This window comes from Paenibacillus sp. FSL R7-269 (genome assembly GCF_000517865.1).
In the GTDB taxonomy this organism is placed as follows: Bacteria; Bacillota; Bacilli; order Paenibacillales; family Paenibacillaceae; genus Paenibacillus_AQ.
In genome coordinates, this window is record NZ_ASPS01000114.1 from 57,672 (window position 1) to 109,476 (window position 51,805).

At 52.8% G+C, this 51,805-nt stretch carries 51 protein-coding genes, 1 pseudogene and 1 riboswitch (1 of these 53 running past the window's edge); of the genes and pseudogenes, 18 read left to right on the forward strand and 34 right to left on the reverse strand.

Translation table 11 applies throughout. The features are described from left to right. The 6 genes from C162_RS31525 to C162_RS31550 all read right to left on the reverse strand — a co-directional run. Positions 1-63, reverse strand: partial view of a methionine ABC transporter permease gene (locus tag C162_RS31525; protein ID WP_036701665.1) — the 5' portion only. The gene continues 597 nt to the left of window position 1, outside the view; 63 of the gene's 660 nt are visible here — the first part of the coding sequence; it begins with the start codon at positions 61-63; its stop codon lies beyond the left edge, outside the window. Next, a complete protein-coding gene (locus C162_RS31530) occupies positions 38-1,081 on the reverse strand; it encodes a methionine ABC transporter ATP-binding protein (protein WP_036701667.1) in 1,044 nt (347 codons plus the stop codon). The genes C162_RS31525 and C162_RS31530 overlap by 26 nt, the downstream gene beginning before the upstream one ends. 42 nt (positions 1,082-1,123) lie before the next feature. After that, positions 1,124-2,284 carry an amidohydrolase gene (locus tag C162_RS31535; RefSeq protein WP_036701670.1) on the reverse strand — a complete coding sequence of 387 codons (1,161 nt, stop codon included), beginning with the start codon at positions 2,282-2,284 and terminating at the stop codon, positions 1,124-1,126. Positions 2,285-2,305: 21 nt separating this feature from the next. Then, positions 2,306-2,968 (reverse strand): GntR family transcriptional regulator, encoded by a 663-nt coding sequence (locus C162_RS31540; RefSeq protein ID WP_036701672.1) that lies wholly within the window; start codon positions 2,966-2,968, stop codon positions 2,306-2,308. Between the two features lie 341 nt (positions 2,969-3,309). After that, the gene (locus tag C162_RS31545; protein WP_036701674.1) at positions 3,310-3,909 is read right to left on the reverse strand and encodes a hypothetical protein; all 600 of its coding nucleotides are present in this window, start codon (positions 3,907-3,909) and stop codon (positions 3,310-3,312) included. A gap of 170 nt (positions 3,910-4,079) precedes the next feature. Beyond that, the gene (locus tag C162_RS31550) at positions 4,080-4,439 is read right to left on the reverse strand and encodes a HesB/IscA family protein (protein ID WP_036701678.1); all 360 of its coding nucleotides are present in this window, start codon (positions 4,437-4,439) and stop codon (positions 4,080-4,082) included. A 399-nt stretch (positions 4,440-4,838) separates the two neighbouring features. Between C162_RS31550 and mqnE the strand changes: the two genes are divergently transcribed. Next, positions 4,839-5,945, forward strand: coding sequence for an aminofutalosine synthase MqnE (gene mqnE, locus C162_RS31555; protein WP_036701679.1), 1,107 nt, complete (start codon positions 4,839-4,841; stop codon positions 5,943-5,945). Between the two features lie 78 nt (positions 5,946-6,023). Continuing rightward, positions 6,024-7,085 carry an NAD(P)/FAD-dependent oxidoreductase gene (locus tag C162_RS31560; protein ID WP_036701682.1) on the forward strand — a complete coding sequence of 354 codons (1,062 nt, stop codon included), beginning with the start codon at positions 6,024-6,026 and terminating at the stop codon, positions 7,083-7,085. Between the two features lie 26 nt (positions 7,086-7,111). Here C162_RS31560 and C162_RS31565 read toward each other — a convergent pair whose 3' ends face one another. Continuing rightward, positions 7,112-7,366, reverse strand: a complete 255-nt coding sequence (locus C162_RS31565; RefSeq protein ID WP_063829082.1) for a YuzB family protein — start codon at positions 7,364-7,366, stop codon at positions 7,112-7,114. Between the two features lie 82 nt (positions 7,367-7,448). Between C162_RS31565 and C162_RS31570 the strand changes: the two genes are divergently transcribed. After that, complete coding sequence (locus C162_RS31570) at positions 7,449-7,697, forward strand: NifU family protein (protein ID WP_036701687.1); 249 nt, start codon at positions 7,449-7,451, stop codon at positions 7,695-7,697. 184 nt (positions 7,698-7,881) lie between these two features. On the opposite strand, the gene C162_RS31575 is transcribed toward C162_RS31570, so the two are convergent. From C162_RS31575 to C162_RS31645, 14 genes are all read right to left on the reverse strand, one after another. Further along, positions 7,882-8,730, reverse strand: coding sequence for a MetQ/NlpA family ABC transporter substrate-binding protein (locus C162_RS31575; RefSeq protein WP_036701689.1), 849 nt, complete (start codon positions 8,728-8,730; stop codon positions 7,882-7,884). 58 nt (positions 8,731-8,788) lie between these two features. Further along, on the reverse strand, positions 8,789-9,457 hold the full coding sequence (locus C162_RS31580) for a methionine ABC transporter permease (RefSeq protein ID WP_036701692.1): 669 nt from the start codon (positions 9,455-9,457) through the stop codon (positions 8,789-8,791). Next, the gene (locus C162_RS31585) at positions 9,457-10,473 is read right to left on the reverse strand and encodes a methionine ABC transporter ATP-binding protein (protein ID WP_036701694.1); all 1,017 of its coding nucleotides are present in this window, start codon (positions 10,471-10,473) and stop codon (positions 9,457-9,459) included. The genes C162_RS31580 and C162_RS31585 overlap by 1 nt, the downstream gene beginning before the upstream one ends. Positions 10,474-10,575: 102 nt before the next feature. Then, positions 10,576-10,711: riboswitch (SAM riboswitch) on the reverse strand. 91 nt (positions 10,712-10,802) lie between these two features. Beyond that, positions 10,803-11,549 carry a Cthe_2314 family HEPN domain-containing protein gene (locus C162_RS31595; RefSeq protein ID WP_036701697.1) on the reverse strand — a complete coding sequence of 249 codons (747 nt, stop codon included), beginning with the start codon at positions 11,547-11,549 and terminating at the stop codon, positions 10,803-10,805. Between the two features lie 26 nt (positions 11,550-11,575). Then, positions 11,576-13,348 carry a UbiD family decarboxylase gene (locus tag C162_RS31600; protein WP_036701699.1) on the reverse strand — a complete coding sequence of 591 codons (1,773 nt, stop codon included), beginning with the start codon at positions 13,346-13,348 and terminating at the stop codon, positions 11,576-11,578. Between the two features lie 61 nt (positions 13,349-13,409). After that, the gene (locus tag C162_RS31605) at positions 13,410-14,345 is read right to left on the reverse strand and encodes a COX15/CtaA family protein (RefSeq protein ID WP_036701700.1); all 936 of its coding nucleotides are present in this window, start codon (positions 14,343-14,345) and stop codon (positions 13,410-13,412) included. An 85-nt stretch (positions 14,346-14,430) separates the two neighbouring features. Beyond that, positions 14,431-14,775, reverse strand: coding sequence for a thioredoxin family protein (locus C162_RS31610; protein WP_036701702.1), 345 nt, complete (start codon positions 14,773-14,775; stop codon positions 14,431-14,433). Between the two features lie 86 nt (positions 14,776-14,861). After that, positions 14,862-16,490, reverse strand: a complete 1,629-nt coding sequence (locus tag C162_RS31615; protein WP_036701704.1) for a putative polysaccharide biosynthesis protein — start codon at positions 16,488-16,490, stop codon at positions 14,862-14,864. Positions 16,491-16,516: 26 nt separating this feature from the next. Beyond that, entirely contained in the window at positions 16,517-17,002 is a 486-nt protein-coding gene (locus tag C162_RS31620; RefSeq protein WP_036701705.1) for a DUF456 domain-containing protein, read from the reverse strand. Between the two features lie 19 nt (positions 17,003-17,021). Continuing rightward, on the reverse strand, positions 17,022-17,801 hold the full coding sequence (locus tag C162_RS31625; RefSeq protein WP_036701707.1) for a Cof-type HAD-IIB family hydrolase: 780 nt from the start codon (positions 17,799-17,801) through the stop codon (positions 17,022-17,024). Positions 17,802-17,896: 95 nt separating this feature from the next. Further along, entirely contained in the window at positions 17,897-20,011 is a 2,115-nt protein-coding gene (locus C162_RS31630) for a peptidoglycan D,D-transpeptidase FtsI family protein (RefSeq protein ID WP_036701709.1), read from the reverse strand. 33 nt (positions 20,012-20,044) lie between these two features. Next, positions 20,045-22,111, reverse strand: coding sequence for a peptidoglycan D,D-transpeptidase FtsI family protein (locus C162_RS31635; protein ID WP_036701710.1), 2,067 nt, complete (start codon positions 22,109-22,111; stop codon positions 20,045-20,047). A 173-nt stretch (positions 22,112-22,284) separates the two neighbouring features. Further along, positions 22,285-23,424 carry a transglutaminase domain-containing protein gene (locus tag C162_RS31640; RefSeq protein WP_036701712.1) on the reverse strand — a complete coding sequence of 380 codons (1,140 nt, stop codon included), beginning with the start codon at positions 23,422-23,424 and terminating at the stop codon, positions 22,285-22,287. A 51-nt stretch (positions 23,425-23,475) separates the two neighbouring features. Then, entirely contained in the window at positions 23,476-23,919 is a 444-nt protein-coding gene (locus C162_RS31645) for a hypothetical protein (protein WP_036701766.1), read from the reverse strand. Between the two features lie 252 nt (positions 23,920-24,171). On the opposite strand from C162_RS31645, the gene C162_RS31650 reads away from it, so the two are divergent. Together C162_RS31650 and C162_RS31655 are read left to right on the forward strand one after the other, a co-directional pair. Continuing rightward, a complete protein-coding gene (locus C162_RS31650) occupies positions 24,172-25,350 on the forward strand; it encodes an MFS transporter (protein WP_036701714.1) in 1,179 nt (392 codons plus the stop codon). A gap of 110 nt (positions 25,351-25,460) precedes the next feature. Beyond that, entirely contained in the window at positions 25,461-25,820 is a 360-nt protein-coding gene (locus C162_RS31655; RefSeq protein ID WP_036701716.1) for a DNA primase, read from the forward strand. Positions 25,821-25,927: 107 nt separating this feature from the next. Here C162_RS31655 and C162_RS31660 read toward each other — a convergent pair whose 3' ends face one another. Together C162_RS31660 and cyoE are read right to left on the reverse strand one after the other, a co-directional pair. Next, on the reverse strand, positions 25,928-26,545 hold the full coding sequence (locus tag C162_RS31660) for an SCO family protein (RefSeq protein ID WP_156949757.1): 618 nt from the start codon (positions 26,543-26,545) through the stop codon (positions 25,928-25,930). A gap of 31 nt (positions 26,546-26,576) precedes the next feature. Next, complete coding sequence (gene cyoE, locus C162_RS31665; protein ID WP_036701718.1) at positions 26,577-27,509, reverse strand: heme o synthase; 933 nt, start codon at positions 27,507-27,509, stop codon at positions 26,577-26,579. A gap of 206 nt (positions 27,510-27,715) precedes the next feature. On the opposite strand from cyoE, the gene C162_RS31670 reads away from it, so the two are divergent. Continuing rightward, positions 27,716-28,720: a metal-dependent hydrolase gene (locus tag C162_RS31670; RefSeq protein WP_036701720.1), complete on the forward strand. Its 1,005-nt coding sequence runs from the start codon at positions 27,716-27,718 to the stop codon at positions 28,718-28,720. Between the two features lie 531 nt (positions 28,721-29,251). Continuing rightward, positions 29,252-29,443 (forward strand): hypothetical protein, encoded by a 192-nt coding sequence (locus tag C162_RS31675; protein WP_036701722.1) that lies wholly within the window; start codon positions 29,252-29,254, stop codon positions 29,441-29,443. A gap of 1 nt (position 29,444) precedes the next feature. Here C162_RS31675 and trpS read toward each other — a convergent pair whose 3' ends face one another. Further along, positions 29,445-30,434: a tryptophan--tRNA ligase gene (gene trpS, locus C162_RS31680; protein WP_036701724.1), complete on the reverse strand. Its 990-nt coding sequence runs from the start codon at positions 30,432-30,434 to the stop codon at positions 29,445-29,447. A gap of 448 nt (positions 30,435-30,882) precedes the next feature. Here trpS and C162_RS31685 point away from each other — a divergent pair, with 448 nt between their 5' ends. Together C162_RS31685 and C162_RS31690 are read left to right on the forward strand one after the other, a co-directional pair. Then, a complete protein-coding gene (locus tag C162_RS31685) occupies positions 30,883-31,854 on the forward strand; it encodes an aldose 1-epimerase (RefSeq protein WP_036701725.1) in 972 nt (323 codons plus the stop codon). 101 nt (positions 31,855-31,955) lie between these two features. Next, the gene (locus tag C162_RS31690; protein ID WP_036701727.1) at positions 31,956-32,189 is read left to right on the forward strand and encodes an alpha/beta-type small acid-soluble spore protein; all 234 of its coding nucleotides are present in this window, start codon (positions 31,956-31,958) and stop codon (positions 32,187-32,189) included. A gap of 115 nt (positions 32,190-32,304) precedes the next feature. Here the strand turns inward: C162_RS31690 and C162_RS31695 are convergent, their stop codons facing one another. Beyond that, the gene (locus tag C162_RS31695) at positions 32,305-32,712 is read right to left on the reverse strand and encodes an O-methyltransferase (protein ID WP_235218588.1); all 408 of its coding nucleotides are present in this window, start codon (positions 32,710-32,712) and stop codon (positions 32,305-32,307) included. Positions 32,713-33,072: 360 nt separating this feature from the next. Then, on the reverse strand, positions 33,073-34,872 hold the full coding sequence (locus tag C162_RS31700) for a M3 family oligoendopeptidase (protein ID WP_036701731.1): 1,800 nt from the start codon (positions 34,870-34,872) through the stop codon (positions 33,073-33,075). A 105-nt stretch (positions 34,873-34,977) separates the two neighbouring features. On the opposite strand from C162_RS31700, the gene C162_RS31705 reads away from it, so the two are divergent. Beyond that, positions 34,978-35,169, forward strand: coding sequence for a YycC family protein (locus C162_RS31705; RefSeq protein ID WP_036701732.1), 192 nt, complete (start codon positions 34,978-34,980; stop codon positions 35,167-35,169). Continuing rightward, positions 35,166-35,396, forward strand: coding sequence for a hypothetical protein (locus C162_RS31710; protein ID WP_036701733.1), 231 nt, complete (start codon positions 35,166-35,168; stop codon positions 35,394-35,396). Before C162_RS31705 ends, C162_RS31710 begins: the two co-directional genes overlap by 4 nt. A 121-nt stretch (positions 35,397-35,517) precedes the next feature. On the opposite strand, the gene C162_RS31715 is transcribed toward C162_RS31710, so the two are convergent. Together C162_RS31715 and C162_RS31720 are read right to left on the reverse strand one after the other, a co-directional pair. Continuing rightward, positions 35,518-36,222: a DUF2225 domain-containing protein gene (locus C162_RS31715; RefSeq protein ID WP_235218589.1), complete on the reverse strand. Its 705-nt coding sequence runs from the start codon at positions 36,220-36,222 to the stop codon at positions 35,518-35,520. A gap of 29 nt (positions 36,223-36,251) precedes the next feature. Then, a complete protein-coding gene (locus C162_RS31720) occupies positions 36,252-36,635 on the reverse strand; it encodes a globin domain-containing protein (RefSeq protein WP_036701735.1) in 384 nt (127 codons plus the stop codon). A 483-nt stretch (positions 36,636-37,118) separates the two neighbouring features. On the opposite strand from C162_RS31720, the gene ylbJ reads away from it, so the two are divergent. The 4 genes from ylbJ (at position 37,119) to C162_RS31740 (ending at position 42,226) form a co-directional block, all read left to right on the forward strand. Next, positions 37,119-38,390, forward strand: coding sequence for a sporulation integral membrane protein YlbJ (gene ylbJ / locus C162_RS31725; RefSeq protein ID WP_036701736.1), 1,272 nt, complete (start codon positions 37,119-37,121; stop codon positions 38,388-38,390). 132 nt (positions 38,391-38,522) lie between these two features. Next, positions 38,523-39,320: an NAD kinase gene (locus C162_RS31730; RefSeq protein ID WP_036701738.1), complete on the forward strand. Its 798-nt coding sequence runs from the start codon at positions 38,523-38,525 to the stop codon at positions 39,318-39,320. Between the two features lie 241 nt (positions 39,321-39,561). Continuing rightward, positions 39,562-40,740, forward strand: a complete 1,179-nt coding sequence (locus tag C162_RS34835; protein ID WP_051494082.1) for a stalk domain-containing protein — start codon at positions 39,562-39,564, stop codon at positions 40,738-40,740. 34 nt (positions 40,741-40,774) lie between these two features. After that, positions 40,775-42,226, forward strand: coding sequence for a S41 family peptidase (locus tag C162_RS31740; protein WP_036701739.1), 1,452 nt, complete (start codon positions 40,775-40,777; stop codon positions 42,224-42,226). Between the two features lie 235 nt (positions 42,227-42,461). On the opposite strand, the gene C162_RS35740 is transcribed toward C162_RS31740, so the two are convergent. Together C162_RS35740 and lipA are read right to left on the reverse strand one after the other, a co-directional pair. Then, positions 42,462-43,199, reverse strand: coding sequence for a YutD family protein (locus tag C162_RS35740; RefSeq protein WP_084649106.1), 738 nt, complete (start codon positions 43,197-43,199; stop codon positions 42,462-42,464). A gap of 476 nt (positions 43,200-43,675) precedes the next feature. Next, the gene (lipA, locus tag C162_RS31750) at positions 43,676-44,581 is read right to left on the reverse strand and encodes a lipoyl synthase (RefSeq protein ID WP_036701741.1); all 906 of its coding nucleotides are present in this window, start codon (positions 44,579-44,581) and stop codon (positions 43,676-43,678) included. Between the two features lie 230 nt (positions 44,582-44,811). On the opposite strand from lipA, the gene C162_RS31755 reads away from it, so the two are divergent. Next, positions 44,812-45,921 (forward strand): M23 family metallopeptidase, encoded by a 1,110-nt coding sequence (locus C162_RS31755; protein ID WP_036701743.1) that lies wholly within the window; start codon positions 44,812-44,814, stop codon positions 45,919-45,921. A gap of 59 nt (positions 45,922-45,980) precedes the next feature. Here the strand turns inward: C162_RS31755 and C162_RS31760 are convergent, their stop codons facing one another. Next, positions 45,981-47,681, reverse strand: a complete 1,701-nt coding sequence (locus tag C162_RS31760) for a glycoside hydrolase family 13 protein (RefSeq protein ID WP_036701745.1) — start codon at positions 47,679-47,681, stop codon at positions 45,981-45,983. Positions 47,682-47,797: 116 nt separating this feature from the next. On the opposite strand from C162_RS31760, the gene C162_RS31765 reads away from it, so the two are divergent. Next, a complete protein-coding gene (locus tag C162_RS31765; RefSeq protein WP_036701747.1) occupies positions 47,798-48,826 on the forward strand; it encodes a LacI family DNA-binding transcriptional regulator in 1,029 nt (342 codons plus the stop codon). Between the two features lie 179 nt (positions 48,827-49,005). On the opposite strand, the gene C162_RS31770 is transcribed toward C162_RS31765, so the two are convergent. The 3 genes from C162_RS31770 to C162_RS31780 form a co-directional block, all read right to left on the reverse strand. Continuing rightward, entirely contained in the window at positions 49,006-49,677 is a 672-nt protein-coding gene (locus C162_RS31770) for an alpha/beta hydrolase (RefSeq protein WP_036701749.1), read from the reverse strand. 175 nt (positions 49,678-49,852) lie between these two features. Further along, a complete protein-coding gene (locus C162_RS31775; protein WP_036701750.1) occupies positions 49,853-50,431 on the reverse strand; it encodes a hypothetical protein in 579 nt (192 codons plus the stop codon). 132 nt (positions 50,432-50,563) lie between these two features. Further along, on the reverse strand, positions 50,564-50,992 hold the full coding sequence (locus C162_RS31780) for a hypothetical protein (RefSeq protein ID WP_036701752.1): 429 nt from the start codon (positions 50,990-50,992) through the stop codon (positions 50,564-50,566). A gap of 271 nt (positions 50,993-51,263) precedes the next feature. Here C162_RS31780 and C162_RS37215 point away from each other — a divergent pair. Continuing rightward, positions 51,264-51,805, forward strand: a pseudogene (locus C162_RS37215) (DUF6385 domain-containing protein); the annotation flags it as partial.

Consider the following 51,805-nt stretch of genomic DNA (forward strand, 5'->3'; position numbering starts at 1 on the left):
CATCTGAATCGTTTCAATAATCGCCTTCAGGAATTGCTCACTTGTGATCGATGTCGAGAACATAGGACTTCACCTCCTCTATGCGGACCTCATGCTGCTTCATGTAATTCAAGGCTGCTTCCATCTGGGCCGGTTCACCTTGCAGCTGTACGATAATCGTGCCGAGCGTCGTCTCTTGAATCTCTGTCGTATTCGCAAAAAGAATGTTGACCTTGACCCCGTGGGTACGGATAATCTCGTACAGCACAGGCTCAGAAGCGCTCTCCCCGGCAAAATTCAGCTTATACACCCGGCTCCCCTGCTCAGTCTTCAGAGTTCTTCGGACGCTTGTGCTCATGCTGTTCTGAATGACTGTCTTGACGAAATTCTGCGTTGTCTGGTGCTTCGGTTCTCCGAACACATCCAGCACGCTGCCCTGCTCGATAATCCGTCCCTCTTCCATCACGGCTACCTTGTTGCAGATCTCCTGAATCACTGACATCTCATGCGTGATGATCATCACCGTGATGTTGTATTCCGCGTTGATCCGCTTGAGCAGCTGCAGGATGGACTGTGTCGTCTGCGGGTCCAGAGCGGAAGTAGCTTCGTCGCACAACAGTATCGAAGGATTCGAGGCAAGTGCCCGGGCAATCCCGACCCGCTGCTTCTGTCCGCCTGACAGCTCGCTCGGATAGCTTCCAGCCTTGTCGCTTAGTCCGACGAAATCGAGCAGCTCCTCCACCCGCTTGCGGATTTCTGCCTTGCTCTTTTTCAGCAGCACGAGTGGAATAGCCACATTGTCGAACACCTTTTTGGACTCCAGCAGGTTAAAATGCTGAAAAATCATGCCGATGTTTTTCTTGGCTGCCCGCAGCTCTTTGTCGCTGTACGCTCCCAGATCGTACCCGTCTACCAGCACCTGGCCCTCAGACGGCCGTTCCAGATAATTGACCAGGCGGATTAACGTGCTTTTTCCGGCTCCGCTGTAGCCGATGACCCCGAAGATATCGCCCTTCTCAACCTTCAGGCTAATCCCCTTCAGCGCTTCTATCTTCACCTCTTTGCGGGTGAACGTCTTGTACACATTCCGTAGTTCAATCATATTTGTTCCCCTCAATCATCTGGTAAATTTAGGATTCAGGATTCAAGTCTGCTGCTTCAGCTTCGCAAGCGCCTCTTCTGCCAGCAGGGCGAAATACTTAGCCGCTGGCAGGATAGCCGCCTCATCGACATCGAAGCGGGGATGATGCAGCGCATGGTTGGGGCCGGTACCAATGTTCACAAAGGCACCCGGGATCTGCTGCAAATAATAGGCGAAATCCTCGCCGCCCATCTGCGGCGGAATATCATGTACCTCATAGCTTGCTTGTGCTGCGACCTCTTTGGTGAAGTCTGTCCATCCTCCGTGATTGACCGTAGCGGGCGGGCCGGGATACCAGTGCAGCTTCGCCTCTGCTCCGGCTGCGGCTGCAATCCCTTCTATGATCCGCGTCATTTGGGCCGGGATGCTGCTGCGGATCTCTTCGTTATAGGTACGTACTGTACCTTCCAGCTCTACCTTCTCCGGCAGGACATTCCAAGTAAAGCCACCGTTGATCCGGGTAACACTGAGCACGACCGGCTCTTGCGTGTTATTTTGACGGCTGACTACGGTTTGCAGCATCGTAATGATCTGCGCGGCGGTAACAATGGTGTCTACCCCTTTCTCCGGTGTAGCTGCGTGAGCGCCGACCCCTTTTACCGTAATCTCAAAGCGGTCCACGCCAGCCGTTAAAGCTCCCGTTCTTGTGCCGAACGCCCCGTTAGGCAGGTCCGGTGAATTATGTAATCCGAAGATGGCCTCCACCCCGCTTAGCCCGCCGGATGCCAGTACGTCCTCCGCACCATGCCCCGTCTCTTCTGCCGGCTGGAACAGGATTCTGACCTTGCCCGGCAGTTCATGTTCACGCTGCTTAAGCAGACTGGCCGCACCCAGGATGACAGCGGTGTGGAAATCATGGCCGCAGGCATGCATGGCTCCCGGAATCTCTGATGCGAACGGCAGGCCCGTCTGCTCCTCAATCGGCAGGGCATCGATATCGCAACGAATCGCTACTATGCTGCCGTCACCTTGTCCAATCTCCGCTATAAGTCCGGTCTTAAGCGGCAGGTCCAGGATCGTTATATTCTCTTCTGTCAGCCAGTTACGCAGCTTCTCCGTGGTTCTATACTCCTGATTACTAAGCTCCGGTTCACGGTGCAGGTTCCTCCGCACTTCGGTTAGCCGGGCTGCCAGTGCTTCTTCTGTCTCATGCTGTGGTCTCATAGGCCTGTTCTTCCCCCTTCATTACGTATGCTCAATTCCTCTAATCCGCTCCAGCGCAGTCGCAAGGCTGCTTAAGATATGCTCCCGCATCGCCCGCTCCGCCCCCTCTTCATCCCTGGCTATAATTCTCTGCAGAATCACAAGATGCTCCTCATCCGCCTGCGTATTCCAATCCCCGTGTAGCGAGACATAACGACAATACCGGAGCGAACGGTCTCTTAACTGGTTCAGCACCTTCTCAAAAGTCTTCAGCGCGCTGATCTCCCACAAGTAATCATGGAATTCGAAGCCATAGGATACAACATCCTGCTGATCCCCCATCTGGAAGGATTGCTTCAGCTTCTCCAGAATCAGCGTTAACTGCTGAATATCCTTAATGGTAGCGTTTATGGCAGCGCTTCTGGCGATATGGCCTTCAAGCATGCTGCGGATCTGGAAGATCTCCTCGACCTCCTTAATCGTTAAAGGGGCTACCCGCAGCCTGCCATTGGGCTGGCGCACCAGGAAATCCTCATTCTCCAGCCGCTGAATCGCTTCTCGTAGCGGAGTCCGGCTGACCCCGAGCAGTGCCGCCAGGCTCTCTTCGTTAACCGCCTGATCCGGCTCCAGTTCGCTATCTATTATTTTTTGCTTAAGTGCATAGTAGGTATTATCCTTCGACAATCTTCGTGAACGCATTTCCATAGATTTCATTGCTCCTCGCTATTCATTTGCGGGTCGCCCGGTTAACTGTATAATTGTATACAATTATTTAAGTTGAGAGATATTCAAGATAAAATGAAAGCTCCAGTTGAAACACTCTCTGTGCAATCAAGCTTTTTTCATACTATAATCTCATTATACCCACTAGTCAAGTATGTTTTATAGGGGAATCAATAATCGACACTTGTTTGACAAATAAAGTCGTATTTTTACAAGTTGAATTAAAGAATGCTTGGGAATTAGCCGTGACTCCAGAGAAGTTTAGCGTAAACGATAAATAACCCTCCTGCACCTCGTTAGGGTGTGGAGGGTTATTTACCTTACTAAGTTTCAAATACTATCTCATGACTTGCCTCACTCTTATTGAACGGGAAACTGTATTCTTTGAACCTAAATTGAATTCCGGAAATCTCATCAGGTAATGGCGGTGAGATAACATATTTATATGATGCATGGTCAGATCTGCTTCCTCCACTAATCATTCGAGAGTCATATTGGTCATTAATATATAGTTCGTAATGGCTATGCTGATGAGATTTGGATTCAACCTCCGGCTCACTGTCCCAATCTATATTTAGTGTTAATACACTTGCATTAGTGTATTGTTTCATAGAAGTTAGAGTATAGAATCGATCACCTATTACGACTGACTTCAGAATTGCAATGTGTTGTCTGAATCCGGCTGGTTCGATCATCGGTTTATATTGTTCTTCATTCATCATATTTCCAAATAACGACATCAAGAATCCTTCATAAAGCCCCTGTTCCTCTGACCATTTAGAAATATACTCTAACGGAGGAAATCCTGGATTATTATCCGAGACTTCCTTTCTCTTCTTGATCAAAGAGCAAATTTGTTTATCGATATCAATAATTCGTTCATCATAATGCTCTGTTGGGCGTTCAAATGGTATTCGTAACATCTTAACCACCTCTCATATCCATTAATTGTTACATCACTATATTTTAACATATAATGGTTTGAGCCAACATAAAAAAACCTCATAATAAGTATAGTTTGCACCATACAAATTAAGAGGTTTTGAAATCCGCAATCCACGCTTACTTTATCAATCATTCAGCATTCACAGGCTTAACAAGGCTCCGCCGCCGGATTCCCCGCCTCTTCCTTCGTGCGGAATGAGGAGCCGCAGCCGCATGTAGCGGAAGCATTCGGATTATTGATGGTGAAGCCGCCGGTCATGCCGGATTCCTCAAAGTCGATCTCGAGGCCGTTCAGGTAACGGATATCGTCTTTGCTGACGACTACTTTCAGACCTGCAACGTCCATGTAGATGTCCTGATCAGTCTCGGTATCGTCGAAGCCCATTGCGTACGAGAATCCGCTGCAGCCCCCGGCGGTGACGCCCAGACGGAGAAACATATCCGGCACTTCCTGCTCCGCAAGCATAGCCTTCAATTGGCCTGCCGCTGTATCACTTATGCTAATCATAATTACAACCTCCTTAGGGTTCACTATATTGGAATCAAGCAGCCTTCTGGCTGTGTGTAATGAAATCAAAGCCTTGCGCGGGAAAAGAATGAGTATGATGTATATCATTTTCATTGGCTCTTGAAATCAGTATACTCCACTATTCTTCTGCCCTCAAGTCGCAAACTCTCCGCTGATATGCAATTTATACCGGAAGTCCTACGGTTTCTGGCGGTTGCTCCCCCTCAAGTAGAGGTTTATAATAAGAAAAGCGATAACCAAGAGTATTTTCAAAAAAATTCGAAAAATTGTCACGGGGGTTGCAGTTAACCTCTATTTATTATGCCGGCTGTTGCCGGATATTCTCAGGTACACGATTATGCGATGCAACCGCCTCGCCAACCTTCAGGAGGAACTTATATGTCTACCCTAATTACACCCCACACGGATGCCCGGATGGCGAACATCATTGAGAAGGTTCGCGGCGGAGAACGATTGAATTTGGAAGATGGCGTTTATTTATATGAGAGTAACGATCTCTTAACGATCGGACAGCTGGCCAATGAGGTCAATCTGCGAAAGAACGGGAATAAAGTCTATTTTATCGAGAACATGAGTCTATATTTCACCAATGTCTGCGAATCCCGGTGTGCCTTCTGTAATTTCCGCAAGGATGAAGGCGAAGAAGGAGCTTATACCCTATCCGGCCAGGAGATGGTGGAGTATGTGCAGCAGCATATTCATCCCGGCGTGCGCGAGTTCCATATTGTAGGCGGCCATAATGATAATGTGCCCTTCCAGTACTACGTTGATTCGCTGCGGGCCCTGAACGAGCATTTCCCCGAGGTGACTCTCAAGGCCTATACAGCGGCAGAGATCGACTTCTTCACCCGCATCAGCGGACTCAGTATCCGTGAGGTGCTGGAGCAGCTGCGCGCTGCCGGACTGAAGACCCTTACCGGAGGAGGGGCAGAGATTCTGTCTGACCAGTACCGCAAAAAAATGCGCGTTGATAAAGCCAATGTCGAGGAATATCTTGAGGTGCACCGCACCGCCCATCACCTTGGCATGAAGACCCATACCACGATGCTGTACGGGTCGATTGAGTCCCGTGAGGACCGCATCCGCCATATGCTGCAAATTCGTGACCTGCAGGACGAGACCGGCGGATTCATGGTATTCATTCCGTTGTCCATGCAACCCAAGAATAAGAATGCGGGCATCATGCGCCGCAACTCCGCGAATGAGGATCTCAAGACCATTGCGGTCAGCCGTCTGATGCTCGATAACTTCGACCACATCAAGGCTTACTTCATTAATATCGGGGCCCAGTTGACCCAGGTTGCCCTGAACTTCGGCGCTTCCGATGTGCACGGAACGATCCTGAAGGAACGAATCAGCCATGCTGCCGGCGCGCTGACACCGGAAGGGCTGACCCGCGATGAGCTGATCTGGCTCGTGAAGGGTGCGGGACGGATTCCTGTAGAACGGGATACCTTCTACAACGAGATCAAGGTATACGAATAAGAACAGAACAAGCTTACCTCAGCCAGTGAACGCAGAACGGCCTTGTCCATTACGTACCCGAAAGGAAGATCAGTTCGCATGAGAACCTTACTTGTCCTGGGCGGCGGCTACGGCGGTCTTGCCCTCATTCAGCAGCTGCTGGATCATCATCTCCCTTCTGATGTGGAAATCATTCTGGTGGACCGGATGCCGTATCAGGGGATCAAGACCGAATATTATGCACTGGCCGCAGGCACCGTCACCGATTACCATCTGCGGATTCAATTCCCGGTACACCCCCGCCTGACCGTTCGTTACGGGCAGGTGGGTTCCATTGATCTGGAGAGCAAGCTGGTCCTGCTCGATTCCGGGGAGCCGATAGCCTATGATATCCTGGCGATTGCCCTGGGCTGTACGGATAATTACCATAACATTCCTGGAGCTGAGGAATACACCTGCAGTATTCAGAGCTTCGCCGGAACCCGCGAAACTTACCGCAGGCTGAACGATGTGAAGCCTTATGGAACCGTCAACATTGTCGGCGGGGGACTAAGCGGCGTAGAGATTGCTTCGGAGCTGCGGGAGAGCCGGCCAGATCTGAATATCTCGCTGATGGACCGGGGAGATCGTATTCTGTCTTCTTTTCCGGCTAAGCTGTCCAGGTATGTCGAGGAATGGTTCAGTGAGCATCAGGTGGAGACGATCGGCGGGGTGTCGGTCTCTCATGTCGAAAAGGATGCCATCTTCAATGGCACCCAGGCTATTCCGGCGGATGTGACGGTATGGACTGCCGGTATTCAGCCGGTGAAGGTCGTGCAGCAGCTTGAGCTTCCGAAGGACCGCGGAGGCAGGCTCATTGTCGGGGAATATTACAATATCGCTGAATATCCGGAGGTCTATGTGATCGGGGATTGTGCCAGCCTGCCCTTCGCCCCCAGTGCACAGGCGGCGGGTGCCCAGGGCGAGCAGGTGGGTCAGATTATTCAGGCACTGTGGCGGGGAGAAACCCCGAAGCTGCATAAGATTAAGCTGAAGGGAACTCTCGGTTCACTCGGCAAAAATGCCGGTTTCGGCCTGATGGGCCGCCGCTCTGTCATGGGCCGGGTTCCGCGCCTGCTGAAGAGCGGCGTGCTGTGGATGTCTAAACGCCATTTCGGCTGATGAAACCCGGCTTGAACCCAGGCGGTTTAGTCAATCTCCAGGTTGTCCCAGGCTTCTGCCTCTCGTATAGCGGCTTCTATGGCCTCTTCCAGAGCAGCAGGGGAATCAGCCTCAATGATCTCCCCGTCAACCATGGCGAACGGCTGGAGATAACACTCTCCGCAGTTGTTCAGACAGCCGTACTCCACTACATCATATTCAGGGTTTTGTTCCAGCTTAAGCTTGAGCGGTTCAGTGCCGTGGCCGATGTTGCTGGCACAGAATTCTATAATTGGTCTCATGATGATCTCCCTATTCTGCCTTAACCATTTTATTTTTTAACTTTTTGTACTATAATAAACATACGAAAGGAGTGATTGAGAAATGAGTGAGAATGTACAAAGCGCAACCATGTACGATGAAGTACTGGAAGTCCTTGATAAACTTCGTCCGTTCCTGCAGCGCGATGGCGGTGACGTGGAACTGATTGATGTTGAAGACGGCATCGTTAAGCTGAAGCTTATGGGTGCATGCGGCAGTTGCCCAAGCTCCACGATCACGCTAAAAGCCGGGATCGAACGCGCCCTGATTGAAGAAGTAGAAGGCGTGGAAGAAGTCGTTCAGGTATTCTAATCCCGTTTCATAAACCATCCCGGCCTCCGCTAAGAGGCCGGGATTTTTTTTATTATAGAGGATTTCGTCTGTAGGATCAACCACCTGGCTTCGCAAAAAAACCAGAAGCCGCTCCGCTGGCCAATTCTGGCTACCGGGCTTCTTCTGGTCTCACTAGGATTACTCAGCTTGCCTAAGCTTAAGCTTAGAATGCCGGAATAATCGCTCCGTCATATTGCTTATCGATGAATGCCTTCGCTTCCGGGGATGTCAGCGCTGCTGCCAGCTTCTGAATGGCATCGGAATCCTTATTGTCAGGACGGGCAACCAGCAGGTTGGCATACGGGGAGTCGCCGCCTTCAATGAACAACGCATCCTTGGTAGGAGACAGCTTAGCATCCAGTGCAAAGTTGGTGTTGATCAGCGCCAGGTCTACTTCATCCAGCTGACGGGGCAGCATGGCTGCATCCAGCTCAATGATATCCAGCTTCTTGGCGTTCTCAGTGATATCCGCTTTGGTAGAGGCAATATTGGTGTCATCCTTCAGCTTGATCAGGCCGTTCTTAGCCAGCAGAATCAATGCGCGTCCGCCGTTCGTTGCATCATTCGGAATTGCAACCTTTGCACCCTCTGCCAATTCGTCAATCGATTTGATTTTTTTGGAATAAGCGCCAAATGGCTCTACATGAACAGCAGTTACAGATACGAGATCTGTGCCGTTCTTGGCGTTCTGATCATCCAGGTAAGGCTTGTGCTGGAAGAAGTTCGCATCGAGCTGCTTCTCGGCAAGCTGTGTATTGGGAAGAATATAATCTGTGAATTCTTTAATTTCCAGCTTAATGCCTTGGGCTTCAAGCAGTGGGGCAATCGCTTTGAGGATTTCCGCATGCGGTACAGGAGAAGCACCAATAACCAGGGTTACCGGGTCCGCAGCAGGCTCTGTAGTCGGTTCTGTAGCAGCAGAATTCGTGGTGTTATTGGCCTTGTTGTTTCCGCAAGCGGCAAGCACCAATACCAAGGTCAGGCTGAAGAATGTAAGCAGTACTTTTTTCATCTGTAAATCCCCCTCTAATCCATATGTTTTATTGAATAAGGCTATATGTGGACGTACCTTATTTCCGTGTAAAATGTCTTACCAGCCGGTCACCGGCCATTTGCAGCAGTTGGACGAGTATTACTATCAGTGCCACTGCGATAATCATAACTTCCTTCATATAACGGTAATAGCCGTAACGGATCGCCAGATCCCCCAGACCGCCGCCGCCAATAAATCCCGCCATGGCAGTATAAGAGACAAGGGTCACTAAAGTAATGGTTATTCCGGCAAGCAAGCCCGGACGAGCCTCCGGCAGCAAGACGCGCAACACGATCTGCCCGGTGGATGCCCCCATGCCCTGCGCTGCTTCAATAATTCCCCGGTCAACCTCCCGCAGCGCCGTTTCCACCAGTCTGGCGAAAAAGGGAGCCGCACCGACCACCAGTGCCAGAATGGTTCCGCGCACACCGATGGAGGTGCCCATAATGATCTTGCTGAGCGGAATCAGGGCCACCATGAGAATGATAAACGGAACGGAACGCAGGATATTTACGATAAATGATAATGCCGAGTAAACAGCTCTGATAATAGTGTTATTTGATCTCCCCCATAAATATAGCATAATTCCGAGCGGTAAACCAAGGATAATTGTGAATAATCCTGAAATAACTACCATGTTAAGTGTAGCCACCGTTGCATCGAGCATTTCTGCCCAATCAATCTTATTAAAATCCAGTCCGCCCATCAGGAAATCACCTCCACATCAAGACCTTGCGCTACTAACTCCGTAAGCGTGGCTTCAACCGCATCGGCAGGTCCTTCGAACCGTACAATCAGCTGCCCGTAAGGAACATCCTTGATCGTTGAGATCGTGCCATGGAGAATGGCGAAGTGAACCCCTGTTCCTTGAACCACCTGTGAGAGCGTGGATCCGTAAGTCTTTTGCCCGAGAAAAGTGATTTTGACCGACTTCGTGTAGCCTGGGTGCACAGCATCAATTGCTTGCCGGAGCGGTCCATCCGACTGGGTCTCACTGCGGATGAATTCCCTGGTAACCTCATGCTTCGGCTTCAGAAATACCTCGGCCACTTCACCCTGCTCCACAATACCGCCTCCATGGATCACGGCAACACGGTCGCAGATGCTCTGAATCACATGCATCTCATGTGTAATCAGCACGATGGTCAGATGGAATTTGCTGTTGATATCCATCAGCAGGCGAAGAATGGAGTCTGTCGTCTGCGGATCAAGCGCCGAGGTCGCTTCATCGCATAACAGAACGTCCGGATCACTCGCCAACGCCCGGGCGATCCCGACACGCTGCTTCTGTCCGCCGGATAGCTGAGCCGGGTACTTATTCCAGTGCTCCTCCAGTCCAACCAGGGCGAGCAGATCTTTAACCTTTTGTTCAATCTCATTCCTTCCGGCTCCGATCAGCCGCAGTGGAAACGCGATATTATCATAGACTGTAGCCGATGAGAGCAGATTGAAATGCTGAAAAATCATCCCGATCTTGCGCCGCTGCTCTTGCAGCTGTCTCTGGCTAAGCGCTGTAAGCTCCACACCGTCCACCCACACCTCGCCCGCAGTCGGGCGCTCGAGCAGATTAATGCAGCGGATCAGCGTGCTTTTGCCGGCCCCGGAGTGACCGATCACCCCGAAGATTTCACCCTTCTTAATCGACAGGCTCAGCGCAGAGAGTGCAGTTGCCTGCTTACTGCCTTTGCCGTACACCTTGGTTATATCCTTCAATTCTATCAACCGCTGCGTCCCCCTTCTGTTCTAGCTTCCATCATTGCAATAAAAAGACCCCCTACGATCCATGCAGATCGCAAGAGGCCCTGTGTGTATAATGACAATGCCTTCTCATCTGCCAAATACCCCAAAACCGGCGGCATTGTAGGAATTAGCACCATGACATTTGGGTACAGCGTAAAGCTGTATTCAAACCGGTTGCCGGGCTTCATCGGGCCTATCCCTCCGCCGCTCTCGATAAGATAATAGTATGAAGTTATATATTCCGTATCATGTCAGAAGTTAATGTATGCCTAAGTATATTCAGTTTCGAGTTTTTTGTCAAAGGTAAGTTTTTACGAACGGGCATGCCCGGATTTCGGGCCTGGGACCGCTAATTTCTTGTGCCATTGCGCATTCCCGTACTTGTATGCGGCTGCCAGTGATTGGCATACCATCTCCAGACTCTGCTTCAAATCCTCCAGATGGCTGTCCAGATCCTCCAGACGGATCTTATCATGCAATCCCTGGTGACGCTGCCAGAGATCGTCGGTCATCTCCGCGTTCATGTAATGGATCTCGGCATTCCGCCGCTTGCGCAGATTCTCCACCGGCTCCCGGTAGGAATTCCTGATCCGCTCCAGTTCGTCCGCCAGCGGATGATGCGCATGAAGCAGCTGAAATTGCCTCAGCACCGTAAAGTAGGAGAAATGCGTTTTCACCTTGCCTGTATTGAGATTGTACAGATTGTTCAGCACCGTGCCCAGCTTGTCCAGCAGCGAGAAGACACGGATGAAGCCATCCTTGTAGAAATACACATATCTGGCGTACTCCCCCTGCTCGGTGGACGACATATCATCCATATAACCGGCTATTACTGACTTCCGGAAAAAGGCGGCTGCGAACCAGCTCTGCTCCAGCTCATCCAGAGAGGAGATCAAGCCCCGTGTCCAGATTTCCAGCTTGCGGTATTCATGGTCATGGTCTTCATGTGCCGCCATCTCCTTGCGCAGCATGGAGGCAGCCTTCGCCATGGATTCCATAGCTTCAGCCAGCACACCGCTGTTCACGCGGGGCGGCTCTCCCAGTAATGTCCGCAGCATATTTTGACCCTCCTTAAAGTTCACTTCTACGCTAGAGGAAAATAATGATTCCAATTGCGGTCTACCCGCTTCGCAATATCCTCGCTCGGAGCCAGCTCCTCCGGGTATCCCGGCTTCATCCGGGCATCTATAATGATCGGCAGCGTATAGCTGACACTGCCCCGTTGTACCCCAGCCGCCGAATAAATATCGTCCGCTGGATTGAAGCGGGTGAATACAGACCACAGGAATGAGGTCTGCGTGCTTACCGCCTCTTCCGCCTGATCGACCAGCACAATCAAAGGCCAGTCGGTCTCCCTCTCCTTGAAGGCAGCCACCAGCCGTTCCGGCAGCTCCGGGTCCTCTTCATAGGATGCACCGGAAACGGCTAAACATCCTCCGCAATAAGGCACAGCGGCGGTGATTGATGGGAGCAGCCCCTCTGTATAGGTCTTTGGCAGCTGACGGACCGGGCTGCCGATGCCCGCCATCACAGCCTTACTGCCATGGTTCAGCTTGCGTCCAGTATAATCCAGCGTATCCATGGAGGTATTGGCAAAGATCGTCAGATCCAATTGCGGATTGAAGCGCTCAAGCACCGTTTCCAGCAACTTGGGAAAGTCGGTAAGCTCTACCTGCACATTAGTTAGCAGAAGGAATTTGGTTAAGGAGAGCTGGCCTTCCCCTAAGATACGAAACGCTGACACCATATACTCACGCGGATAGCTCTCCCTCACGACCGCTGAGGTCAATGAATGCGAACCGGATTCGGAATAGGACCATAGCGCTTTGACCGAAGGGATCAGCAGAGGATAGGCCGGAGCGAGCAGCCGTTGCAAATAATCCTTCAGGTAATAATCCTCCTGGCGCGGCTTGCCGGTGATGGTCGCCGGGTAGATGGCATCCTTGCGGTGCCACATGCGCTGAACATGCATGACCGGGAAATCATGCTGCATGGAATAGTAGCCGGACTGGCTCCCATACGGGCCTTCCGCTCTCCGCTCCAGCGGAGACACGCGTCCCCGGATGGAGAACTCGGCCTCTGCCGGAATCCGGTGCCCGCCCAAGGGGTCCTGCACCATGGGAAGCTTGCCACCCAGCATCAGCGAGGCTAGCAGCAGCTCCGGAATCCGTTCCGGGACCGGAGCCACTGCCGCAGCAATCAGGGCCGGCGGCCCGCCGATGAAGACAGACACCGGCAGGGTCTCCCCGAGATGCTCTGCCTGCGAGTGATGAAAGCCGCCGCCCTTGTGAATCTGCCAGTGAATGCCTGTGGTACTGTCGTCATACATCTGAATCCGGTACATTCCGAGGTTATGATCCTTAGGGTTGGTGATATTCTCCGTATAGACCAGAGGAAGCGTGAGGAATGCCCCGCCATCCTTAGGCCAGGCTGTGATCCGGGGCAGCTCCTTAAGCGGATCACTGCTGCTGCAGACGCCGAGCACAGGAGCCTCTCCTTGCGGTATGTTCTTGGTTCCTGCCCTCAGCAGCTCAAGCAGCACCGTCTTCTCCCGCCATAAGCCGGCGGCGGAAGGCGGGATCAGCTGCTCCATCGCCGTTGTCAGCGACTTCAGCAGCTGCTCCGGTCTTGTCCCAAAGGCTTTGTTGACGCGCCGGACTGAACCGAATAGATTCGTAGCGACCGGGAACGGTGTTCCTTGCACGTTCGTGAACAGCAGTGCCGGGCCTTCCTCCTGCACCACCCGGCGGTGAATTTCGGCAAGCTCCAGATAAGGATCAACAGGCGTATCTATCACTGCCAGATCCTTATCCCTGCGGAGTTGCTCGATCCATTGTCGTAAATTACCGTATCGCACTATAGCCTTCCTCCTCAAACAGGACGTTATGCTTATCCCGTCCACCGTTGCCTTATGCTTATCACTTGCTGCCTCTGCCAGCTCCGCTTAACTGCCAGACCCTTACACTCATGTAGCACAGAACCCCGAAGAGTCCGGAGATCAGCACAATATGAGACATCGCAGCAAATATGTACAATTTCTCATTATTCAGTGTGTATACCACAGCCGCTCCGCTGAATACCTGCATCAGGCATAGCAGAACTGCCGCTACTCCAAGAGCCCTCAGCTCCGGCAGCTCCTTATACTTCCAGAAGGCCAGATGCCCAAGCATAGCCGTCAGCAGGAAAAGAATCGCCGCCGCAATCCGGTGCACAAATACGATCCCTACTCCGCCGCTCATCTCCGGAATCCATTGTCCGTTACACAGCGGCCAGCCGGAGCACCCGCCCTGGGAGCTGGTGTGGCTTACATAGGCCCCTATATAGACAACGATATATGAATATACTGCAGTAACCCAGGTTAAGTTGCGGAAGGCCAGGCGGACTTTGGGACTTCCTGTGCTGAGTTCCGCTCCAGGGGAGAATGCCCGCCGGGTCCCAAGCGCCAGCATCAGCGAACCGGCGAAGGCGATCAGCGAGAAGCCCATATGCAGGGCCATGACTGCAGCTGATTGCGACTTCACTACTGCAAGCGCTCCCATCCCGCCTTGAACGATGACGAAGATCAGGGTCAGCAGGGCGTAGGCCAGCAGATCCTTGCGGTGCCTGGCAAAACGCCAGAAGGCAACCATGGAAGCCAGTGATAACAGGCCCGCCAGGCCGCTGAACAAACGGTGGGTATATTCAATCAGAGAGCCGATGGTATAGGCAGGAATCAGCTTCCCGTGGCACAGCGGCCACTCATTCCCGCATTCCAGTCCCGAGCCGGTCTTCGTCACCACAACCCCGCCAAACAGCGCCATGAACATAATGAGACAGGTCAGATAGCTGAGCCATTTTAATTGAAGTGTCGTCAATAGTATCACCCGTATTGTATAGGAATGAGTTTATAAGAAAAAAGCACCGCTTCTGCTCGAATTGGGCGAAAGCGGTGCTGCGTAATTACTTGTGAATGCTGAGATAAACGTCCAGCGCCGTATCAAGGAACTTCTCGATTTCTTCCCGGGACTTGCGGAGCTTGTTCACGAACCGGACCAGTTCCCGTCCATCGGTATACGCGACAAAGCTTGGAATGCCCAGTATATTCTGTTCCTGGCTGACTTCACCTACAGCATCGACATCCACTTCCACCAGGGTAAGACGCTCTGCATATTTCTGCTGCACATCCGGCATGAACGGATCAATGAATTTACAATCCACACACCAATCTGCCTTGAAGACTGCCACCGTCAGGCGCGGAGACTGAATTGCTACCTGAAACTGGGCAGGGGAGCTGATTTTGTCCATCAATTGACCATTCCCTTCTATCAGAAAGTTCCACACGAAGCTTGCTCTTTAAGTGAATCAAAATGTAAGGAATAAGTCAAACATCATTATTCACCGGAACGTACACGGGCCGGCTGCAATTTCATCAAAGGACCCAGCACCTTGCGGAGCGGACGGGGATAACCGGCAACCTCCTGGCTGCTGAGTACGCCCAGAATAATCAGGAGAACCAGATAGACAATCACCACTGCCGCTCCAACCACCAGACAGGTAATCAGGAAGGCCAGGCGGGCCGGCATCAGCTGCGTCATCAATATACCTGCTTCATTCAAGCCATAGCCGATACCTGCTGAGGCCAAGACCGCAATAGAGAAGCCTCCCCATCGTTTGCCGAGAATAGTGAAGGGGACGATTTTTTTGAGCATCCGCAGATTAAGCAGTGTAATCACTATGAAGCAAAGTGCCGTAGAACCGATAATGCCATAGATGCCAAACCACTGGCTGAACAGGAAGTTGGAGCCGAACTTCACGAGGATACCCACAAGCACGTAATACATCGATATCCGCGATTTGCCCATTCCAAGCAGGATGGAGTTAGTGGTCATCATCGTAATCTGGAAAATAGTACCGAGTGTCAGCATCGCCACAATGCCGCTGCCATCCAGTGTTTTGAACAGCAGGCCATTAACGGAATACGCCGCCACGACCAGAGAGAGTACAACCGGTGTGCCGGTCAGAATAGACACCCGCATGGCGAGTGTGACCTGACGCTGCAGGTGCTGTTCATCTTTGCGTGCGAAGGCGGCAGATATTATCGGAATCAGCGATGCACTTAGGGCGATCGACAATACCGGAGGAATCCCGGCCACACTCTGTGCCCGGCTGCCGAAGATACTTAGGGCCCAAGTAGCCTGCTCCATCCCGATCTTACCGCTAAGCAGCGGAACAATGAAAGAAGTATCAATAAAGTTCACTACAGGCACCGTAACAGAAGATAATACAATCGGTATGGACAGCTTGAAAATATCCTTATAAATCTTCAGCAGCGGGATACGGGCCTCACTCGATTCATACAGTGCCACCTTCTCCTCGCTGCGGCGCAGCTTCATGGCATAATACAGCATCACGCCGAAGGCGCCGATACTGCCGAGTACACTGCCGAAGGATGCGCCTGCCGCCATCCAGGTATTGCTGTAGCCCTGGTGCAGCAGGATGAATGCAAGCAGAATGGCTGTGGATACCCGGGCAATCTGCTCGACAATCTGTGAGATGCCCCCGGCCATCATATTGTTACGGCCCTGGAAATACCCGCGCATCATCGCGATTGTAGGGAACAGCAGCAGCGCCGGGGCAATTGCCCGGATGGCCAGAGTACTCTCTGGAACCTTGCTGTATTCAGCGTAATATGGAGCAGCTATGTATAGCGTCACACCCATAATCACACCAACAATTGCAGCAAAGATAAGAGCAGCTCGATACACCTGCTGAGCTTCCTGCGGTCGGTTCAGCGCATAGCGCTCGGACACCATTTTACTAAGCGTGCTTGGAATACCGGCTGTCGCCAGCGGCAACAGTAGCAAATATACATTATTAGCGATCGTAAACGACGCATTCCCTGTTGTATTGAATAAATGCTCCAGCGGCACCCGCTGGGCAAGCCCGAGGACACGGGCCACCAGTGCGGCTGCCGCCAGAATTAGCGTGCCTTTGACAAAGGATTCTTTCTTGGTGGACAAGCTGTTTCGCCTTCTTCACAATAAATTTAAAAACGTCCGATCCAGATAAAGAAGAGGACGATCATAACAATCTGCAGAATAATCTTGACGACTGTGCTGCTGAACAGCCCGAGCAGAGCGCCGAAGCTCACCTTAACCGCTTTACCGGCCTTCTCGCCGGCAATCAGCTCGCCGATGAAAGCACCCAGGAACGGGCCAATCAGCAGGCCGAACGCCGGAATCAGAAACGGACCGATAATCAGACCGATGGTGCTGCCGATCACCGAGGCGCGGGAGCCGCCGAATTTCTTGACGCCCCAGGCCCCGACAACATAGTCGGCAATGAACAGCACCACAACGATTAGCGTCTGGGCAATCCAGAACCAGGGTCCGAAGGAGCCGAAGGAAAAGAACCAGCCATATACAAAGAAAGCCAGGTAAATCGCAAGCGCCCCCGGCAAGATTGGATATACCGCTCCTGCCATTCCGATTGCGAATAAAGCAATGATCAGAATCCAGCCCAGAATTGTCAATTCCCTCAACTCCTTAATCTTAAGCTCGTTTCGATATTCTGCCGGCCGAGGTTCCGGCCTCTGTCAGGATGTACTTCTGAATCACTTCGGCGATCCCGTCTTCGTTGTTCGTAGCTACAACCGCATCCGCTTCCTGCTTGACAGTTTCCTGCGCATTGCCCATAGCCACTCCAAAGCCGGACTGCTGGATCGCTGCCAGATCGTTGAGGCTGTCACCTACGGCAACAACCTGGGACATGTTAATGCCCAGCAGCTTGCAGACCTCAAGTATGCCTGAAGCCTTGTTGACGCCCAGTGGATTAATCTCCAGGTTGAACGGCGAGGAGTTGGTGATCTCCAGCCCGCCCAGCTCCTGCAGCCGCATCAGCAGCTTATGGCGGATATCGTTATCCTCGGTGGAATAGCCGAATTTCAACCATTCCCTGCTGTCAATCTCCCCGTCCCAGCTATCCCGGTTGTACACCTCATCTACAGAGTAGGCCCAGAACCAGATGTCGAATTCCTCCGCGATTTTGTGCATCTCTTTGACTAGCTCCACATCCATCAGGGACCGGCGGTACAGCTCATGAGGTGCACGCCAGACTTCACTTCCGTTCACCATAATCATCGGAGTGTTGAGGCCAAGCTGTTCAGCATAAGGCATCGCACTGCGCGAGGAGCGTCCCGTAGACAGGCAGACATGTACGCCGGCCTCCATCGCTTTTTTGATCCATTCCACTGTAAGCGGGGTAATCTTCTGTTCGTCGTTCAGTAGGGTTCCATCCATATCCAAGGCAAGCAGGCGGTATTTGGCAGTCATTTGCCACCCCTCCATTCTTGGTTGCTCTTTCGTTTGAAGGCAACCGTATATTTGGTATTTCTCGCAAATACATCTCCATCATGGCTATAATATCATCAGTTTGTTGCGGCAGTATTATCGGAATTGTCACCGGAAGTAGTACCGTCATTCGGGTTCGCTGTTTTCAGGCTTTTCTTAGGCACGCCATCCAGCCCGTATTCCCAGTCGTAGGCATCGAAAATTTTACGCGCAACCGGAGCCGCACTGTTGGAGCCGAATCCCCCTTCGGGGATGACTACAGCAACAGCCAACTTAGGATTATTACGCGGGGCGAAGGCAATAAATACCCCGTTATCGCGCAATTGCCCTTTTCCCAGCTGCTGTGAGGTCCCTGTCTTACGGGCAAAATCATAAGGGAAATCTGCGAATGCCGAGACCTTACTGTTCATACCCTTTTTAATTTCTCTCCAAAAGGACTTGTCAAAGGTCGTTACTTCATCCAGCACCTCGCGCTCAAATTTCTTGACCACCTTGCCCGATGAATCTGTAATCTTGCTGACAAGCTGCGGCTTGATCCGCACCCCTTCATTGGCAAGCGTAGAAGCATACTGAGCTAACTGCAGTACCGTATAGCGGCCCTGCTGTCCGAAGGAGGCATAGACCAATGCGGCTTGCGCACTGCCCGCTGCCTTAGTATCCGTGTAGTTGATCTGTCCCAGGTATTCATTAGGGAGACCGCTCTGCGTGGATACGCCAAGGCCGAATTCCTTCATATACTTATCCCAGACTCCAATGCCTTCCCCCTTGTATTGATCGTAAATCCTCTTGCCGATCATATCCACCATGAACACGTTAGAGGAATCCTCAATCGCCTTCGCCGGGTCCATCCGGCCGTATACGTGACCCGAGGAATTGCGGACAGAGGATTTATCATCCTTACCGAAATAGGCAATCCCTTTGTCATTGTACGTATAGGAAGTGCTGAAGAAGCCTTCATTTAGACCGATCAGCACCGTCAGCGGCTTAATGGTGGAGCCGAGCAGTACCGTGGAACCAAATCCATGACCGGACAGGCCCGAAGAATACGGGGTAATAGTCCCGTTCTGATAGTTGCCCATGATCTTGTTCCAGGTATCCGAATCCAGCTTCTCCGCTGTCCAGACATTGGTATCGTAATCCGGCATACTGGCCATGGCTACGATATTGCCGGTATCGACCTCCATCGCCACGGCATAGCCTGTCTTGGCATCAGGATGGGTCTTGCCTTGTACAGAGTTGCGGTGCAGCCAATTGATCTGTTCGGTGATGGCCTGCTCCGTCTTAAGCTGAACATTCTTGTCAATCGTCATCCAGATATCATTACCCTTGACAGGCGGCACTACCTCTTCTACCTTCTCGGCCATGTTCTGCGGATTCACCGAGATGACCTGATAGCCGTTCTTGCCGCGCAGCTCCCGCTGGTATTGCAGCTCCAGACCATCGAAGCCGACGAATTCATCGTCTTTATAATTCAGGCCGGGATCTGCGCTGATCTTCTTCATCGCACTCTGAATATTCTTGTAGATGTTGAGTGTGTTGGAGGATTTGAAGGGCTTGATATACCCGACTGTCTGCACGGCAACAGTATCCTTGTCATAATGACGCACGCCTTCTTCTACGATCTCAAGGCCCGGGAATTCGCTTTTATGCTCCATGAAATAGGCAATTTCCTTGGTTGTCAGACCGGATTTGATCTTGCGGGCCATATAGCCTGAATATTTCTTGAAATATAAATCCAGAGAATTAATCACTTCATTAACAGTCAGCTTCTCGCCGTTCGGGTCGCCATATTCGTCAAATTTCGCAACCAGATTATTCGCCAGCGCATACGCATTGGCCCTTGCCTCCGGCTTCAGCGAGCTGATTCCCGTCTCCTTGTCCAGTGCCTTCGCTGTATATTCCTTCGTAAGCGTAACATACAGCGTTTGAACGGAGGTCGAGTAGGCAATTTGCTCGCCTGCGGCTGCGCGGATTCCCCCACGGATGGAGGCGAGGGGTACACTTTTGGTATCCCGGCTGGTCTCCACCTCGGTCAGCGTGGGTCCTTCCACAAATTGAATAACTGCGAGACGGATAATAATTACACAAAAAATAACAAACGTACTGAAGAAAAACACGTTAAGACGCAGGCCAAGCGAGCTCTTGCTGCCCTTCTCTTCCGGGGGGGAGGCCTGCTTTCGGAAAACACCCACAGTTTTTCACTCCTCTACATCAAAATAAACCGTTTAATCCACCCTTGACTCGGGCACATTCTTCTTAGGCACTCCATCCAGTCCATACTCCTGGTCATAGGCTTCAAAGATTTGGCGGGCTACCGGTGCTGCACTGTTCGCGCCAAAACCGCCTTCCGGAATAATCACGGCCACCGCAAGCTTAGGATGCTCACGTGGAGCATAAGCAATGAATACCCCGTTGTCACGGGTAGCCCCGAAGGCTTCCATCTCAGAGGTTCCTGTCTTGCGGGCGAAGTCATACGAAAATCCGTCAAACGCCTTAACCTTAGTATTCATCCCGCGCTTGATCTCCTTCCAGTAAGAAGGATGAAACGAGATGCTGTCCAGAACTTCCCGTCCAAATTGCTTAACCGTCTTGCCGTCGGGATCTGTAATCTTACTGACGAGCTGGGGCTTAATCCGCACACCTTCATTCGCAAGTGTGGCCGTATACTGGGCAAGCTGTAATGCGGTATATTTCCCCTTCTGGCCGAAGGAGGCAAGTACCAGCGCCGATTGGGAAGAGCCTGCCTTCTTCGGATCAAGATAATCGGCAACTCCGGCACTTTCACCCGGAAGCCCGCTTTGCGTAGACACCCCAAGGCCGAAGGCCTTCATATATTTGTCCCATATGGCAATCCCTTCTCCCGGATACTTCTTGTACAGGGCATTACCGACCCACTCTACCATAAAAGCATTCGAGGACTCCTGAATAGCCTTCGCCGGACTAAGCGGGCCCAGGACATGGCCGGAGGAATTCCTCACCGAGGAGCTGTTATCCTTACCGAAATAACCAATCCCTTTATCTATATAAGTATCACTGGTAGTGAATAAGCCTTCCTCCAGACCGATCAAGACACTTAACGGCTTAATCGTGGAGCCCAGGAAGATTAATGACTTCAGCCCGTTGCCGGAGATACCGGAGGAAATATCGGTAATCGTCCCGTTCTGATAATAATCCCTAATCTTGTCGTACACTTCAGGAACCAGCGTCTCGGCATTCCAGACATTCGTATCATAGTCCGGCATACTCGCCATTGCCACTACATTGCCTGTATCAACTTCCATGGCAACGGCATAGCCGGTGAGCGCATCCTTATGAAGCTTCCCCTGTACAGGGTTGCGGTGCAGCCAGTTGAGCTGATCATTGATGGCCTGCTCTGTTCTCATCTGCACCTTCTTGTTAATCGTCATCCAGATATCGTTGCCCTTGACGGGCGGGATCAACGCGACAACCTCTTCGGCCATGTTCTGGGCATTGACAGAGATCGTCTGATACCCGTTCTTCCCTCTAAGCTCACGCTGATATTGCTGTTCAAGACCATAGATGCCGACAAACTCATCTTCCCTGTAGCTAAGCCCCGGGTCCCCACCCGTTTGTTTCATGGCGCTGCGGATATTTTTGTATAAATTATATCCTTCTTCTGTAGAACGGAATTGCTTCATATAGCCTACCGTTTGAACGGCCACCGTGTCCTTGTCATAATGGCGGATACTCTCCTCTACAACAGACACCCCGGGATAGCGCTGCCTGTTCTCCATCAGATGGGCGACTTCCTTCATCGTAAGACCGGCCTTGATCTTACGCGGGACATATCCCAGTGACTTCTTATAATCAAGGTCCAGCAGCAGCAGAACATCCTCCTTGAGCAGCTTCTTCGCAGAGGGATCACCATACTGTTCAAAAACGGATGACAGCCCCGCCGCCAGCGCTTTCGTATTCGCCTTGGCTTCAGCGGTCGGTTCATATAAGCCGGTCTTCTTATTCTTGACCTTTGCGGTGTATTCTTGGGTTAACGTAACGAATAATGACTGAACCGGTGTGGAATGGGCAATGTCTTCCCCTCCCGCCGCGTGAATAGTCCCCCGGATCGCCGCAAGCGGAACATCCTTGGTCTCCCGGCTGGCCTCCACCTCGCTGAGCTCGGGACTCTCTACAAACTGCAGTCCCGCAAGCCGGATCATCATGATCACAAAAATAAAAAAAGCACCAAAGAAAAATAGATTTATGCGTAAGCTCAGGTAGTTGCGGGTCTCTCCATTGCCCGGGCCGGAGCCCGGCTTACCGAACCATCTCACAGCAAGTCCCTCTCCTTGTATGGTTTGCAGTATTGCTTATCCGTAAGATCACGTGCAAGAGCTGTTCTTAAAATATAATAATTTATATGTTGCACGTCCTTTGAAAGGACGGCACAGCCGTTTCCACTTGCCCGCTGTTATTGTACCATAGTTATAAGAGCGTCCGCTCCTTCTCAGAGGATGTTTTCCTTGATATGCGTGGAGTCGAAATCCCCCGGATTGAACCAGTCGCCGCTGCTGGCCCAAGTGGAATCAAGCGGAATCCAGGCTGCACTGCTGCTGATATAGACCTCATTCCAGGCATGCGGTCCATAGCCGCCTTGACCGTCATAGCCTTTGCCGGTAACGACACGCACCTGAAGGCCTTGCGAGCGGGCCATCATGGCATAGAGCCGCGCGTAATCAATGCATACGCCAAGCCGCGTATCCATCGTATCCTGCGGGGTCTGCTCATGCCAGATCCGTCTCTCTTCATAATTCTCCGCCTTGGTATAGTCGTAAGCAATACGCGAACCTACCCAGTCATAGAGCAGTCTGGCCTTCTCTTCATCTCCGCTGGCTTGTCCGGCAATATCTGCGGCTGCACCGGCAATATCCACCGAAATATCATGGTCAATCACTTCATATTTGCGCCGGAGAATGTCACTCATCTCGGCGGCTACCGCCTTGGTCAGCACCGGAAGCTTCCCTCTGACCTGTTCACCGGCCAGCGGTTCAAATACCGCTTCCGCACTCTCACTGTAGACCGGCGAGGACTGCACATAGCGGCTGAAGCCGCTGTCCGGGTTCAGGGCGACACTGATAAACAGGACAAAGACCAGCACCAAGGCGCGGGTAAGCCCTGCGGCGGTGCCAAGCACTGCCCCGACGAGCCGGCTGGCGCCAGTGATCCGTCCCGAACTCCTCCCGGACTGGCGCGGCAGGCGGAACGGCAGCAGAAGGAACAGCAGACCCAGCAGCAGACGAATCAAGCTATAGCACAGCAAGAGCAGCAGCAGAAACCGCACTATTGGTGAATTCGCCAGTACAGAGGCACCTGTATAATATAGCTGCTGCCATTGGCTTAGCTTGTCATCCTGCGGAGTGATGCCCGAAGCCCAGTTCCCGGCAGCAGGCGAGAGGTATACGGCTGCGGGAATCGCCATCACCAGCGAAGCTGCCGCAAGTACTCCTGATCCGAGCATGCCGAACAGCCCTCCGGCTGCTCTGCGGAAGCCCCGGCCCCAGCCCTGCAGTGCAGAGAAGAGGACCACCAGCAGCAGGACAATGGAGATGATATTGGCTTCCCGAAGACTTTCTATCCAGTTATTCAATGAATCACTCCTCCTTCCGCTGCTGCAGGTAACCCTGAGCCAGCTGCACTGTTACTTGCCCGCCTGCTTCCGTGCTTCGTCGATAAAGGTCTTGGTTGTATCCGTAACGCTCCACTTCCCGAGGCTGACTCCGCGGAAGACCACTTCCACCTTGTCCTCTGCGGCAGAGCCCTTCACCTCCAGATTAGGAGTCTTAATGGTGAAGGTGCCGTCACCGCCGGAGGTATAAACCGCTTCCTGCGCTTCTTTGAGCATGACCTCCTGCGCCTCATTCTTCAGCGTACTGACTGTCCCGTCCGCCACTTTGTTAACGGCATTACCGATCTGGTCCATGGTTACCCCGCTATAGATGAACAATCCTACAACAATAACGACGACGATAGCCCATTTCAGCATTGTCTTAACGATGTTAACGACTGCGAACAGCAGGACAAGCGCAATAACGATAACAAGCCAATTCTCTCTGATAAACTGTGACCACACTTCCGGATTCATCAATTTCACAACACCCCAATCGCAAATTTCGCCAATCCGGGACGCTGTCCCGTCAGACATTTCATTAATATTAATTATTATACATGAATGCCCCTTATAATTCATGGTTACCGGAATGCAGAACCGCATACAAGGCTGGCCAAGAAAATGGTATAAGCCCCCGCTGCCGCACGTAAAGTACAAGTAGGCTGTTCCCTCTGCTGGAATCCGTTCCGTCATCAGCGGCTGGCCGCTAATCTGGAGGTGTTATCCGTGAAAACTGCAATGTGGCTGTACCTCTTCATGTTCCTGGCGTTCTTCGATTTGCATGCCCAGTATCCTATCCTGACACCCTTTGCCATGTCACTGGGAGCGGGCCCGGCCTTCATCGGCTGGATGATGGGGATGTATTCCCTGACCCACCTCCCGGGCAACCTGCTGGCCGGTGTACTTGTAGACCGCAACGGCAGCCGCCGCTATATCGTGTTCGCCCTTACCGTAGCAGGACTGATCTTGCTCTTGCAGGCGCATGCCCAGCTGCCCTGGCATCTACTACTGCTGCGGGCAGCGAGCGGATTCGCTCTGGCATTCCTCTCCCCAGCCTGCATGACCCTTTTGGCCTCACTCTCGTCTGACCCGGCGACCCAGGGCAAATACATGTCAGGCAACGGAATTATTCACACGCTGGCTTCTGTGGTCTCCCCTGCTGCCGGAGCCTTCATCGTAGCTAAAGCCGGCTATTCCGGCACCTTCAGCACCTTGGGCTGGCTCCTGATCTTCACCGGTGTAATGGCCTTCTTCAGTGTACCGAAGCATAATCCGGCTCTGGTACTGCATAAGCCTGCACTCCCGGTGAAGGAGAATCTGCAGCCCGGGCTGGCCGCAACCACCCAGCCTACCGTCTCCAGACGTTATTATCTGCTGCCCTTCTTCGTATCCTGCTCCCAGGGCGTACTGTTCTTCGAGCTTCCGCTGTCACAAGGACAGGACGGAATGGTCTCTACCGGAATTCTGCTCTCCCTGCTCAGCCTTGGAGCGCTGGCGACCCTCTGCCTGTTCTTCCTGAACCGCATCTCGCCGGGCATTCGTATTGCCGCCGCCCTGCTGGGAATGGCTCTCTGCTTCTTCACTCTGGCTGCCTTCCGCAGCATCCCGGCCGGAGTGGTTCTCTTCCTGCTCGGTTCTGCAAAAGGGGTATTATTCCCGGCTATGGCCTCACTCTTCATCGGCCTGGGCGGCGCAGGACGGCTGGGCCGGACCTTCTCGCTGCAATCCATCGCCATGTCCCTCGGGGCCTTTGCCGGACCTGTAGCCGCCGGACAGCTAAGGGAGTATGTCTCCCCCTACTTCATTGCCTTCGTGCTGCTGATGACAGCTCTTCTGCTGCTGCCTCCGGGCAGATCCGGCCGTCTCTCTTCCTACGCTCCCGACTGGAACAGCCCTGCCGCCTGAATGCGACATTTCCCGGGGAATGAATACATATTGTTCCGCTACGCTGTTAAAAATAGCGCAGCTTAGGTACAATATCGTCATAACAACTAAGATCCGGGGGCTGATTGCATATGTCCATCACCATTATTGTCGAAGGCAAGAATGACCGCAGCAGACTGAGGCGACTGCTTGAACCAGAGGTCGACATTCTGTGCACCTTCGGTACGCTGAATACCCTGAAGCTGGAAGCTCTGCGCAATACCATCCGGGACGGAGAAGTCTACCTGTACATGGACAATGACAGCTCCGGCAAAAAAATTCGTGCTGTCCTGCGCGACGCCTTCCCCGATGCCGTTCATATGTATACCCGCAAGGGCTATGCCGGTGTGGAAGGGACTCCGGATGAATATAACATCACCCAGCTGGAGAAGGCTGGACTTGAAGATTTCATTATTTACCCCCAGCCCTATCCTCAGGGCATAGAAGGATAATTTATTGCATGAAGTATATACATTCTTAACCTTTCACCACAAAACGAGGGTGTCCTGTGCAGCAGCTCCACTGCTCCACGGACACCCTCGTTTTGTGCATTCCTGTACTATTCACGGGCCAGCTTCTTAACCGTTCTGGCCAGGAACTCCGGCGTTACATTCTCCGTATCCCCGGCATCGTACAATCCCCGGAGCTGGTTGTTCTTGTCCACCAGACCAATGAGGTTCATGTGGGCGAAATCATCCTTGCTTGTGCCGTAGATCAGCACCTTGAAGGACTCCGCTGCCAGCTTGCGTACCTGCTCCTGATCCCCCCGCAGGAAGTACCATCCGCTGTAATCGGCATGGAACTTGTCGGCGAAGGCCTTGATCGCTTCCCTTGTATCATTCTTCGGATCGAAAGAGATCGAGACGAATTCAACGTCCTTGCCGAAGCTGCCATCCTTAACCAGGATATCCTGCGTCTCTGACAACATATAGGTAGTAATCGGACACACATCGGGACAGACGGTGAAGAAGAAATAGACCAGCCTTGCCTTACCTGCCGTATCCGCCAGACTGATCTGCTTCCCGTCCACATTCTCCAGGGAGAAGTCCTGTACCTGACCGATGACCGGCAGCTTCTCACCTCCGAAATCAAACGATTTGACTGCCAGATAGACCGCCATAATTACTGCAAGCAGCAGCAACATCCAGGTCCATTTGTAACGTTTCAAGGTCTGCACAGGACACCTTCCCCCTCTATCCTAAGAATGCTTACACATGAATGGTATTCAGCACCAGGGCAATCAGGCTTAAGGTCAGATAGTTAATGGAGAAGAGGAAGCTTTTCTTCGCCCAGATCTCATCATCCTTGGCCTTGAATCCGATGAGGGTTAAGTAGAGCCACCCAACCGACAAGGCCAGTGATACAATAAGATAATAAATACCTGCATAATCGTAGGCATACATCAGCACAGGCACGGGGAGCAGCAGCGCGACATAAGGAATCATCTGGAACTTGGTGCGCCGCGTTCCCTTCACAACCGGAAGGAGCGGGAATCCTGCAGCCCGGTACTCCTCCTTGCGGCGGATGCCAAGCGCCCAGAAATGGGGCGGCTGCCACAGAAAGAGCATTGCGAACAGCAGCCAGGCTCCGAGATCGACTGTTCCTGTAACAGCCACATAGCCGATGACAGGAGGCATGGCCCCCGAGATCGCACCTACCGAGGTGCTCCAGGTAGAGGTTCTTTTGAGCCAAAGGGTGTACACTACAACATATACGAACATGCCGACGATGCCGAACAATCCGGCCAGTACGCCGCAGAATGCGAACAGCACTCCTAGCCCGGCAATGCCGAGTCCAATGGCATAGATAAGTACTGTTGTAGGCTTCAGCCTTCCTGTAGGCAGCCCGCGTTCCCGGGTCCGTTCCATCTTCATATCCAAATCGCGGTCAAAATAATTATTGAAGACACAGGCTGAAGCCATGACCAGCATGGTGCCGAGCAAAGTCAGAATCAGGCGTCCATACTGTACATCCCATCCTGATGCCACCCAGTAGCCTGCGAATGCCGCAATCAGATTGGAGCGGATAATGCCGGGCTTCGTAACGGTAATAAAGTCGCGCCAGCTTGCACCTTCCGGTGGAGACTTGGCAGACATTGATGCGGAATCAGAAGAAGCTTGATATCTCAATTGATTGTCCACGTATCGGGTTCCTCCTTCTAGGGAACTTCTAACACTCCGCTATTAACTTTATCATAGCAAACTGGGAAAGACTTTGACAATCATTGACCATGATGTTCATTAATTCGACAATTACGTGACGATATTTATTTCCCCGCCCTTAAATAACTTAGCCCAATAATGGGTAGTTATTAATAGAGAACTTCCGTACAAAGGAGATCTGACTAATGGATACTGCCACACATTTTGTTATGGGACTTGGACTTGCAGGTCTGTCCTTCGTCGATCCGCTCGTCGCTTCGAATGGAACGCTGGCCGGGGCGGTGATGGTAGCTACTGTACTGGCTTCTCAGGCACCGGATGCCGATACCGCCCTGCGTCTCAAGGATAACGCGGTATATATCCGCAATCACAGGGGAATCACTCATTCCCTGCCCTTTTTACTGCTGTGGCCGGCATTGATCACAGGGGTCATCGGGCCGTTGTTCGGCTTCACGGACCTGACCACCTTAAGCCATATCGCGCTCTGGAGCTTCATTGGCGTTGCCGTCCATGTATTCTCTGATCTGTTCAACACCTACGGGACTCAGGCTGCCCGCCCGTTCACCGAGAAATGGATCGCCTGGAACATCATTCATATCTTCGATCCGTTTATCTTCGGCAGCCATACAGCGGCGATTATTCTCTGGATCAGCGGAATGGTGCCGCCCGCTCCACTATTCATTACCTTGTACGCCTGCATTGTCTTGTATTACATCTGGCGGACCCTCGTTCATGCCCGCACTACACGCAGCATTATGAACAAGGATGTCCACCACCATGCAGGTGACCGTTATTATGTGATCCCCACCATTTCGCCAACGAGGTGGAATCTGGTCAAAGCCAAGCCGGACGGCAGCTATAATGTCGGGCTGCTGAACAGCGGACGGCTGGAATGGTTCAAGCATGCGGTGTGCTCCACTCACCCCGCGGTCGAGCATTCCAAATCCCATCCGGATATTCAGGCCTTCCTGTACTTCACCTCGTACGCTGTCGCGGAGGTGGAGGAGCTGCCCTCTGGTTATATTGTACGCTGGGGAGATGTCCGTTATTTACACCGTAAGCAATTCCCGTTCGTGGCCGTCCTGGTAATGGACCATGAGTATAAACCGCTGAATACTTATGTCGGCTGGTTAAGCAGCGAGAAGCTCGATGAACGCTTCGCCATTGACCCGGGAACAGTCAAGCTGTAGGAAGTTTTTTTGAAGACAGGTGGCATCTGCCGGGGCAGGTGCCATTTTTTTAATTACATTTACCACCAAAAACACCCACATGTGCGGTCAGGGATCACGCCGAGATGTTGTAAATATTGCAACTTTGAATAAGGGATATAAGGGTCTCTGTAAAGAATGTTGCATGAAGTGCAGGAATTTCCCCGCTCCGCTGATTGGGGGAGGAAGATTGCTGCCTTTTGTGCAACATTTTTTGATTTGGGGTGATTTATAAATCGAAATGTTGCAATTTGTGCAGGATTATGCAACTCATCTAATACGTTATAGACTATATTTACCGGGGATCTATTCTCTTGCCTGCCCCTTGACGCCCGGGACTGCATAAGGCACAATCACCATAAAGCGGTTACAGCGCAAAGCAAGTGCTCACCTACTACATTTATTTACATTTGAACTGAAAGCTTACTTTTGAACTGAAAATCCCGGCATGCAACGACGCACACCGGGATTCACTTGTACACTATTTGAAGCAGAAAGGAAGGCTTGGAACATATGGGTAAAGGTCTGTCACTGTGGTTCGCCTGCTCTTCAATTCTACTCCTCACAGCAGCTTCCATCTCGATCAGCTATAACATTTGGCTTGCACTGCTGCTCGGCGCGCTGTGCGTGCTTAACATCGGCTGGGGCTTCATCGTCAAGGCCAGGCTGAGACGCAAGGCGGAGAGCAACCAGCCTACCCCTTAACTTAACGGGTAGGCAGGAAGCCCATCCGGTCCTTCACGCCCTCCAGGGTACGGGCAGCACTCACCCGTGCACTTTCGGCACCCTGGGCCAGAATATCACTGAGCATCCCTGAGCTGCGAATGTCCTGATATCTTTGCTGGATCGGCTCCAGCAGGGCTACGACCACTTCAGCCAGCTCTTTTTTGAAGCCGCCGTACATTTGGCCTTCATATTTGTCGGCAATCTGCTGCAGGCTCATTCCCGAGCATTCGGCATAGATGCTCATCAGATTGCTGATCTCCGGCTTAGCCGCCGGGTCGAAGATAACCTCACGGCCGGAATCCGTTGTGGCCCGGCTGATCTTTTTACGGATCACATCAGGCGGATCCAGGAGTCCGATTCTGCTGCCGGGGTTGGGATCGCTTTTGCTCATCTTCTTGGTGCCGTCATCCAGAGACATGATCCGCGCTCCGACCTCCGGAATGTAAGGCTCAGGGACGGTGAAGAAGTCACCGAACCGGTGATTGAAGCGCCCCGCAAGGTCACGTGTCAGCTCCAGATGCTGCTTCTGGTCTTCGCCTACCGGTACCAGATCGGCATTGTAGACCAGAATATCGGCGGCCATCAGCGACGGATAGACGAACAGACCTGCTCCCACCGATTCTTTGCCGGCGGACTTATCCTTGAACTGTGTCATCCGTTCCAGCTCACCCATGGCAGTGAGCGTAGTCAGAATCCAGCCCAGCTCGGCATGCTGCGGCACATGGGACTGCATGTAGACATGCGCAATGGAAGGATCAATGCCTGCAGCCAGATATAGCGCAGCTACCGATTCTGAATTCTCGCGCAGAGCTGCGGGGTCCTGGGCTACCGTAATGGCATGAAGATCGACCACCATGAAGTAACATTCGTATTCCTTTTGAAGCTTGACGAAATTCTTGATTGCCCCGATATAATTACCGAGTGTGAGTGAACCGCTGGGCTGTATGCCCGACAATACTTTTTTAGCCATCCTCTTATCCTCCATCATCATAATTAATGTCCGCTGGCGCATAGAACGCAAAAAGGCCCCACATCCGCAAGGGACGTGAGACCGTGGTACCACCCTTATTCGCTGCCTGGAGTCCCCGGAGGGATATATGCAAACAGCCTTGGCTTCCGTTAACGGGGAAGAGGCGGCCGGTCTACTTAAGGCTTCTGCAGCCTGTTCGAGCGCGGCACTCAAGGGTCCATTCAGTCAGAGGTGCACCACCGGTTCACATCAGCCACCGGCTTTCTGGAGGTACAGTCCATGCTTACTTGTCCCTGTCATCGCGTTACCTGTGTTTCATTGATGCCTCCATCATAGATCGGCCCGGAGAAGTTGTCAAATCCCTAACCTCCGCCGGATAAATCTGGTATGATAAAGATATTCGTGTGTATGTAATCTGATTACAGCTTATCAAAGGAGCATATCTCTTATGAAACAGGTGACCAAAGGGCAGTGGAACGGTTATGATACGTATATTTTGCATAGCCGTGAACTGGAAGTCACGCTTCTGCCCCGGCTGGGTAATAACGTAATTTCATTATGGGACCGCACCATGGAGCGGCAGATCCTTCGTCAGCCTGAGGAACGCGACTTGGCATCATATATGCAGAAACCTTATCACTTCGGCCTGCCCCTCCTGGTGCCGCCCGGACGGATACGCAGAGGAAGCTTCCAATTCGATGGCACACGCTACCAGTTTGACCGGAATGCGGGAGAACATCATATTCACGGACTGCACCGTACCCAAGCCTGGTGTGTCAGTGACATCGAAGAGGACGAGGACGGGTGCGCGGTCACTACTGAATTCCTTACCACGGATGACCCGGATTGGATCAGACAATTCCCCGAGCCGCTGAAGCTTGAAATGACCTTCCGGCTTCAGGATGACCGGCTCCAGCAGACGCTCAGGGTCACTCATCTCGGCACTAGCCCCGTTCCTTTTGGCGCAGGCTATCATACCTGGTTCATGCTGGACGGAACGCCCTCCCGCTGGAATGTTACCCTTCCTGCCGGGGCCGTCTGCGAGCTGAGTGAGGATCTCCTGCCTACCGGACAGCTGTTGCCGCTCGGGAAGCTTACTAGCCTGCACACCCGGCTGAATCTTCAAGGTGCGGATCTGGATACCATCCTGCGTATAGCAGAGGGCCAGCCTGCCGAGGCCGTATTGATGCGGGATGATGGATACGGGCTGCGTTACTCGGCCGATCCTGACTTCTTCCGCCACTGGATTCTCTATACCAAAGGCGAAGCCGACCAGTTCCTGTGCATTGAACCGCTAACCTGGCTCCCGGATGCACCTAATCTCCAGCAGGACGCCTCCGCTACCGGGCTGATCACGCTTGAACCCGGACAGACGCTGGTTCTGGGGGGCACGCTGCAGATGATCTATCCGGAGCGATAAATTTCATATAATTACCATCCTATAAACCTTCAAAATCTGTGCATGAATTCTCCCTCCCGCGCTCATACTATCTTCACAACGGGCGAAGGAGGTGAGCACACATGGGTCAAGCAGGTCAACAAAGTCGTGGTAGCCGTTCTAACAACCTGGTCGTTCCTCAAGCGAATGCAGCGCTGCAGCAGTTGAAATATGAAGCAGCACAAGAGCTTGGAGTAACTATCCCGGCTGACGGTTATTATGGGAACTATACTTCCCGCGAAACTGGTTCTTTGGGAGGATATATCACCAAACGTCTGGTGCAACTGGCAGAGCAACAACTGTCCGGTCGTTCGTAATCGCTACCTCATCTTTACAAACTGTCTAAGCCGTGAGGCATAGACCAAAGCAGCTTCACAGCCCTCCCGCGCTTCTCGTCGAAGCGCAGGGGGGCTTTTCTATATTTATATAGACTTAACCGAAGGATTGATCCGAGGTATCACCATGACTGCTGCGCGGATAGCGGATCATCAGGTTCGCCATATTGTAGTTGGACTCCAGTGTGGCGTCCACGACCACCATTCCCTGCCGTACAGCAAATTCGTAGCTGATCTCTCCATGCGTCCACCGTTTCTTATACTTCAGGCTCTCCAGCGCCATGACACGGAATGAGGATTGTTGTCCGGAAGTCAGCCCTTCCTGCTCGGATGCGAAGCTTCCGCTGCGTCCGGCGAGCGGATTGTGGCGAACCCCGAACTTGCCGATGACATTATTCCTGATCTGTACAAATACGGTCCCTGAATTCAGTCCTGACAATTCCTCCTGCAGCTCATGAAATACCAGATCAATCTGTCTTGCAAGCGATAATTGTTCCGTCCTCACATGCATTTCCTCCTAAAAGTCTTGTGGGTGATGCAGCCTCATGGCTCTGCCTCACACAACACTTGCTTCGTAAGCAGTTGTCTGAATTTCGTGGATCTAGCAGCGCTTATAATAAGGCTTTAGGCTCATTATAGGGTACTAATTTGACACATACAACATTATTCAACATAATTGGGTTATAATCCCTATAAATGCGCAAATTATTTAGTTTTTATAGCAAAATACAAACTTTTGTCGCCATTTATCGACAAATAAACAACATAAAAAGACCCCTAAAACGGGGTCTTTGCGCATTCACACCATATTTAGCCGCCATCATTTTACTGCAAAAAACCAATTCGTCTCATTATCGACAAATTCTTAGCCGCATTGTTCTGTCATTTCCAGGAATTCACTAATATCGGCAACGATTAAATCCGCAGCCCCCTGCCAGAAATCCGGCTTGGACAGATCAACGCCCAGATGCTTCGACACCAGCTCCTCCAGCGTCATCACTCCGGTATCCTGCAGCAGGCTGTCATATTTGCCAGCAAAGGAAGCCCCCTCTTGCAGCGCAAGCCGGTATAGACCGGTACTGAACATATACCCTACCGTATACGGGAAGTTGTAGAACGGCACATCTGTGATATAGAAATGAAGCTTGGACGCCCAGAAATGCGGATGATATTCGGAAAGGACCCCGCAGAAGGCTTCCTTCTGGGCTTCCTCCATCAGCGCGGACAATTCCTCACTGCTTACAAGGCCTGCCTTGCGCTTCTCATAGAAGCGGGTCTCGAACAGGAAACGGGCATGGATATTCATGAAGAACGCCACACTGTTCTGGATCTTCGCTTCAAGCAGCGCCAGCTTCTCTTCACTGTCCGTCGCAGATTTCACCTGCGCATCCGACACAATGACTTCCGCAAAGGTAGAAGCTGTCTCCGCCACGTTCATCGCATAGTTCTGGTTGAATAACGGCTGGTCCTCCAGCAGGAAGGAATGATAAGCATGACCCAGCTCATGCGCAAGTGTGGATACATTGGACGGCGTACCGCTGTAGGTCATGAATATGCGGGATTCCTTACTCTCCGGGAAGGAGACGCAGAAGCCACCCGGACGCTTCGCGGCCCGGTCTTCGACCTCGATCCAATCCTTGTCGAAGGCGCGCTCGGCGAAATCCGCCAGCTTCGGACTGAATTTTCGGAACTGGGTCACAATGTCGGCGGCTGCTTGTTCATAGGGAATTTTGCCGGAGGACTTGCCGACTGGCGCATCCACATCGACCCAGGCGAGTGACTCCAGACCCAGAATTTCTGCTTTGCGCTTCAGATAGGATACCAGGGCAGGCTTGCTCTTCGTGATGACGTCCCACATGACATCCAAGGTCTCACGGGACATACGGTTGATGCCCAGCGGCTCCTTCAGCACATCCTCCCAGCCGCGGCCCTTATACAGCTTCAGGCGGAAGCCTGCCAGATGGTTCAAGGTATCTGCACAATAGTCGGCCGCGCCGCCCCAGGCCTCTTCCCATTTGCGGAACATCGTACGGCGGACCTCAGGATTCTCATCCGCCAGCTTGTTGAAGGCTTGCCCGGCAGAGAGCAGCTTCTGTTCCCCGTCTTCTTCACAAGGAATCTGGATCTGTCCGACAATCGTCTCATAATGCTCGCTCCAGCCATGATAGCCGTCAACTGCAAGCTCAAGTGCCAGGCTCTCCAGCTCCGGGCTCATCTTCTCACGGGCCAGATTCCGGCTCTCACTGAGCACGAAATTCAGCGGGGCAATCTCCGGCCGGGCCATCCACTCGGCCCATACCGGGTCAGAGGTCTGACGCAGCACGTTATCGAAGGCAGAGCTGATGCCCTCATATCCGGCACGCAGCCCCGTTACCTTGGAGGACAGTCTCACCGCCCCTTTGTCGAGCTGATTCTGCGCACCCAGACAACCGGCGAATTCTGAGGCCTGTGTAAGGCGTCCGGCACAGCTCTGCAGCAGCTCAATAACCGGGTCAAGCCCCTTCGTTGAAGCCGCATCAGCCGGTGCAGAAGCAGCAGCCACCTGTGTGCGCAGGCGTTCAATATCGGATTCGAGCACGCTCAGAAAGCTCTCGAACTGCGGAGAAGCAGAGCCTCCCGGAAAAATCGATTCCAGTTCCCATGTCAGTGATAACGGTTGTTTCATATATACTCACCATTCCTTCGTTATAGAGTAGTTTTCTTTGTAATTACGGTATAGCCATGGTAAAGTGAATCATGATACTCCACTAATTGTAAGGAGGGCCTCCTAATGAAGCCACTGCAAATATCGCCGGAGACGGCCATCACCTTATCGAAACAACTTGGCGTTCCGCTGGAACACCTGATGCATATGCCCCAACATATCCTGCTCCAAAAGATCGCTGAACTATCCAAGAAGGCCGCTAGCGATACCCCCGAAGGCAGCGCGCCTGCTCCCTCTGACGAGCAGGACAAGCAATGATCCCCTTCAGCCATACCTGGCCTTATGACATTATTCTTGGCGACATGTACGTGCAATATTGCCCCTTCTGCGACCGGGAGAATGTTCTTCTGCCGATGAAGCCTAAGGAGCTGCAGCACGTGCGTGACGGCAAAAAAAAGCTGCTGGTCTTTCCCTGCTGCAGTGCAAGTCCCACCGTCATTGATAATGACAATGACTACCTGTTGTTTGACCGGGCGGTCCGCTAAGCGCGGGTACCCGGAAGTTCGCCCCGCTTAAGCGGGCAGAGGCGTAGAAGAGGCATCCCTTCTACGCCTTTTTTGCGTTCCGGTATAACGGATAGACGCTTTAACACCTTCACTAAGCCCTCTATGTACCTGCCGGAAGCCCGTCCGGATCAACGTCCAGCCCGCGCATCTGCTCACGCAGAATGGCCCATTGCTCGCGTGAAGCCCGGATCATGGCCGCGTCCGTAATCCGCTGGTCATTAATGACCCTTGAGAACCACCGCACAGCAGCAGCGAAATTGCCGATCCGGCGGTTCAGCTCGCCAATCAGATACATCAGCCGCGCATCATTACCACCGGATGAATCATTCTCGAACACCTTCACATACTCATCCAGCGAATAGGTCAGGAAGCGCTGCTCCTGCACCGTATCCCCTTGATACCGGTACAGCCAGGCAATATGGTGAAGCAGGCTTGCTATAATACGTTCCTTGTCCTTAATGCTCTGCGCGCAGATCAGTGCCAGCTTGTAAGTCTCCAGAGCCTCCTCCCAGTTACGCTTCTCTCCGAAGCTGCGGGCCTGCCACCGTCTTCCTACCTGGGCATCGAAGGACTTGCGCTGCCAGTCCCCCAGCTTGTCTGCTGAATTCTCCGTGGAGGCAAAGCCGCACTTCGGACAGACCCGAACCACATAATAATCGGGATTCTCCGCTTTATAATAGGAGCAGAAGTCCGCATCGCGGCGGATGGCTTTTTTGAGGCTGGGACGTACTCTTGAGGTTGAAAATTCATGTTCACAGTTACAGCAGGTAACCTTAATCGAGTAAAGCGGTATTAATTCCGGCACGGGGGCCCTCATCCTTTCACAACTACACTTTATTCATGGGGCATATTGACAAAATGATGGGCGGGACCCGCCAGCCGGTTCAGGACAAACGTACGCAGGGACTCCTCCACACCGGTCTCCTCGAGCGCCGCCTTCATGCAAGCGAGCCAATCCTCCGCCAAAGCAGGAGTGATGGGGACATGCATATGTCTGGCTCTCATCATGGGATGGCCGTGCTGCTCGGAAAACAGGGCAGGGCCTCCAAAGAATTGGCTCAAGAACTGATATTGCTTCTCCAGCACCGGAGTAATATCTTCAGGGAATAACGGGCTGAGCTGCGGGTGAAGCTGCACCTTGGCATAGAACACAGTCACCAGACGGTGTATCCCCTCAGCGCCTCCCAGGCTGTCATACAGGCTCTCTTTCGGATTCATTTTGGAGGTTTCGCCTTCTTCCATATTAATCTGATAAGCAGTTGCTTATCATTATACCAAAAAACGCGCTGCACGGTTATCCCTGCCTTAAGACATCCCCTTATTCCAGGACAAGAAGACCAGTAAGCTGCCCGTGTGCAACAGAAAGCCCAGATTATTTCAAAATTCAGACAAAAAAAGGCGCCAAACCGGAGTTCAGCGCTCGTAAGCTAATCAGTATGTTCTAAAATCTTCATCGCCAGGCGGGACAAGGGAGACCCGGATCACATATACAAAAGCACAAACGAGCACTCCGGCAACTACACTCATCACCATCACTCCATCCCTGAAAATCTAACTCAACAAGATGTGCATTAATTAAGTTTATAATACCATAATTTCAGTGAAAAAGCACCGGTAAATGTAACCGTTTTCTTCGTTTTTTTGTGCTGTTTGTCCAACTTTCGGCATACAACTAAGCATAGAACTGGAGGCGAGAAACCGATGACTCTGAACAAAATCGCAAGCCCGCTGCTCGGGATCGTGCTGGCGGGCTGTATGCTGCTGATGCTGGTGCATCCCGCAAGTTCTCTGGATGCGGCGCTGCGCGGGCTCGCTGTCTGGTGGGATGTGCTGTTTCCCTCACTGTTTCCGTTCTTCGTCATCTCTGAAATTATGCTGGGCTTCGGCATTGTCCATCTGTTCGGCGCACTGCTTGATCCGCTGATGCGCCCGCTCTTCAATATACCCGGCAGCGGCGGCTTCGCCCTAGCGATGGGATATGTATCAGGATACCCTGTCGGCGCGAAATTAACCGCCAAGCTGCGCGAGCAGGGAATGATTAGCAGAATTGAGGGCGAGCGGCTCGTCGCCTTCACGACCTCCTCGGACCCGATTTTTCTGCTGGGCGCGGTCTCTGTGGGCTTCTTTCATGACGCTTCTCTGGGGCTTGTGCTTGCCCTTGCCCATTACGGGGGAGGACTCATCGTAGGTCTGCTGATGTCCTTCCATGGCCGGGGCAGGCCGGAAGAAGCAGCTACGACCCTCCCCCTCCCTCATTCAGGCAGTTCTTCTGCGTCTCCGGAAGGACAAGGCCCCGGAAGGTTGCGGGCTGCACTGAACGCGATGGCACATGCGCGCCGGGCAGACGGCAGAAGTCTCGGCGAGTTACTGAAAAGTGCCATCACCTCCTCGCTCCAGCTCATCATCGTTGTCGGCGGCCTGGTTGTCTTCTTCAATGTGCTGATGGAGCTGCTCGCCCGCTCCGGTGTAATGTCCGCCCTGTTCAGCATGACCGGACGGCTGCTGTCGCTGGCCGGCTTCCCGCCTGAGCTCTCCGCCGCCCTGGTCAGCGGCTTATTCGAAGTGACGCTTGGTGCCAGGTCGGCGGGTGAAGCTGCCGGAGGCGTTCCGCTGCAGTTCAAGGCTGCTGCGGCAGCGTTCATTCTCTCCTGGGGCGGCTTGTCGGTTCATGCGCAGGTCGCCAGTATCCTGAACGGTACCGGACTGCGCTATCTCCCGTTCATGGCCGCCCGCCTGGTGCATGCCCTACTCTCTGCAGTTCTGCTTCTCCTGCTCTGGAAGCCGGTAGTCAGCTCGGGCCTGGCTGGTCAGTGGTCCGCTCTACCCGCCGCCTCCGGGTTGGCCGCTCCAGAGGTAGCCCTGCTCAGCAGCATCAGCCTACTCTGTCTTCTGCTCACAGTCATGCTGGCCCTGTCGCTGGTGGTCTTCCTGTTGGGGAAGCTGTGGCGGCAACCCTATGCACGCCGCAGATAGTTCAATATGTCATGGCTCTGCCGCTGCAGCACTGCAGCGGATTCCGGCTTTTCACAGTGCTAATATTGTGTTCCGGTTCAAGATTGATTATGATCGGTGTATGACTGAATTAGACAAAGGAGCCTGTACATCTTGAGATATTATGTTCTGGACCGCGGAGATGAATTATCCATCCAACTAGCGGAGCAATTTCACAAGCTGGCGCAAGGCCGGAATCTGGAGCTGGATGCCAAGTCACCCGAAATCGTGATCTCTATTGGCGGTGACGGCACGATGCTGCACGCTTTTCATACGTTTATCGATCAGATCCCGAACCTCGCTTTTGTTGGCGTGCATACCGGCCATTTGGGCTTCTATGCGGACTGGCAGGCCGAAGAGCTGCCGTCCCTGATTGATTATATGTGCGGAGAGGTTGGGCCGCATAAACCCCGTATCGTACAGTACCCGCTGCTCGAACTGGAAATACATAAGAAATCCGGCTCCAGCAAGCACATTGCCCTGAATGAATTCACCCTTAAGGGGGTGGACGGGACGGTTGTGATCCAGGTGGATATTAATGATGTGACCTTTGAGATGTTCCGCGGGGACGGCCTGTGTGTATCCACACCTTCCGGCAGTACTGCTTATAACAAAAGTCTGGGAGGCGCTATGGTGCACCCCTCGATCGAGGCGCTGCAGATTGCTGAAATTGCCTCCATTAATAACCGGGTATTCCGGACCATGGGATCGCCGCTGCTGCTGCCTAAGCATCATCACTGCGATATCTTCTCGCGCAAGGATCAGCGCCTGCTGCTGACCATTGACCATAATAATATTCCGGTGGATGATCTGATTTCGGTACGTGCTCAGGTCGCGGACCACAAAATCAGCTTCGCCCGTTACCGCCCCTTCCCCTTCTGGAACCGAGTCAGGGAAGCCTTCTTAGTCTAATCTGATCCCTGATTCTCATGGACAAGCGAGGATGGCATTGCGCCCTTCCGGGGACAGTACGCATCCCACTGGATACCCTTATATAAAGCCGGAGATGCCCCCGATCTCCGGTTTTATCATGCCGGCTGACAGGAACTCTATTGAGCCTAGCAGCATCCCGCAGAATAAATAGACAGACGGAATTTCCAAATGGTATAATGGTTCTATTTTACAAAGTTTTCTATTTGAAGGAGCGAATCTATTGAAGAAATTAGTATCCCTGCTAGGCATCAGCCTGCTGGCCCTTGTGCTCGCGGTTCCCGCTTTTGCCGCAGACAAACCCATTAAGGTGTATATTAACGGCAGTAACCTTGCCTTCACAGCAGGGACTCCTTATCTTAAGAATAATACGGTGCTTGTGCCTTTCCGGGTTGTATTTGAGAAGCTCGGTCTGAAGGTGCTGTGGGACTCCAAGACGGGCACGGTAACCGGCACGGGAACAGGCCTTACTATCAGCCTTAAGGTAGGCAGCAAGCGGGCCAGCGTCAACGGAACCGTCAAGCAGCTTACAGTTGCTCCTGTCTCTAACGCCGGGACCACTTACATACCCTTACGCTTCATTGCCGAAGCCACCGGGGGCACAGCAATCTGGGATTCGGCCAGCCGCAGCGTGAAGATCACCGTATCGCCGTCTTCCGCCTCCAGTGAGCAGGAGATCAAGGCAATTATTCAATTAGCTAACCAATATTATAATGAAGAGAAGGCCAGCAGCTTCTATTCGCTTGTCGATGCAGGGGCAGACCAAACGGAAGCTCTAAGCGATATGAATTCCCAGTTCGAGCTATATGACATCAAGAACACGATCGAGAGTCTTAAAGTGCTCAGTCTAACGGGCAACGAAGCTACAGTCCATTCTGTCGAAAAAGCAGTACGGACCGGCGGGTATTATACACCGGATGAGCAGTACGAATACTTATATACGCTGGTCCGTCAAAACGGCGCCTGGAGGATCTCTGCTATGGATCTGCAGGAATCCTCCGTGCTGCTGACGCGCGAACAAGGCATGAAGCCCGCTGTGCTGCCTCAGGGCGATCAGACCGGGATTAAGGATACGCTCAGCAAATATTACCAGAGTATGAATGCCCGCAATGCAGATGCAGTCCTTGCCGTGATGACCTCGTACGATAAGGAGGAGGATGACTCTTACAAAGAGGAGCTGCGTGATTATTTCGAAACCTATGATCTAAGCTATGCGGTATCTTCCTCCAATGTCTTCTATTACACTGACTATGAAGCCGCAGTCTATACGGAAGTGGTCATTACGGACGGTGAATCGAAGGAGACCTATACCCAGTCTCTGATCCTCCTGCTCTCGAAGCCGGAGAGCGGTGGCTGGACAATCGACACCACTTACCATATCGGCTTCGACGCGCAGTCCTAAATTCAAAAATTCATCTAAAGGATGTCATGAACTCATGAAATCAGCCAAAATCGTTACCGCACTCTTAAGCGGCTGTCTGGCGCTATCCATCGCCTGGGCCCCTGCTGCTTCAGCGGCAGACACTGCTGCCTCTAAGGAAGCGGCCCAAGCCTCGAAGACGGAGATCATCAATGAAATTATGCAATATCTGGAGTATTACAATGTCGAAGGCGTGGACCAGGATACACTTATCCGCGGTGCGATTGACGGTATGGTCAATACACTGGACGATCCTTACAGCCAATACTTTACGAAGGAGGAGGCTGCGGAGTTTGGTCATCAGGTTGATCTGGAATATGTCGGCATCGGTGTCCGGCTGATGTATACGTCCAAAGAGCTATACATTGAAGAGGTCATGAGCGGTTCCCCGGCTGAGGCCGCGGGACTAAAGCGCGGCGACTCCATTCTCAAGATCAATGGGGTGCGGGTGGCTGAGACGAATGGCGATGAGCTGAGCGGCAAAGCGGGCACGAAGGTCTCTCTGCTGATTCAGAGAAACGGGGCTAACAAATCCTATACGGTAACCCGCAGTGAAATTGCTACAAGCTCCGTGACCAGCAAGATGCTTAGCTCCAAAATTGCTTATATCTCCATCAACGGGTTCACCCAGACGGCCGATGAGGAATTCTCCGCAGCACTGGACAAAATGCGTTCAGGCGGCATGAAATCACTGGTTCTTGATCTGCGAGATAATACGGGCGGTTACATGGACAGCGCTCAGAATATCGTCTCCAAGTTCATGGATGCCGGCATTATGATGTACACCTCCGACCAGACCGGTACACTGAAGCCGGTCGCAATTACAAACGGCAGCAAAATCGGCGTGCCTGTGGTCGTATTGACCAATGAATATACGGCCAGCGCCTCCGAAGCCTTGACCGGTGCACTTCGTGACAATAAGCTGGCTACAGTTGTAGGCACACGCTCTTACGGAAAGGCACGGATTCAGAGCCTGATTCCTATGTCCGGCGGCGGCGAGCTGAAGCTGACCACCATGAAGTATCTGACTCCGAACAAGGAGGACTTCAACCATATCGGACTTGCGCCTGATATCGAGGTCAAGGGCAAAACCGCCCAGTTGATTACCGCTCTGCAAATCGCCGGGATGAAGGAGATTGTCGCCTCTGGAGACCATCATATTCTTGATATCAACGGCATCGCTTTTGCCGGAAATGTAGGTCTGATCAAACAGGGCGATAAGGTGTACGCCGCTTCTCGTATATTGTCTGCTCTTGTGGAGAATGAAGTCTCCTGGGATGCCAAGAACAAAAAGGTGCTGCTGACCACCGGTGCCGGTAACGTATCCGGGTTCTCACTGGCTTCCAAAGAGGCGCTGTACCAGGACGGTGAGACCTTCATCGAACTGAATGCCTTCAAGAATAAGTTCCCTGCGCTCGTATGGAGCTACAATGCTTCACTGAAACAGCTGAAATTAGCTGTGAAATAGAATTTGCCCGCTTACGCGGCAGGAATCCCACTTATCCGTTAGGATGGGTGGGATTCCTGCATGCGGGCCATACGCCTGCGCGCCAGCAAATGTATGCTGTTTTTCGCATACATTCAGAGTACACGCTATTCACGTCAGCTCCTAATAGAAAAAGCCCCTTCAGCCAATGCTGAAGAGGCTTTTTGAGTTACATTGAGAAACCGAGGGGTACAGGCTGTCCCCCATGGCTATCGTTCTAGTTGTCCTGCTTGCTCTGGTTATTGTCTGGTCTGTCCTGCTTGTTCTGGTTGTTATCAGGTCTGTTCTGGTTGTCCTGCTTCTCCGGTCTATCCTGCTTATTCTGGTTCGCCTGCTTGTTAGGCCGGTTGGAATGATTGTCTTTGTGTTCTCTGTTCTGCTTGCTATTATTCGGCTGGCCTTGCTGGCCTCTGCCCTGGAACTCTTTATGATTCTTCTTGCCCTGGCCTTCTTTGTTGCGGTGATTCCGGCTCTGATGCTCACGCACCGGTCTGTCCTTGGTTGCATGCTCCCGGCCCGAGCCGCCTGAGGCATCTCTGTCCCGGCCTGTACCCTTCGCCTGCGAATCCCGGTGTTCTTTTATACTTACAACCGGTTCATCCTCCTGCTCCAGATCATCATCTAACCCGGGCTCTGGTACTTCCTTGATCAGAATATCCTTGAAGGTTCCCTCTTGCGGGGACTCCTTCAGCTTATGCAGCACAAAGTACGCACAGCCAAAGTTACAGTATTCGTTAATATAATCCACCATGCCTGAGATGGCCGTGTCCCGGTTCACTTTAGGGTGATTATCCCGGTAAAAGCCTTTGAGGCGCAATTGGCTGTAGCCCCAGTCTCCGATTATATAATCGTACCGGTCCAGCACTTCGCTGTATCTTCCGCGAAAAGCCTCCGGGTTCCAGCCGTCCTTATGATCGAGCATCAGCTCGTAACCTTTTCCACCTATAACGATCAAGCGTGTGTCGCCTGCCTTTCAATAATATCTGGGGGGGCGCGTTGATAAGCCGTCATTCCGCGGGATTTTGAATTTCCGGCCGCTGTTGTGTTCTGATTTCCTCCATTTAACCGCTAAGCGGTTGAAATCAGAACACAAAGGCGGACGCTGCCGCTCCTACAATTTCAAAATCCCTCTCCATGACTCCATCAACGCGAAAGGGGGTGCAACCGCCACCCAAGAACCTCGCCGCTATTGCGGCATTGGTTCTTTCAGCCTTTCAAACCCCTTTTAAAACCTCTTAAAACCTCTTAAAACCGAAAACCTTAAAGCTTAAAAGCTTAAAACCTTAAAACCATAAAGCTTAAAACCTAAACCTTTTAAACCTAAAAAACTGCCTGTGACTTCGTCATGCGGGGAATTTGCACAGCAAATTCTAATAAAGAACCAAGGCTTCGGCAATTGCGTAGTATGGCGCTACGCTGGCGGTTGGTTATCTATGCCTGTGAAACAGCACGCGCCTCACGGGCCACGGCAGCAGACTTCACCTGCTCATGGGCACGGTAAGAGCTGCGCACCAGCGGGCCGGCCTCCACATGGCTGAAGCCGCGCTTCAGGCCCTCTTCCTTCAGCACCGCGAACTCCTCGGGCGGATAGTATTTCTCCACATTCAGATGCTTCGGCGAAGGCTGAAGATATTGTCCTAATGTCAATATATCACAATCCACGGCTCTAAGGTCATCCATCGCTTGCAGAATCTCATCCCACTCTTCACCGACGCCAAGCATAATGCTCGATTTGGTCGGAATCTCCGGCTTCATCTCCTTGGCCCGGCGCAGCAGCTCCAGGGAACGGCGGTATTTGGCCCGTGCCCGGACACGGTCTGACATCCGTTCCACAGTCTCAATATTGTGGTTCAGGATATCCGGACGGCTGTTCATCACGGTCTCCAGGCTCTCGCGGTCTCCCAGAAAATCAGGAATCAGCACTTCAATGCTGCATAGAGGAAGGCGCTTACGGATCGCAGACACAGTCTCGGCAAAAATCGCCGCCCCCCCATCCTTCAGATCATCGCGGGCGACGCTTGTAACCACACAATGCTTAAGCTGCATGCCTTCGGCAGCCTCTGCCACACGTTCCGGCTCCAGCAGGTCCAGCTCGGTCGGCAGGCCTGTATTCACCGCACAGAAGCGGCAAGCGCGCGTACAGATATCCCCCAGAATCATGAAGGTCGCCGTGCGGTTAGCCCAGCATTCATAAATATTCGGGCAGCGTGCTTCCTCGCATACGGTATGTAACGTCTTCGAGCGCATCATACCCTTGATTTCCTGATATTCCTCACCGGTGGTTAACTTGATTTTGATCCAGTCTGGCTTGGGCTGTTTGGCTGTTCGATTAGTCAAAGTGATGAGACCCCGCTTTCGATCTGAATGTCAATGTCATTTTTACAGTCAAAAGTTGCTGCCTCATATTATAGCATGTGAAGTAGGCGTTTGCCTGTTTTTGTGAACCTTGGAGCGGTCATGGATAAAAAAAGTCCTTTTGCTTCAATCTATAGAAAAGCACCTGACCCGGGTGCCGCTTCCGCAAACATATATGCAATTCATGCGCCCAAACGCAGGAGGATGAGATCATGCTGGCCTTATTAAAGAGCCCCTACACCCGCAGAACCTTGATGTGCATGTCTGCCGCCGCCCTGCTCTGGAGCGGTAGTCCTGCCGAAAGTGCTCAAGCTGCCCGTTATCATAAAATTCCCGAACTGAGCTCGGGCAGTCCTGCTCCCGCAGACAGCAAAGAGACTGCCGCAGCTGAGCGCAAGCAGCTCTTTGAGCAGATGGGCGCGGCAACCGGCATTCCCTGGTACCGCTTCGCTGCCATCGATCAGTACGAACGGTCCATCGCCAGGAAGAGCAAAAAAACAACCGCCGCAGAAAACCCTTCTGCAGCGGCTAAGTCACGGCTTACCGGAATTATGATTCCGGCGCCCGTATGGTCCGGTCCGCTGAACCCGGATCAGGACGATAAGCAGCCGGATTCGATCCGCTTCTTCGGCGGCTTCGGACTGGACGGCTCAGGGGACGGCATCGCCGATCCCGAGAGCGATGCCGATGTGCTCTACAGCATGGCCAGCCACTTGCTCAAGTACGGGGATTCCGCTACGGACTTCAATATTGGGATCTGGGAGTACTATCACAACGGGCGGGCCGCCCAGCGCGTCTCCCAGTTCGCCAAGCTATATGAGCATTTCGGACGGCTGGACCTGTCCGGCAGTGCATTTCCGCTGCCGATAGGGAACAATTATGCCTACCGCAGCACCTGGGGAACCGGCCGGAGCTGGGGCGGAGCGCGCATCCACGAAGGCACGGATCTGTTCGCGCCGCATGGCTTGACGGTGCGCAGCACCTGCTTCGGCATTGTTGAGACCAAGGGCTGGAACCGCTACGGCGGATGGCGCATCGGTATCCGCGATATCGAGAACCGCTACCATTATTATGCCCACCTGATGGGGTATGAGAAGTCCCTGCTGCGAGGGGATATTGTCACTCCGGGACAGACCATCGGCTGGGTCGGCAGCTCCGGCTACGGCAGTCCGGGCACACAGGGCAAGTTCCCGCCCCACCTGCATTATGGCATCTACCGTGACCGCGGCATTACCGAATGGGCCTTCGATCCTTACCCGCTGCTCAAGCAATGGGAGAACAAGGAATTCCGGCTGCTGCGACAAAACAAAAAGAAGAAATAACACCTGCATGCTGCGCACCCAGATTCCGTTTCGCTTTTGCCCGGGACAGAGGTTACAGGTTAGTGCAGCATCAGACAGCCAAACGGCTCGATGTCGACTAGAATTTTGCTTGAGCTGCGGAGGGTGAGTCCGCTTAACAGCTCTGTCAGCACTTTGGTGTCCGAACGGTAGGCGAGCAGCTCCAGATGGTAGCGGTTGGGGGAATTATTGATAATCAGCCCCATCCGATCCTGCCCGCTGCGCCGGACATAGCCAAGGATACCCCGTGTCTCATCTGTGAACCAGGGGCGGAAGGCTCCTCGGCGCAGCACCTCATGCTCTGTTCTCAGGGAAATCAGCCGCTTGTACCATTCCAGCAGTCCGGTGTGCTGATCCTGCTCCTCCCAGAGCATCGGCCGCCGGCAATGCGGGTCCGTAGCACCTTCCATTCCAACCTCATCCCCGTAATATATCATCGGCAGCCCAATATAAGTCATCTGGAAAAAGACAGCCAGCCGCATCCGGCTCATCGCCGTAGTCTCCCGGTCCCAGCCCCGGCCCCCCTCCTTACAGGCAGTCAGGAAGCGCAGCGTATCGTGGCTGCCCAGCAGCTGGAACATCGCCGAGTTGGCCTGATCATTGTACAAGGCCTCCTGATGCAGCAGCTGTTCCATGAACCGGGCCGGCCCCGCAGACTGCGCTGCAAAAAACTCCAACACCGCATCCCGCAGCAGGTAATTCATGCCGCCGTCGAACTGGTCTCCCCGCAGCCAAGGCCCGGAAGCATGCATAATCTCGCCGATTAGCAGCAGGTCCGGGAACTCCGCCTTCAGCTCCCGCCGCAGTCTTGTCCAGAAGGCCGGAGTCACCTCGTTGGCCACATCCAGCCTCCAGCCGTCAATTCCCGCTTCCCGCACCCAATACCTGGCTACGTCCATCATATAATCTGCTACCTCGGGATGATCCATATTCAGCTTCGGCATACTCGTCTCTGCCTTGGCGAAGGTCTCATAGCCGGGAGCCGGCGTAGTAGTGACCGGGAAGGAATGGATGAAGAACCAGTCCTTGTAGCGCGAGGCCTCCCCATGCTCCAGGACATCCCGGAAGGCAAAGAAGGTATCGCCGGAATGGTTAAAGACCGCATCCAGCAGAACCTTCATCCCCAGCCGGTGTGCAGTCCCGACCAGCATCCTCAGATCCTCAAGCGTCCCGAATCCAGGGTCTACCTTATAGTAATCCGAAGTATTGTACTTATGCCCGGAAGGCGAATCAAAGATAGGCGTCATATAAATAGCAGTTACGCCAAGCTGCTGCAAATATGTAAGCTTGTCAGTAATGCCTTGAAGCTTCCCCTGATGGTAGCTCTCGGGATAAATCTGGTAGACTACTGCACCTGAACTCCAGGCAGGCAGCGCGATGGCGTGCGGGCGGTGAATATAGGCATATTGAAAAGCACCCGCCTGCTCCCTGTTCTCTGAGCTTCCCCGCTCCCCATACCACATGTATTCGCCTGCGGGATTCCCGATGTGGAACAGATACCGGCATTTGCCCGTCTCGGCCGGGACCAGGGCTTCATGTATGTCATACGCTCCGGCACAGCCAACCCGCTCCATCTCCTGCGGAAGCTCATGGCCGGGTGAATCATAACGGTCAGCGTGGACAACCGTGCAGGACAAGGACTGTCCGCTCTGCACGAATAGTCTGAGTTTGAGCAGGCGGGGGCCTGCCGGGAAGGCGAAGGGGTCCTCCGCTGTGTGATATACGAATAACCGGGTAAGCATACTGTATAGTCTCCTTTTATGCCGCGTAGAGCAGCCTGAGCAACTGTGTTATTATGACAGGTAGAACAAAGTTCGCCATTAGGGCGTAACACACCGTAAGGACGGGAGGGAAAGCTATGAAAGTTACTATTAAGGATATCGCCCAGGCAGCGGGTGTCGCTAAATCCACTGTATCCAAGGTGATGAACGACTCTCCCAAAATATCCGAGGAAACGAAGGCCCGGGTCCGGGACATCATCAAGCAGATGAACTATACCCCGAGCAGCATCGCCACCGGACTTGCCAGACAGAGCAGCAATACGATAGCTATCCTGATAGATATGTCCAAGGAAAGCGAGTTTCTCAATCAGTTCTTTTATAACATTATCGGCGGGGTGGAGAGCATCATTGGTCCTCTAAAATATGAGCTGACCATTGCCAATATCCAGCATGACCAAGCGGAGGGACACTTCCTGCAAAGGCTGGTGCTGAATAAGCGGGTGGACGGCATTATTGCCAACACTTCTGTGCTGACTCCTGATCTGTGTGCGGAGCTGAACCGGCTTCAGTTCCCCTATATCTCCATCGGTGAGATCAACGCTCCGGGAATCTGGGTCGATTGCGATAATGAGCTGGGCGGATTCATTCTGACCCGGCATCTGCTGGACCAGGGCTACCCGTCTGTGGCCTTCATCGGCGGCGAGAAGGATGAGCCGCTCTTCCTGCGCCGTGCAGCCGGCTATCAGCGGGCACTCGGTGAGGCGGGAATGGCTGTGCACAGCGGCTGGATCATCAATGGCCGGGCGGTTGAGGAGGATGGCTACCAGGCGGCCATGCAGCTGCTGCAGAGTGCAAGTCCCCCCGCCTCCATCGTCTGCATGAGCAACTTCTCTGCTTATGGTGTACTGCAGGCGGCCCGTGAATTGAATATCTCTATTCCTTCACAGCTGGGCATTGCCACGTTCGATGAATATCCCTTGTCTCCCTATACCACTCCTCCGCTGACTTCACTCGATATGGATACCTTCCAGCTCGGCGCATCCGCAGGACGGCTATTGATGGACAAACTGGATAACAAAGAAGCTGCCATGAGCGGACAACTGCTGGAGCCGGAGTTGATTCCCCGGGTATCTTCCAAACGAAGCGGCGGGGCTGCTGCGGAATAACTAACAGAATCACGAAATAACGGAATAGTAGAATAGCAGGAGGAAGGTACTCATCCCTTTTTAGGGGAAACCGGTTTCCCTGAGTTGAAAATACCATGCCCCCTCCTCAATGTCAACGTATAATCATAGAAGCAGCGACTGACAGAAGAACCCTTTCCAGCATTGGAAGGGTTCTTGGCTTATCCGGACTCGCCCGAGCGGCGGATGAACCGGAGCACTTCATCCATCATAGCGGGACTCTCGCCGCTGTGGCAGACCATATGCCCGCTTTGCTCCATAATCAGCACCTGTGTGCGTTCCGAGGGAATCGTCTGCCGGAGATAGTCCGCACTTTTGAATCTCACCAGATGATCCCGCCTGCCCTGTACAATCAAGGTCGGCACCTCCAGCTGCGGATAGACCTCGAAGCTCTCACGAACCAGCCGCTGGAACTCCCGCGTGGCCTTCATGGGTGTAGAGCCCCATTTGCTGAGATAATTCCGCAGCATCTCCGGGCGGACCAGCGTACGCAGAATCTCGGGCGGGCTCAGCGGATACACCGGGGTAGACAACAAGGTGAGCGACTGAATCCTGGAAGAATTCTGAACAGACAGCCGCGATGCAATCAGCGCTCCGGTAGAGAAGCCGATCAGATGTACTTTTTCAGAGCTTGAGAATAGCTGCTTCAGTTCCTCCTCGGCGCTTAGCTGCCAGTCCCCCCGGCTTGAATGGAGCAGCTCCCTTCTGCTGCCTCCATGTCCATGCAAGGTAAACATTCTGGACACATAGCCGCTGCGCTCCAGAAACTGCGCAAGCGGAGAAATCTCGTATTCACCTCCGGTGAAGCCGTGTATAAACAGACAGCTCTCCATGCTTCCTTCTCCCCAATCCTCTAATTCATCCATTTATAGAAAAATAAACCTTAGCTGCCCTGAAGTCAAGTGTGCACGGCTCCGGCGTCCTATAAGCGACAGTACCGTTTCAGCGAGAGACAGAAGGATAATGTCTAGCGTGAAACATCTATAGAGGTGCTGAAGCACTGGTCTGCTATCTCTCCCACCAGTTCAGGCTTAATGCAGATATAATCGTCCCGACTGCCGCGCTTGAGGAGCTTACGCTGATGCTGATGACATTGTTCGGAGGGACGATAATGCTGCCGGTAAAAGCCGGACTGAACACACCCGGCGCATTCTGAACATTCGCCAGCACGCTGCCCCCGGAAATAGCTGCTGTGGAGGACTGGACGCTCATGCTGCTTGCTGCCGAGCTGGCCAGATTATTATTCACCGGAGTCACCGTGGACGGCGAAGAAATCGTCCCTCCTTTGACAATGGTAAAGCTGCCTGAGATCGAGGTCAGCACCGAGGTGCCGCCGATACTGCCGCTGATCCGGGACAGATACAAGGTCCGGCCGCTGCCCGCAGGATTACTGATCCGGACTGAAATGACTGCCGAGAGAAGCGACAGCACAATCGTTGCCGAGTTCGAGGCATTCGCCGAGAATAATACGGCTGCCTGCGAAGCGCTGATCTCCGGCGGGGCGCTGATATCCGGGGCACGGAAGGTGTTCGTCATTTCCACATAGACCGGCTGGTCATTGTCATTGATTACGTAGTTATTGGGCATGGTTCATCCTCTCCCCTTTCGCTCTAAAATTCCCACCAGCTGATGTTGCCTGTTGCCGCAGTACTCCCTGATGCAATCGTTACTGATATCGTGAGCGAGTTGCCGGGAGGCAGGATAATCCTGCCGTCCATATTAAGGAATGACCGGACCTAGGGCCAGCAGCATTGACATTAATGTCGCCGGAGAACCTGTAGGCGCAGCCGTTGCGGTCCGGGCAGTACTGACGCTAGTGACCGAACTCCCGAAGTTATAGTTAACCGGAGTAACAGTAGAGCCCCCCACCGTCGCATTGCGCAGTAGTGTTAAAGTGACCGACGCTGTGCCGGTGCTTGCGATAATGCGGGAGATATACAAGGTACGTCCGCTGCCGCCGGGATTAGCTACCTGCATGACAAGCGGGGTGGAAGTACCCACCGTGGAGGCAAAAGGAATTCCAAGCAATAAACCTGACATCGCAGCTCCCGCTTCAGGCAGAGTATCAATCCCGGGTGCAATATAGGTGTTAACCTGCTCGGTATACAGCGGCTGGCTGTTCTGGTTAAATACAGTCTCATTCGGCATATTCTCACTCCTTCTGTCGGTCTAGCATATTTTCATAGTATGCGAGGCTGTCCGGCAGGTTGTTTGGCGGCTGCGTATTTTGCAGAGTTAACCCAGTCATTCTCTTAAAAGCTCCATATCCTAATATCACACCATTCGAATGGTCCTGCCCAACTCATGCTTCTCTCTATTAACCCGGCAGCCTATACGTGCTTAAGGACCCAGACGACGGTTTGGGTCTTTTCATGAGCAGGCTGACGGCAGAAATTGCCCACAGAAAGGATGACTCCATTTGCCAAATTTCAGTTCATTTCAGGCGAACCCCGATAATTTGCGCACACTTATTTTTGGCCGTGACCCCTCGACTCTGATTGACCGGCCGTTAACTACGGATGCCAGCGGGAACCTGACCACCGTCATTTTGAACGGCACCATCTCTAGCGTGCTTGGCGCAACGATCACTGCCGGTACATTAACATCCGCTGGTACAGTGACTAATATCCTCGGCGGTACGATTACTAGTGTGCTTGGCGCGACTATCACTGCCGGTACATTAACATCTGCTGGTACAGTGACCAACCTGCTAGACGGTACGATTACTAGCGTGCTTGGCGCGACTATCACTGCCGGTACATTAACATCCGCTGGTACAGTGACTAACCTGTTAGACGGTACGATTACTAGCGTGCTTGGTGCGACTATCACTGCCGGTACATTAACATCCGCTGGTACAGTGACTAACCTGCTAGACGGTACGATTACTAGCGTGCTTGGTGCGACTATCACTGCCGGTACATTAACATCCGCTGGTACAGTGACTAACCTGCTAGACGG

Coding starts and splice junctions, on each gene's coding strand:
- C162_RS31530 (WP_036701667.1), bottom strand. CDS start 1,081: ATGATTGAACTACGGAATGTGTACAAGACGTTCACCCGCAAAGAGGTG.
- C162_RS31535 (WP_036701670.1), bottom strand. CDS start 2,284: ATGAGACCACAGCATGAGACAGAAGAAGCACTGGCAGCCCGGCTAACC.
- C162_RS31540 (WP_036701672.1), bottom strand. CDS start 2,968: ATGGAAATGCGTTCACGAAGATTGTCGAAGGATAATACCTACTATGCA.
- C162_RS31545 (WP_036701674.1), bottom strand. CDS start 3,909: ATGTTACGAATACCATTTGAACGCCCAACAGAGCATTATGATGAACGA.
- C162_RS31550 (WP_036701678.1), bottom strand. CDS start 4,439: ATGATTAGCATAAGTGATACAGCGGCAGGCCAATTGAAGGCTATGCTT.
- mqnE (WP_036701679.1), top strand. CDS start 4,839: ATGTCTACCCTAATTACACCCCACACGGATGCCCGGATGGCGAACATC.
- C162_RS31560 (WP_036701682.1), top strand. CDS start 6,024: ATGAGAACCTTACTTGTCCTGGGCGGCGGCTACGGCGGTCTTGCCCTC.
- C162_RS31565 (WP_063829082.1), bottom strand. CDS start 7,366: ATGAGACCAATTATAGAATTCTGTGCCAGCAACATCGGCCACGGCACT.
- C162_RS31570 (WP_036701687.1), top strand. CDS start 7,449: ATGAGTGAGAATGTACAAAGCGCAACCATGTACGATGAAGTACTGGAA.
- C162_RS31575 (WP_036701689.1), bottom strand. CDS start 8,730: ATGAAAAAAGTACTGCTTACATTCTTCAGCCTGACCTTGGTATTGGTG.
- C162_RS31580 (WP_036701692.1), bottom strand. CDS start 9,457: ATGGGCGGACTGGATTTTAATAAGATTGATTGGGCAGAAATGCTCGAT.
- C162_RS31595 (WP_036701697.1), bottom strand. CDS start 11,549: ATGCTGCGGACATTACTGGGAGAGCCGCCCCGCGTGAACAGCGGTGTG.
- C162_RS31610 (WP_036701702.1), bottom strand. CDS start 14,775: ATGGACAAAATCAGCTCCCCTGCCCAGTTTCAGGTAGCAATTCAGTCT.
- C162_RS31625 (WP_036701707.1), bottom strand. CDS start 17,801: ATGACTGCCAAATACCGCCTGCTTGCCTTGGATATGGATGGAACCCTA.
- C162_RS31645 (WP_036701766.1), bottom strand. CDS start 23,919: ATGAATCCGGAAGTGTGGTCACAGTTTATCAGAGAGAATTGGCTTGTT.
- C162_RS31655 (WP_036701716.1), top strand. CDS start 25,461: ATGTCCATCACCATTATTGTCGAAGGCAAGAATGACCGCAGCAGACTG.
- C162_RS31670 (WP_036701720.1), top strand. CDS start 27,716: ATGGATACTGCCACACATTTTGTTATGGGACTTGGACTTGCAGGTCTG.
- C162_RS31675 (WP_036701722.1), top strand. CDS start 29,252: ATGGGTAAAGGTCTGTCACTGTGGTTCGCCTGCTCTTCAATTCTACTC.
- trpS (WP_036701724.1), bottom strand. CDS start 30,434: ATGGCTAAAAAAGTATTGTCGGGCATACAGCCCAGCGGTTCACTCACA.
- C162_RS31685 (WP_036701725.1), top strand. CDS start 30,883: ATGAAACAGGTGACCAAAGGGCAGTGGAACGGTTATGATACGTATATT.
- C162_RS31690 (WP_036701727.1), top strand. CDS start 31,956: ATGGGTCAAGCAGGTCAACAAAGTCGTGGTAGCCGTTCTAACAACCTG.
- C162_RS31700 (WP_036701731.1), bottom strand. CDS start 34,872: ATGAAACAACCGTTATCACTGACATGGGAACTGGAATCGATTTTTCCG.
- C162_RS31705 (WP_036701732.1), top strand. CDS start 34,978: ATGAAGCCACTGCAAATATCGCCGGAGACGGCCATCACCTTATCGAAA.
- C162_RS31710 (WP_036701733.1), top strand. CDS start 35,166: ATGATCCCCTTCAGCCATACCTGGCCTTATGACATTATTCTTGGCGAC.
- C162_RS31720 (WP_036701735.1), bottom strand. CDS start 36,635: ATGAATCCGAAAGAGAGCCTGTATGACAGCCTGGGAGGCGCTGAGGGG.
- ylbJ (WP_036701736.1), top strand. CDS start 37,119: ATGACTCTGAACAAAATCGCAAGCCCGCTGCTCGGGATCGTGCTGGCG.
- C162_RS31740 (WP_036701739.1), top strand. CDS start 40,775: ATGAAATCAGCCAAAATCGTTACCGCACTCTTAAGCGGCTGTCTGGCG.
- C162_RS31755 (WP_036701743.1), top strand. CDS start 44,812: ATGCTGGCCTTATTAAAGAGCCCCTACACCCGCAGAACCTTGATGTGC.
- C162_RS31760 (WP_036701745.1), bottom strand. CDS start 47,681: ATGCTTACCCGGTTATTCGTATATCACACAGCGGAGGACCCCTTCGCC.
- C162_RS31765 (WP_036701747.1), top strand. CDS start 47,798: ATGAAAGTTACTATTAAGGATATCGCCCAGGCAGCGGGTGTCGCTAAA.
- C162_RS31770 (WP_036701749.1), bottom strand. CDS start 49,677: ATGGAGAGCTGTCTGTTTATACACGGCTTCACCGGAGGTGAATACGAG.
- C162_RS31775 (WP_036701750.1), bottom strand. CDS start 50,431: ATGCCCAATAACTACGTAATCAATGACAATGACCAGCCGGTCTATGTG.
- C162_RS31780 (WP_036701752.1), bottom strand. CDS start 50,992: ATGCCGAATGAGACTGTATTTAACCAGAACAGCCAGCCGCTGTATACC.